The sequence below is a fragment of the Acinetobacter sp. 789_lipA genome (assembly GCF_058242845.1).
This window is the reverse complement of the sequence record NZ_JBZAYS010000001.1, coordinates 1,326,230-1,383,900: the sequence shown is the minus strand read 5'-3', so window position 1 is coordinate 1,383,900 and position 57,671 is coordinate 1,326,230. Positions and strand designations below refer to the sequence as shown.

At 40.6% G+C, this 57,671-nt stretch carries 51 protein-coding genes, 1 tRNA gene and 2 pseudogenes; 32 read left to right on the top strand and 22 right to left on the bottom strand.

Features of this window, described 5'->3' with window-relative positions; translation table 11 throughout:
- Window positions 1–257 precede the first annotated feature (257 nt).
- From AC4CUZ_RS06640 to AC4CUZ_RS06620, 5 genes are all read left to right on the top strand, one after another.
- Window positions 258–980 carry a glycerophosphodiester phosphodiesterase gene (locus AC4CUZ_RS06640; protein ID WP_428870048.1) on the top strand — a complete coding sequence of 241 codons (723 nt, stop codon included), beginning with the start codon at window positions 258–260 and terminating at the stop codon, window positions 978–980.
- A gap of 275 nt (window positions 981–1,255) precedes the next feature.
- Window positions 1,256–2,422, top strand: a complete 1,167-nt coding sequence (locus AC4CUZ_RS06635; protein WP_428870049.1) for an acyl-CoA desaturase — start codon at window positions 1,256–1,258, stop codon at window positions 2,420–2,422.
- A gap of 74 nt (window positions 2,423–2,496) precedes the next feature.
- Window positions 2,497–2,826: a DHCW motif cupin fold protein gene (locus AC4CUZ_RS06630; protein ID WP_489773604.1), complete on the top strand. Its 330-nt coding sequence runs from the start codon at window positions 2,497–2,499 to the stop codon at window positions 2,824–2,826.
- Window positions 2,827–2,903: 77 nt separating this feature from the next.
- On the top strand, window positions 2,904–4,349 hold the full coding sequence (locus AC4CUZ_RS06625; protein ID WP_428870051.1) for a protein adenylyltransferase SelO: 1,446 nt from the start codon (window positions 2,904–2,906) through the stop codon (window positions 4,347–4,349).
- Between the two features lie 68 nt (window positions 4,350–4,417).
- Complete coding sequence (locus tag AC4CUZ_RS06620; RefSeq protein WP_489773603.1) at window positions 4,418–4,789, top strand: MmcQ/YjbR family DNA-binding protein; 372 nt, start codon at window positions 4,418–4,420, stop codon at window positions 4,787–4,789.
- Window positions 4,790–5,687: 898 nt separating this feature from the next.
- On the opposite strand, the gene AC4CUZ_RS06615 is transcribed toward AC4CUZ_RS06620, so the two are convergent.
- From AC4CUZ_RS06615 to baeS, 3 genes are all read right to left on the bottom strand, one after another.
- Entirely contained in the window at window positions 5,688–7,043 is a 1,356-nt protein-coding gene (locus AC4CUZ_RS06615; protein ID WP_308469522.1) for an amino acid permease, read from the bottom strand.
- A 212-nt stretch (window positions 7,044–7,255) separates the two neighbouring features.
- Window positions 7,256–7,942, bottom strand: a complete 687-nt coding sequence (locus tag AC4CUZ_RS06610; protein ID WP_004983596.1) for a response regulator — start codon at window positions 7,940–7,942, stop codon at window positions 7,256–7,258.
- Between the two features lie 19 nt (window positions 7,943–7,961).
- A complete protein-coding gene (gene baeS, locus AC4CUZ_RS06605) occupies window positions 7,962–9,614 on the bottom strand; it encodes a sensor histidine kinase efflux regulator BaeS (RefSeq protein ID WP_490748052.1) in 1,653 nt (550 codons plus the stop codon).
- Between the two features lie 137 nt (window positions 9,615–9,751).
- Here baeS and AC4CUZ_RS06600 point away from each other — a divergent pair, with 137 nt between their 5' ends.
- From AC4CUZ_RS06600 to AC4CUZ_RS06585, 4 genes are all read left to right on the top strand, one after another.
- Window positions 9,752–10,369, top strand: a complete 618-nt coding sequence (locus AC4CUZ_RS06600) for a hypothetical protein (RefSeq protein ID WP_490747406.1) — start codon at window positions 9,752–9,754, stop codon at window positions 10,367–10,369.
- Between the two features lie 305 nt (window positions 10,370–10,674).
- Window positions 10,675–12,477 (top strand): acyl-CoA dehydrogenase C-terminal domain-containing protein, encoded by a 1,803-nt coding sequence (locus AC4CUZ_RS06595; RefSeq protein WP_004983590.1) that lies wholly within the window; start codon window positions 10,675–10,677, stop codon window positions 12,475–12,477.
- A 197-nt stretch (window positions 12,478–12,674) separates the two neighbouring features.
- Entirely contained in the window at window positions 12,675–14,456 is a 1,782-nt protein-coding gene (locus AC4CUZ_RS06590; protein ID WP_004983588.1) for an acyl-CoA dehydrogenase C-terminal domain-containing protein, read from the top strand.
- A 140-nt stretch (window positions 14,457–14,596) separates the two neighbouring features.
- Window positions 14,597–15,094 carry a phosphate-starvation-inducible protein PsiE gene (locus AC4CUZ_RS06585; protein ID WP_428870928.1) on the top strand — a complete coding sequence of 166 codons (498 nt, stop codon included), beginning with the start codon at window positions 14,597–14,599 and terminating at the stop codon, window positions 15,092–15,094.
- 71 nt (window positions 15,095–15,165) lie between these two features.
- Here AC4CUZ_RS06585 and AC4CUZ_RS06580 read toward each other — a convergent pair whose 3' ends face one another.
- Window positions 15,166–15,621, bottom strand: coding sequence for an RcnB family protein (locus AC4CUZ_RS06580; protein ID WP_419272361.1), 456 nt, complete (start codon window positions 15,619–15,621; stop codon window positions 15,166–15,168).
- A 288-nt stretch (window positions 15,622–15,909) separates the two neighbouring features.
- On the opposite strand from AC4CUZ_RS06580, the gene AC4CUZ_RS06575 reads away from it, so the two are divergent.
- The gene (locus tag AC4CUZ_RS06575; protein WP_490747405.1) at window positions 15,910–16,362 is read left to right on the top strand and encodes a hypothetical protein; all 453 of its coding nucleotides are present in this window, start codon (window positions 15,910–15,912) and stop codon (window positions 16,360–16,362) included.
- Between the two features lie 118 nt (window positions 16,363–16,480).
- Here the strand turns inward: AC4CUZ_RS06575 and AC4CUZ_RS06570 are convergent, their stop codons facing one another.
- The 3 genes from AC4CUZ_RS06570 to znuD form a co-directional block, all read right to left on the bottom strand.
- The gene (locus AC4CUZ_RS06570) at window positions 16,481–17,944 is read right to left on the bottom strand and encodes a phospholipase D family protein (RefSeq protein ID WP_078425691.1); all 1,464 of its coding nucleotides are present in this window, start codon (window positions 17,942–17,944) and stop codon (window positions 16,481–16,483) included.
- Between the two features lie 69 nt (window positions 17,945–18,013).
- On the bottom strand, window positions 18,014–19,300 hold the full coding sequence (locus AC4CUZ_RS06565) for a transposase (protein ID WP_490747404.1): 1,287 nt from the start codon (window positions 19,298–19,300) through the stop codon (window positions 18,014–18,016).
- A gap of 184 nt (window positions 19,301–19,484) precedes the next feature.
- Window positions 19,485–21,560 (bottom strand): zinc piracy TonB-dependent receptor ZnuD, encoded by a 2,076-nt coding sequence (gene znuD / locus AC4CUZ_RS06560; RefSeq protein WP_490747403.1) that lies wholly within the window; start codon window positions 21,558–21,560, stop codon window positions 19,485–19,487.
- A 138-nt stretch (window positions 21,561–21,698) separates the two neighbouring features.
- Here znuD and AC4CUZ_RS06555 point away from each other — a divergent pair, with 138 nt between their 5' ends.
- The 6 genes and pseudogenes from AC4CUZ_RS06555 to AC4CUZ_RS06530 all read left to right on the top strand — a co-directional run bounded on the left by AC4CUZ_RS06555 (window position 21,699) and on the right by AC4CUZ_RS06530 (window position 26,865).
- Complete coding sequence (locus AC4CUZ_RS06555; protein WP_348924106.1) at window positions 21,699–22,463, top strand: DUF4184 family protein; 765 nt, start codon at window positions 21,699–21,701, stop codon at window positions 22,461–22,463.
- Between the two features lie 151 nt (window positions 22,464–22,614).
- Window positions 22,615–24,399: an aspartate--tRNA ligase gene (gene aspS / locus AC4CUZ_RS06550; RefSeq protein WP_490747402.1), complete on the top strand. Its 1,785-nt coding sequence runs from the start codon at window positions 22,615–22,617 to the stop codon at window positions 24,397–24,399.
- A 110-nt stretch (window positions 24,400–24,509) separates the two neighbouring features.
- A complete protein-coding gene (locus tag AC4CUZ_RS06545; protein WP_039890557.1) occupies window positions 24,510–24,857 on the top strand; it encodes an IS630 transposase-related protein in 348 nt (115 codons plus the stop codon).
- Between the two features lie 17 nt (window positions 24,858–24,874).
- A pseudogene (locus tag AC4CUZ_RS06540) lies at window positions 24,875–25,348 on the top strand (IS630 family transposase); the annotation flags it as partial.
- A gap of 259 nt (window positions 25,349–25,607) precedes the next feature.
- The gene (locus AC4CUZ_RS06535; protein WP_490747401.1) at window positions 25,608–26,492 is read left to right on the top strand and encodes a lysophospholipid acyltransferase family protein; all 885 of its coding nucleotides are present in this window, start codon (window positions 25,608–25,610) and stop codon (window positions 26,490–26,492) included.
- 151 nt (window positions 26,493–26,643) lie between these two features.
- Window positions 26,644–26,865, top strand: a complete 222-nt coding sequence (locus AC4CUZ_RS06530; protein ID WP_010327507.1) for a hypothetical protein — start codon at window positions 26,644–26,646, stop codon at window positions 26,863–26,865.
- Between the two features lie 52 nt (window positions 26,866–26,917).
- On the opposite strand, the gene AC4CUZ_RS06525 is transcribed toward AC4CUZ_RS06530, so the two are convergent.
- The 3 genes from AC4CUZ_RS06525 to AC4CUZ_RS06515 all read right to left on the bottom strand — a co-directional run bounded on the left by AC4CUZ_RS06525 (window position 26,918) and on the right by AC4CUZ_RS06515 (window position 30,540).
- Window positions 26,918–28,843 carry an acyltransferase family protein gene (locus tag AC4CUZ_RS06525; RefSeq protein ID WP_490747400.1) on the bottom strand — a complete coding sequence of 642 codons (1,926 nt, stop codon included), beginning with the start codon at window positions 28,841–28,843 and terminating at the stop codon, window positions 26,918–26,920.
- 374 nt (window positions 28,844–29,217) lie between these two features.
- Window positions 29,218–29,937 (bottom strand): putative nucleotide-diphospho-sugar transferase, encoded by a 720-nt coding sequence (locus tag AC4CUZ_RS06520; RefSeq protein ID WP_058870285.1) that lies wholly within the window; start codon window positions 29,935–29,937, stop codon window positions 29,218–29,220.
- A gap of 114 nt (window positions 29,938–30,051) precedes the next feature.
- Window positions 30,052–30,540: a glycosyltransferase family 25 protein gene (locus AC4CUZ_RS06515; RefSeq protein WP_227509232.1), complete on the bottom strand. Its 489-nt coding sequence runs from the start codon at window positions 30,538–30,540 to the stop codon at window positions 30,052–30,054.
- Window positions 30,541–31,161: 621 nt separating this feature from the next.
- Between AC4CUZ_RS06515 and AC4CUZ_RS06510 the strand changes: the two genes are divergently transcribed.
- Window positions 31,162–32,067 (top strand): glycosyl transferase, encoded by a 906-nt coding sequence (locus AC4CUZ_RS06510; RefSeq protein WP_348923013.1) that lies wholly within the window; start codon window positions 31,162–31,164, stop codon window positions 32,065–32,067.
- Window positions 32,068–32,136: 69 nt separating this feature from the next.
- Window positions 32,137–33,066, top strand: coding sequence for a lipopolysaccharide biosynthesis protein (locus tag AC4CUZ_RS06505; RefSeq protein ID WP_078425686.1), 930 nt, complete (start codon window positions 32,137–32,139; stop codon window positions 33,064–33,066).
- A gap of 37 nt (window positions 33,067–33,103) precedes the next feature.
- On the opposite strand, the gene AC4CUZ_RS06500 is transcribed toward AC4CUZ_RS06505, so the two are convergent.
- The 4 genes from AC4CUZ_RS06500 to AC4CUZ_RS06485 are packed head-to-tail and all read right to left on the bottom strand — an operon-like array spanning window position 33,104 to window position 36,615.
- Window positions 33,104–34,027 (bottom strand): glycosyltransferase family 32 protein, encoded by a 924-nt coding sequence (locus AC4CUZ_RS06500; RefSeq protein WP_490747399.1) that lies wholly within the window; start codon window positions 34,025–34,027, stop codon window positions 33,104–33,106.
- A gap of 43 nt (window positions 34,028–34,070) precedes the next feature.
- Window positions 34,071–34,829 (bottom strand): glycosyltransferase family 25 protein, encoded by a 759-nt coding sequence (locus AC4CUZ_RS06495; RefSeq protein WP_078425684.1) that lies wholly within the window; start codon window positions 34,827–34,829, stop codon window positions 34,071–34,073.
- Window positions 34,826–35,809, bottom strand: coding sequence for a Stealth CR1 domain-containing protein (locus tag AC4CUZ_RS06490; protein WP_058870288.1), 984 nt, complete (start codon window positions 35,807–35,809; stop codon window positions 34,826–34,828). Before AC4CUZ_RS06490 ends, AC4CUZ_RS06495 begins: the two co-directional genes overlap by 4 nt.
- Window positions 35,810–35,844: 35 nt before the next feature.
- Complete coding sequence (locus AC4CUZ_RS06485; protein WP_078425683.1) at window positions 35,845–36,615, bottom strand: glycosyltransferase; 771 nt, start codon at window positions 36,613–36,615, stop codon at window positions 35,845–35,847.
- Between the two features lie 174 nt (window positions 36,616–36,789).
- On the opposite strand from AC4CUZ_RS06485, the gene AC4CUZ_RS06480 reads away from it, so the two are divergent.
- Window positions 36,790–37,959, top strand: coding sequence for a nucleotide sugar dehydrogenase (locus tag AC4CUZ_RS06480; RefSeq protein WP_078425682.1), 1,170 nt, complete (start codon window positions 36,790–36,792; stop codon window positions 37,957–37,959).
- Window positions 37,960–38,010: 51 nt separating this feature from the next.
- Here the strand turns inward: AC4CUZ_RS06480 and AC4CUZ_RS06475 are convergent, their stop codons facing one another.
- From AC4CUZ_RS06475 to AC4CUZ_RS06460, 4 genes are all read right to left on the bottom strand, one after another.
- Complete coding sequence (locus AC4CUZ_RS06475) at window positions 38,011–38,937, bottom strand: branched-chain amino acid transaminase (RefSeq protein ID WP_078425681.1); 927 nt, start codon at window positions 38,935–38,937, stop codon at window positions 38,011–38,013.
- Window positions 38,938–38,970: 33 nt separating this feature from the next.
- On the bottom strand, window positions 38,971–41,715 hold the full coding sequence (gene glnE, locus AC4CUZ_RS06470; protein ID WP_490747398.1) for a bifunctional [glutamate--ammonia ligase]-adenylyl-L-tyrosine phosphorylase/[glutamate--ammonia-ligase] adenylyltransferase: 2,745 nt from the start codon (window positions 41,713–41,715) through the stop codon (window positions 38,971–38,973).
- Window positions 41,716–41,796: 81 nt separating this feature from the next.
- Window positions 41,797–43,065: a sensor histidine kinase gene (locus AC4CUZ_RS06465; protein WP_005401695.1), complete on the bottom strand. Its 1,269-nt coding sequence runs from the start codon at window positions 43,063–43,065 to the stop codon at window positions 41,797–41,799.
- A gap of 367 nt (window positions 43,066–43,432) precedes the next feature.
- Window positions 43,433–43,519: transfer RNA gene (locus AC4CUZ_RS06460), tRNA-Leu, on the bottom strand.
- Between the two features lie 184 nt (window positions 43,520–43,703).
- On the opposite strand from AC4CUZ_RS06460, the gene queA reads away from it, so the two are divergent.
- Both queA and AC4CUZ_RS06450 read left to right on the top strand, forming a co-directional pair.
- Window positions 43,704–44,744, top strand: a complete 1,041-nt coding sequence (queA, locus tag AC4CUZ_RS06455) for a tRNA preQ1(34) S-adenosylmethionine ribosyltransferase-isomerase QueA (protein WP_490747397.1) — start codon at window positions 43,704–43,706, stop codon at window positions 44,742–44,744.
- A 9-nt stretch (window positions 44,745–44,753) separates the two neighbouring features.
- Window positions 44,754–44,930: a hypothetical protein gene (locus tag AC4CUZ_RS06450; protein WP_490748085.1), complete on the top strand. Its 177-nt coding sequence runs from the start codon at window positions 44,754–44,756 to the stop codon at window positions 44,928–44,930.
- Between the two features lie 18 nt (window positions 44,931–44,948).
- Here the strand turns inward: AC4CUZ_RS06450 and tnpA (AC4CUZ_RS06445) are convergent, their stop codons facing one another.
- Complete coding sequence (tnpA, locus tag AC4CUZ_RS06445; RefSeq protein WP_010327522.1) at window positions 44,949–45,416, bottom strand: IS200/IS605 family transposase; 468 nt, start codon at window positions 45,414–45,416, stop codon at window positions 44,949–44,951.
- Between the two features lie 82 nt (window positions 45,417–45,498).
- Between tnpA (AC4CUZ_RS06445) and AC4CUZ_RS06440 the strand changes: the two genes are divergently transcribed.
- The 10 genes and pseudogenes from AC4CUZ_RS06440 (at window position 45,499) to secF (ending at window position 54,019) form a co-directional block, all read left to right on the top strand.
- Window positions 45,499–46,899 (top strand): RNA-guided endonuclease InsQ/TnpB family protein, encoded by a 1,401-nt coding sequence (locus AC4CUZ_RS06440; RefSeq protein WP_058951639.1) that lies wholly within the window; start codon window positions 45,499–45,501, stop codon window positions 46,897–46,899.
- A 45-nt stretch (window positions 46,900–46,944) separates the two neighbouring features.
- A complete protein-coding gene (locus AC4CUZ_RS06435) occupies window positions 46,945–47,502 on the top strand; it encodes a hypothetical protein (protein ID WP_490747396.1) in 558 nt (185 codons plus the stop codon).
- An 18-nt stretch (window positions 47,503–47,520) separates the two neighbouring features.
- Entirely contained in the window at window positions 47,521–47,826 is a 306-nt protein-coding gene (locus AC4CUZ_RS06430; RefSeq protein ID WP_000122230.1) for an IS630 transposase-related protein, read from the top strand.
- 47 nt (window positions 47,827–47,873) lie between these two features.
- Window positions 47,874–48,368, top strand: coding sequence for an IS630 family transposase (locus tag AC4CUZ_RS06425; RefSeq protein WP_490747157.1), 495 nt, complete (start codon window positions 47,874–47,876; stop codon window positions 48,366–48,368).
- Window positions 48,364–48,606: pseudogene (locus AC4CUZ_RS06420) on the top strand (hypothetical protein); the annotation flags it as partial. The gene AC4CUZ_RS06425 and the pseudogene AC4CUZ_RS06420, both read left to right, overlap by 5 nt.
- 18 nt (window positions 48,607–48,624) lie before the next feature.
- On the top strand, window positions 48,625–49,194 hold the full coding sequence (locus tag AC4CUZ_RS06415) for a LemA family protein (protein WP_183175187.1): 570 nt from the start codon (window positions 48,625–48,627) through the stop codon (window positions 49,192–49,194).
- A 320-nt stretch (window positions 49,195–49,514) separates the two neighbouring features.
- Window positions 49,515–50,645, top strand: coding sequence for a tRNA guanosine(34) transglycosylase Tgt (gene tgt, locus AC4CUZ_RS06410; RefSeq protein ID WP_004697695.1), 1,131 nt, complete (start codon window positions 49,515–49,517; stop codon window positions 50,643–50,645).
- 104 nt (window positions 50,646–50,749) lie between these two features.
- Window positions 50,750–51,079 carry a preprotein translocase subunit YajC gene (yajC, locus tag AC4CUZ_RS06405; protein WP_004697692.1) on the top strand — a complete coding sequence of 110 codons (330 nt, stop codon included), beginning with the start codon at window positions 50,750–50,752 and terminating at the stop codon, window positions 51,077–51,079.
- Between the two features lie 55 nt (window positions 51,080–51,134).
- Window positions 51,135–53,036, top strand: a complete 1,902-nt coding sequence (gene secD / locus AC4CUZ_RS06400) for a protein translocase subunit SecD (protein WP_058870295.1) — start codon at window positions 51,135–51,137, stop codon at window positions 53,034–53,036.
- An 8-nt stretch (window positions 53,037–53,044) separates the two neighbouring features.
- Window positions 53,045–54,019, top strand: coding sequence for a protein translocase subunit SecF (secF, locus tag AC4CUZ_RS06395; RefSeq protein ID WP_171355085.1), 975 nt, complete (start codon window positions 53,045–53,047; stop codon window positions 54,017–54,019).
- 31 nt (window positions 54,020–54,050) lie between these two features.
- On the opposite strand, the gene AC4CUZ_RS06390 is transcribed toward secF, so the two are convergent.
- The 3 genes from AC4CUZ_RS06390 to AC4CUZ_RS06380 form a co-directional block, all read right to left on the bottom strand.
- Window positions 54,051–54,725, bottom strand: coding sequence for a 4'-phosphopantetheinyl transferase family protein (locus AC4CUZ_RS06390; RefSeq protein ID WP_490747395.1), 675 nt, complete (start codon window positions 54,723–54,725; stop codon window positions 54,051–54,053).
- A 12-nt stretch (window positions 54,726–54,737) separates the two neighbouring features.
- Window positions 54,738–56,024, bottom strand: coding sequence for a transposase (locus AC4CUZ_RS06385; RefSeq protein ID WP_490747394.1), 1,287 nt, complete (start codon window positions 56,022–56,024; stop codon window positions 54,738–54,740).
- Window positions 56,025–56,146: 122 nt separating this feature from the next.
- Complete coding sequence (locus AC4CUZ_RS06380; protein WP_058951462.1) at window positions 56,147–57,205, bottom strand: RNA-guided endonuclease InsQ/TnpB family protein; 1,059 nt, start codon at window positions 57,203–57,205, stop codon at window positions 56,147–56,149.
- 20 nt (window positions 57,206–57,225) lie between these two features.
- Between AC4CUZ_RS06380 and tnpA (AC4CUZ_RS06375) the strand changes: the two genes are divergently transcribed.
- Complete coding sequence (tnpA, locus tag AC4CUZ_RS06375; protein WP_005402021.1) at window positions 57,226–57,639, top strand: IS200/IS605 family transposase; 414 nt, start codon at window positions 57,226–57,228, stop codon at window positions 57,637–57,639.
- Window positions 57,640–57,671 lie beyond the last annotated feature (32 nt).

Here is a 57,671-nt window from a genome sequence, read left to right as displayed (position 1 = left end):
TGATCAATTCACTGGAAGGCTTTCTTAGCTTACATTTCTTTCAGGAAAAGTATCCCAAACCATTTGCCAATCGTAAAACTCGTCAAATGCCTTCTCTTATCTTGAATATCACAGAAGCCTTTCATTCAAGTTCAGTTCTGCCTCAAACCATTACGAATCTCATTTACGCATATCTGATATCTCCACCTTAGAATCTATCCCCAATCCGATGTTTTTAGCGCTACAATCACGCAAAAGACGTATAGATTAGGTTCAATATGAGAATCATCGGACATCGTGGTGCACGTGGTGAAGCCCCAGAAAATACACTCGGCGGTTTTCAATATATTCATGATCTAGGAATACGTGCGGTCGAATTTGATGTTCGTCAGCTCAAAGACCATGAGCTGATCATTATGCATGATGACAACATGCTCCGAACCACAGGTAGTGACCAAGCACTCTACCCATTAAGCAGCACACAACTCGATGCCTATAACCAAGCACATATTTGGCTAGACTGGGAAAAGCAAAGTACGCCAACATTGCTACAAGCCCTCCAGATTATGCAGGACTTCGAACATCTTGAAGTTGAAGTCAAAGCCGTGCAAACACAAGCTGAAGCAGAGCGACTAACACAACATCTCACACAGCAACTTAGAGGCTTTGAACACAGTGCGGTCATCACCAGTTTTGATCTTAAAATCCTACAAGCACTCCAAGATCAACACTCAACATTTAAACGTGGCTTATTGATTGAAGACGATATTCAACATCTTGCGATTGAACAAGCGCTCAAATACGACTGTTGCCAAATCGGCTGGATGAACCAACTGGCAACCGATGACTTGTTAAAAGCCACACAACAAGCAAATTTAGCCATTAGTGTTTGGACAGTGAATGACATCGAGCGCGCCAAACATTTACGTGACTGTGGCATTGATGGATTAATTACCGATTTTCCTAAAATGATGCTACAACATTTGACAGATATACATTGAGCAAGCTAAAGATTTAGTTAAGTTTTACATGAGGAACGCGACTAAAATATTCATTTTTCACTTTGATCACTCTACGACTATAGTGCCTAAAAATGCTTCGATCATTTCGATACCTAAACATTCGTATTCTGTTACTGTTTAGTACAATACATCTGTACAATAATGCTAGTGAATCTCGGTTCGCTCATGCTAATATGATGTAGTTTAATCCATGCAAAAAGTAATGGATTGACCTTCCATTTATACCTCCCAAGGTTTCAGGAGTGCTGTTGGAGATGAATGCTCCCCTACCCAAAGCCCCATTTAACTGGGTTGCAATTTTTGCATTGGTTTTTCTTCCTATTGTGGCTGTGATTGCAATTCCCTTATATGCCTTTCAGCATGATTTTAGCTTAGCTGCTTGGATCAGTATGTTTGTATTACTGGGTATTAGTAGTTTAGGTATTACTGCTGGCTATCACCGTCTATGGGCACACCGTGCTTATGAAGCAAGCTTACCCTTAAAAATCATTTTGATGATTATGGGTACCTTTGCCGTGCAAAACAGTATTTTATTTTGGAGTTCAGGTCACCGTACCCACCACCGCCATGTCGATGATATCGAGAAAGATCCGTACTCGATTAACAATGGCTTTTGGTATGCGCACATGGGTTGGATGCTTCGTGACTATCCATCAGCAGAACCTGACTTTAAAAATGCACCCGATTTACTCAATGACAAATTGGTGATGTTCCAACACAAATACTATGTTCCTTTAGTGATCAGCGTCCACATGGGTATTTTATTACCAATTGGTTGGGCTGTAGGCGACTTATGGGGTGTGTTATTGTTGGGCGGATTAATGCGTTTAATCCTCAGTCACCATGTTACATTCTTCATTAACTCTTTATGCCACATGTGGGGCAAACGTCCATATACAGACGAAAATACCGCACGTGACAACTTCTGGTTAGCCATTGCTACTTGGGGTGAGGGTTATCATAACTACCACCACATTTTCCAATACGACTATCGTAACGGCGTGAAATGGTGGCAATATGACCCAACCAAATGGTTGATTTGGTCATGCTCAAAACTCGGTTTAGCTAAAAACTTACGTCGTATTCCGAGCTTCAATATTAAAAAAGCTGAACTTGCGATGAAGTTTAAATATGCTGAGCAAGACTTAGAAGTTCATGGTCTCAATGTCAATGATGACATCAGCTCTGCGAAAGCTCGTATTGCACAAGAATATGATGCTTTTACCCAAACCTTGAATGACTGGGCAAAATTGAAAGAACAAGAAATTCAAGCCAAGAAAACAGCAGTGGCTGAAAAAATCCATCAAATGGATGAAAAGCTCAAAATTGAGTTTCAGTTAGTCGAACAGCGTCTAGGTCATCACCGTCAAACCTTGACCACACTGATGCGCAGCATTAAAAAAGCCCCTGTTTCTCAGTAATTAATCTCTGATTCAGCATTTCAAAAGAAAGCTCCGCAAGGGGCTTTTTTTAGCAGTTCATAAAGGATAACAACATGGATATTAAGAATATTCCTTTCGGGATCACCAACTGGGCCGAGATACCCACCACCCGCCATACAGGTGATCAGGGTTATGCCCTATGGCGTACTCAGCAATTTGACGCGATTCGCGTACGTATGGTGGAGTATTCGGAAAACTATCTGGCCGACCATTGGTGTTCTAAAGGACATATCCTGTTGTGCTTAGAAGGCGAACTACACACCGAACTAGATGATGGTCGAACTTTTACCCTCACAGCTGGCATGAGTTACCAAGTTGCGGATCAAGCCGAAGCCCATCGCTCGTCCACCTCAAAAGGTGCCAAACTGTTTATAGTTGACTAAAACAGTTGGATATATGTCTTAACATAAAACTTTGCTATATTGATGGGGTCATGGCTTATCCCTTGTGATCCTTCACTATGCAGTTCAATTCACGCTACTCCCTCCTTCCTTCAAAACTTTATCACCATCAACAGCCCTTGCCACTAAAAGGGGCAAAAGCAGGTCATTTCAATGCCGCTTTAGCAGAACAGTTGCAATGGTCTGAAGCCGACAAACAGTCTTGGGTAGAGATTTGCAGCGGACAAAAAACCTTTAGTGAATTTGAACCATTGGCAATGGTCTATGCAGGACATCAATTTGGTCAGTGGGCAGGACAGCTCGGTGATGGTCGGGGTTTATTGATCGCACAAATTCTTGATCAACATGGGCAAACCATTGACCTGCATTTAAAGGGTGCAGGTTCTACTCCTTACTCGCGTATGGGAGATGGTCGTGCGGTACTTCGCTCCGTCATTCGTGAGTATTTGGCTGGACATGCGCTGAATAGTTTAGGCGTGGCTTCAAGCAACGCGGTGGGCTTTACCTCGTCGGCTCAAGGCGTGCAGCGGGAAAAGTTGGAACTCGGTGCCATGATGTTACGTACATCAGACTGTCATATTCGCTTGGGACATTTTGAGTGGATCAATCAGTATCAACCTGATTTACTCGGCGAATTTACCCAAAGATGTATCGCATGGCATTACCCCGAGTGTTTAGATGCGGAACAACCTGTTGTGGCATTTGCAACCCAAGTGATTCAACGGACTGCGGTAATGATTGCCAAATGGCAACTGGTCGGCTTCGCACATGGAGTGATGAATACTGATAATTTAAACATTACAGGTTCAACCCTCGATTTTGGTCCTTATGGCTTTATGGAACGCTTCCGTCCGAATTGGATTAACAATCACTCCGACTACCAAGGCCGCTATACCTATCAGCAGCAGCCAAGCATTGGACATTGGAACTTATGGACATGGTTGAATAACCTCATTCCGCTTTGTCCGCAAGACTATGACAAAGAACAATGGAAGCAAGACCTTGCAGATTGCTTAGAGCACTATGAACCCACGTTCTTGGAGCACTACAAACTGGGTTTAAGTCAGAAAATGGGCTTACCTCATTTCCACACTGAGAGTTTTGACTGTGCCATGACTTTCTTACGGATTCTACAAACCGAACAGCTCGACTACACACAAAGCTTTACGCGTTTGCAAGAGCAGCAATATGAAATGATTAAAGATGACTGCCTTGACCGTCGTCAATTTGAAAGTTTCCTCGCGCAATATGAACAAATTCGTGCGAATCAAGACACAGCAGAACTTAATATAGCCATGCAACAAGCCAACCCTGTTTATATCCTACGCAATCACATGGCACAAAAAGCGATTGAGCTGGCTGAACGGAATGATTTCTCAGAAGTCGAACGCTTATTTGACCTGCTTAGCCGCCCGTTTGAGCGAAATGTAGCACTAGAGAAAGCGGAAGATTTAGCACCTTTGCCAACGGATGTTCCTGAGGTGATGGTGAGTTGTTCCTCTTAAGCATTTGGCTTAAACTGTGGATAAATTAAACAATATCCACAAGGCTTTCCACTAGAGTGATGATCAACATGTCCTTACACCTTATTGCTGCAAAAGCTGCACTTGCCCTGCCAGAAGTGACGTGTAGTCAGCCCTTTGGTGAAGGCTGTGATGTCTATAAAGTCATGGATAAAATGTTTTTGCTCAATTCATCTTTAAGTGGCGCGGCTTTAAGTAACTTAAAAGTTACGCCTGACCACGGCGCGATGCTACGTGATATTTATCCGTATATTCATGCAGGTTGGCATATGAATAAAAAGCATTGGATTTCGATATATGAAGATGAAGACTTAGATCCTGATTTAGTCATTGATCTGCTACATAGCTCTTATGAGCTCGTGGTATCCAAGCTGAGTAAACGACAAAGACAGCGAATCGCTGCGCTTCAAGCCATCACCTAAATATGTATTGAGTGAAAAAGATTGTTAATTATTCCTATTACATGTTCTAAAGCACAACCCTATCACTGCATCAAACAGGTCATGGATTTGAAGGTATATTGTCTCGGCTAAACAGTTTTTCGACGTTTTCTACGTATTGCCCATTTGAACCCAAATTTTGAAACGAAAAGTGAAATGAGGCATTCATAGATCATAAAAAAAGCCCGACATCCTGTCGAGCTTTTTCGTATTGGTTAGCTAGGTATAACTCCTGTCGTACCTCACATCCTAGTATTGAACTTATCATTTTTGTTTTATGTTTTGGAACTTCCTGTTCTCTATGACTGCATCATATAAAAAATCTTGGGACTGACCTAGACGCAATCGACTTGAATAGTTGTAAGCCAAAACGTACATGGAAAAATAAGCTTAATTAGACTTACCCCCAAAATTATCCGCAGAAATTGTGGATAGTTTTCAGGATAACCGAAGCTAAACCTGACTCCTTAAAGTTAATTTTTGAGTACTTTAAAAGCAACTTTATAGCCCACTGCTTCAATCTGTCGGAAATACAAGCACTCTTTTCTCAATTTTGCCTATTTAATTATCTATACATATCAATCCGAAAAGTTGAAGTATGAGAGTAGCTCACTCTCCACCCAAGTTAATCAGCAGGTCATGCCAAACCTCAGATAAAGACCCATTGAGAATCAGTAAAATCTTGTTCATTTTCATATTCAGTTGCTGATTTGAATATCGACTCATCGACTTTGTCTAAAACAAACGTAAAAGTAAAAAGACAAATTAAAACATTATTTTAGATACTTATAATTCACCCATGAACCAGAACCCTAAATGATCAAAAACCCAATAAAAAAAGGACTCAATATGAGTCCTTTTCAACATCATCACTTGCGCTTTAGCTCTTCTTCGCCTTCAATGTTTTAAATAACACAAATAACACGAGGATCCACACAGGAAGCATCAACACGGAAAGCATAAAACCCTGATTCCACATGATATATAAAATCATCAGCATAAACACTAAAACAAAATAATTGCTAAACGGTGCAAATAACGCTGGAAACTTAGTTTGAATGCCCTGCTTTTTGATACTCTGTCTAAATTTAAGATGGATCAAACTGATCATCATCCAATTCAACACCGCAGCACTGACCACAATATAAATCAGATAACTGAGCGCTTTTTCAGGCAAAAAGTAATTCAACAGCACGCAACCAAAAATCAGTAATGCTGAAAATAAAACAGCCGCAATCGGTGTCCCTTGCCGATTCACCTGCTTAAAAACTTGCGGGGCATTGCCCTGTTCGGCCAGACCTAATAGCATGCGACTATTGGCATACATCCCACTATTACAAACAGAAACCGATGCCGTCAGAATAATAAAATTGAGTAAATGCGCTGCCCAATCAATGCCTATTTGCTTAAAAATCAGTACGAATGGGCTTTTATCTAAGCCCCCCAAATCCAATTGATTCCAAGGCACCAGAGACAAAAGAATCGCCAGCGAGCAAATATAGAATAGGAAAACCCGAATCACCGTTTGATTGACGGCTTTTGGAATGTTCTTTTCAGGATCTTCGGTTTCCGCAGCCGCCATACTGATCAACTCAATACCGCCAAAGGCAAACATCATAAAGGCCAGCATATAAAACAAGCCTTCAAAGCCATGTGGGAAAAACCCGCCATGTACCCATAAGTTCGTGACGGATGCAGTTGAACCGACATCAGCCGTCAACAACAGATAAATCCCGAAGATGATCATGGCGATAATCGCCACAACTTTAATCATCGACAGCCAAAACTCAGACTCCGCATACAGTTTGACATTGGCAAGATTGGCCAGTGTGATCACCACAAAAAACACCAGCACCGAGACCCACGCAGGAATATGTGGCCACCAGTAATTCACATATTTACCAATCGCGGTCAGCTCAGTCATCACCACTAAGATGTACAGCACCCAGTAGTTCCAGCCCGTTAAAAAGCCTGAAAACCGCCCCCAATATTTAAAAGCAAAGTAGCTAAATGAACCCGTCACTGGCTCATGCACAATCATCTCACCGAGCTGACGCATAATTAAAAATGCAATCAAACCGCCAATCATATAACCCAAAATAATCGATGGGCCAGCAGATTCAATAATATGTGCTGAACCTAAGAACAGCCCTGTGCCAATTGCTCCACCCATGGCGATCAACTGGATATGGCGGTTCTTTAAACGGCGCTGAAGTTTAGGCGTCTCGCTGCTCAAAACACATGCTCATCTGATAAAAAAATGAATTGTACCGCTTGCACAGACGATCAACCAGTCTTGTCCTTTTAAATTGCAGATTGCTCGGTTTCATTTCACAAGCTAGAGGTTTAAGCGAACTGCTGATTTCGATTGCCGCCTTTGCTTGAATCCCATAAAAAAAGCGGATAAGCCTAGGCTTATCCGCTTCTTCTATCGTTCAGAAAACTGAATTAATCTTCAGGATATTCAAAACGGTAGCCTACTCCATATACCGCCTGAACCCATTCATGACGGTTGCCTGTTTCAGCTGCATCCGAAATCTTACGACGTAAGTTCTTAATATGACTATCAATCACACGGTCAGCCACTTCAAAGCTGTCTGGGTTGATATGATCCAGTAGCTGTGCACGTGAATAAACTTGACCCACATGCTCTAAAAACAACTCCAGTAAACGAAACTCGGTCGGTGTTAGGTTTAAAGGCTTTTGTTGATACCAAATACGTTGCTGCGCTTTATCCATACGGAACAAAGACTGATCTTCAGGCTCAGCCTTACGCTCTAAACGGCGTAACACAGCTTGGACACGCGCTACCAATTCTTTCGGGCTAAAGGGTTTACACACATAGTCATCTGCTCCCATGTTCAAGCCAAGCACGCGGTCAATTTCTTCGGTGCGTGCGGTGACCATAATAATCGGCAAATCCGACTGTTCACGGACTTTACGGCAAATGGTCAAGCCATCCATACGCGGCACCATCAAATCTAAAATCATCAGACTCGGTTTACGCTGCGTAAAGCTATCAAATGCGTCCTGACCATCGTGAAACATACTGACTTCAAAGCCCGCTGCTTCAAGATAATCGCGGACCAATTGTGCAAGTTCTACTTCATCTTCAACCAGCATAATATGTTTCATACATACTTCCTTTTGTGTTTCATTTTTTTGGGAACGTTAACTTGCAACGTAAACCACCCAAAGGCGAATGATCAAAACTCAATTCGCCGCCTAAAGCCTGTGCCAGTTTAGCCGATAAAGCCAAACCTAAACCCGTACCACCGGTGCTCCGCGTACGCGAGTCATCGACTCGGTAGAAACGCTCACCGAGTCTTGCTAGTTGCTCATCACTTAAACCATAAGGACTGTCATCAACATAGACCGTCCAAGATGTTGTGGACTGTTCCGTATGAACTCGAACCTGACCACCTGCTTCGGTATAACGAATGCTATTACCCAACAAATTGACCATGATTTGCTTAAAGCGGTCAATATCAAGTTGTAACTCAGCGCCCTCACCTTCGACACTGATGCTTAAATGGGCCTGTTCAAATTTGGGCTTAAAGTTTTCCACTTCTTGCTCAATTACCGTCCAAGGGTTCACGGTTGCAAAGTAACAGTTTAATTGCTGTGCTTCCGCTTGTGCCAAATCGGCCAAATCATGCGTGAGTTTTTTCAAACTGGTGACTTGGCGTAACATCGATTCAAAATGCTCAGGCGTTGGCTTTCGAATCCCGTCTTGCATAGCTTCGATCTGCGCTTGTAACACGGCCAGCGGTGTTTTCAACTCGTGTGAGGTATCTGACACCCATTGACGACGTGAAATTTCATGCTGATCTAAAATCACCGCCAGTTGGTTCAGTTCATTGGACAAATCACCTAGCTCATCGTTTCGATTCACTTTAACTTGATGCTGAAAATTACCCTTGGTTAATTCACGCGTACCATTTAACAAGCGTTGAATCGGTGTCTTAAAATAAGTCGCAAGTAACAACGCAGCAATTAAACTGGCAAAAACGGTTAAACCATAGACCAGTAATAAATAACGCTTTTGATTACTAAAGAAGTTGATACTCAACGCATCATCTTGATCGAGGACTGGTTTCAGCCCCAAGTAGCCCACCACTTGGTTATTCACCACAATAGGACGGAAAGAAACTTGATCATCCGAAGGTTCACCGACCACGAACTGACGCTGCGTATCGTATAAAGACAAACGCGAGCTAAGACCTAAACGGTCAGGCGTGGAAATAAACTGTTTTTTGCCTGTGTTTTGTTTGCTCTCTTGTTCAATCTCTTCTTTTTTACGATCTGGACGGAAAACATTTTGATTAGCGCTGAGCGGGAACTTTAAACCTTCAAAGGGTTGAAACTCCGAAGGTAAGTTTTCCTCCAAAGCTTGCAGTTCTTGTTCGTTTAAAATCTGTTTTTCATGTTTGACTTCAGTGGTAGAGACATCACTGAGTAAGGTTTTGGTATTTTCTTTAAAATAACGCTGTTGCAAAGCAATGTCGTACTGGCGACGTAACCACCAACGAGAGAGACGGTCATAATCATCTGGCGCAGCATGTCCTTCAATCTGCAAAATTTGCGCTTGAATGGCATTGCCCCAGTCATGATAAGTGCTATAAACGCCTGCTAAGTTATCAATCAGATGATCGAGCTTTTGCATTTCCACGTCCGCCACATATTTGGCAAAATTCTTTTGCATCGTCCAATGCAACACACCTAAACTCACCGTGGTAATCACCAAAGTGGTCAGCAATACAGTGAGGAATAAGCGTAAAGCAATCGGTACGCGGCGAATCTTCAAAAGCAATCTCTCGGTCATTCTTTTGCCTTGTTATTGTATAGAACACTGCATCAAAAAACTCTCCATTGTTTCTACATCTTTATTATTTAATCTTTAATCATCCAAAATGACATGCTCTTGTATGGGGGAGTTGTAGAATGAATAAGATGACAAAAATTGCTTTAGCCACTGCCAGCGTTTTATTTGTAGGTGCGTTGACAGCCTGTCAATCTACCCAAGCACCAAAAGATATGGAGCAGTCGCAACATATGCATGGTCATTATCAGAAAGACCGTCACATGACACCTGAACAACGCGAACAATTTGAAAAAATGCGTACTGAACGTAAACAAGTCATGCAAGACATTAAAAAAGCCTGCGATGGCAAAGCGGTGGGTTCAGCAGTCCAAGTCAAAGCAGGTGAGCAAACACTAGAAGGTACATGTGCGATTTCATTTAAACCTAACCGTGATGAAATGAAACGTGGTGAACATCGCCCAATGCGTGGCGATCAAGCCGATCGTGGTGAATTCCGTGGTATGCATATGCAACGCGGCGAACCACTAACCGATGCGAAACGTGCTGAGTTAACCCAGCAATACGATCAACATTTAGCTGAACGTCAAGCGCGCCAACAAGCTGCGACCAAAGCCTGCCAAGGTCAAACCGATGGTAAAGCCGTGCAGTTAAAAGTTGGCACACAAACAGTAGATGGCAAATGTATCGTTCACTTCCAACCTAAAGCTCCTGTTTCAGCACCCAATAAGGCTGCTTAAACCACTCTAAAAAGTATAAATAGATCAAAAAGGCGCAAATTGCGCCTTTTTTATTGGACATAACTTTTTACGCTTTTTGACTATTTATGTCATGCCAAAAGCAGCAAAACTGTTTACACTCAGTGCACTTAGCGATTTTGAATAATATTTATTTGACTTTACAGTCACCAAGAAAAGCACCTGAACCGCTTGTACCAAATTAGAAGATGTTGCACGATTAAGTTATTCCAATCCGTGTCAAAGAAGACACGTTTTTATGTTTATTAGGATTATAAGCTGGTTAAACCAGTATTGAGGAAACCGATATGCCACAATACAAAGCGCCCTTACGTGATATGCAATTCGTACTGCATGAGCTATTGAATGCAGAAGAACACTATTCTAAATTGCCTGCATTTCAGGAAACCGTAAGCCGTGAATTGGTTGACCAATATTTAGAAGCTGCTGCAGATTTCTGTGAAAACGAATTGTCTCCAATCAACCAAAGCGGCGACCGCGAAGGTTGTACTTGGAATGATGGCGTTGTTACAACTCCAACTGGCTTTAAAGAAGCGTATCAAAAATATATCGAACTTGGCTTCCCGTCTCTTTCTGCTGAAGAGCAATATGGCGGTCAAGCATTACCTGTTTCTTTGGGTAACGTGATTTCAGAAATGGTCGGTACTGCAAACTGGGCATGGGGTATGTACCCAGGTCTTTCTCATGGTGCAGTTCGTACTTTAGAACATCACGGTTCAGCTGAACAAAAAGATGCTTACTTACCAAACCTTGTTTCAGGTGTTTGGACAGGTACGATGTGCTTGACAGAATCTCATGCAGGTTCTGACTTGGGTATTATCCGTACTAAAGCTGAGCCACAAGCTGACGGTAGCTATGCAATCACTGGTGAGAAAATCTTTATCTCAGCGGGTGAACATGACATGGCTGAGAACATTGTTCACATTGTACTTGCTCGTCTTCCTGGCGCACCTAAAGGCACCAAAGGTATTTCTTTATTCATCGTACCGAAGTTCAACTTAAACGCAGACGGTACTGTGGGTGAGCGTAACGCGGTGCGTTGTGGTTCTATCGAACACAAAATGGGGATCCATGGTAACTCTACTTGCGTAATCAACTTTGACAATGCAAAAGGTTTCTTGATTGGCCCTGAAAACCGTGGCTTAAACTGCATGTTCACCTTCATGAACACTGCACGTATTGGTACGGCTGTACAAGGTCTTGCAGCATCTGAAGGCGCATTCCAAGGTGCATTAACATATGCGAAAGACCGTTTAGCAATGCGTTCTTTAACAGGTCCTAAAGCACCAGAAAAAGAAGCCGATCCAATTATTGTTCACCCTGCTGTTCGTAACATGCTGTTAACTCAAAAAGCATTTGCTGAAGGTGGTCGTGCACTGGTTTACTTATTGTCTCTACATGCGGACGTGGTTGAGCAAGGTGCGACGGAAGAAGAGCGTAAATCTTCTGACAACATCTTGTCACTGCTTACTCCAATTGCAAAAGCATTCTTGACTGAAACGGGTTCTGAATCTGCAAAACACGGCGTTCAAGTGTTTGGTGGTCACGGCTTTATTTCAGAGCATGGTATGGAACAAATCGTTCGTGATACACGTATTGCGTGTTTATACGAAGGGACAACTGAAATCCAAGCGCTTGACTTGTTAGGTCGTAAAGTTTTGGGTACTCAAGGTGCAATGTTGAAAGACTTCACTAAGATTATTCACAAATTTGTTGAAGCAAACAAAGACAATGCTGCAATGAAAGAGTTTGTTGAACCTCTTGCTGCTCTAAACAAAGAGTGGGGCGACTTAACCATGCAAATTGGTATGAAAGCAATGCAAAACCCAGATGAAGTGGGTGCAGCTGCGGTCGATTACCTATACTTCTCTGGTTATGTAACGCTTGCTTACCTATGGGCACGTATGGCACTTGTGGCTCAAGAAACATTGGCTGCAGGTACAACTGACGTTGACTTCTATAATGCGAAAGTAACGACAGCTCGTTTCTACTTCAAGAAGATTCTTCCACGTGTTCGCTCACACGTTGATGTGATTGCTGGTGGCGTAGAACCATTACTCGCATTAGATGCAGAGCACTTTGCATTCTAAGTAATTAATAACTAATTCGATATTCGAAATAGTTGTACTCTTGAGTACAGAAATGAAAAAGGACAGTCATAGCTTTGGCGGTCCTTTTTCTTTATAAATAGAGCGTTATTTCGCTTGGGTCATTTAACAACACTCTGCGTTGTTAATTAAGCTGTCCTAAGTCTACAGAGATTCAAACAATAAACAGGTGAACGAACATGCCAATTTATAATGCCCCACTTGCGGATATGAAGTTTATCCTCAATGACGTTTTCAATGCAGATCAGTTCTGGCAGTCTAATGAAAATCTAGCTCATGTAGACAGTGCGACGGCTGAAGCGATCCTCGAGGAAATGGCTAAATTTGCGCAGAACGTAACCCTGCCTTTAAACCGTACAGGTGATGAAGAAGGTGCAACATTTAGCAATGGAGCAGTGACTACACCTGCTGGTTTTAAAGAAGCGTTTAAGCAATATGCTGAAGGCGGCTGGATTGGCTTAGCGGCTGATGAAGAATGGGGCGGTCAAGGCATGCCAAAAATGCTGACAGTTCTAGCAGATGAAATGCTGTTCGCAACTAACCCATCATTCATGCTCTACCCGCTTCTTTCTGTCGGTGCAGGTATGGCGCTGAACAGCTACGCATCGCAAGAACAAAAAGAAACCTATTTACCTAAAATTTACTCAGGCGAATGGTCTGGGACCATGTGTTTAACTGAGCCTCATGCAGGTACAGATTTAGGCATTATCAAAACTAAAGCTGAACGTAACGAAGACGGCACCTATAACATTACAGGGACCAAAATCTTTATTACTGGTGGTGACCACGATTTAGCTGAAAACATCATTCACTTGGTTCTAGCGAAAACACCAGATGCACCTGCGGGTTCCCGTGGTATTTCACTCTTCATCGTACCTAAATTCTTGGTGAATGCAGATGGTTCTGTGGGCGAGCGTAATGCAGCAGGTCCAGGTTCAATTGAACACAAAATGGGGATCAAAGCGTCTGCGACTTGTGTAATGAACTTTGATGGTGCCAAAGGTTACTTGGTCGGTAAAGAAAATGAAGGCCTTGCGGCTATGTTCGTGATGATGAACTACGAACGTTTGTCGATGGGTATTCAAGGTTTAGGCGCATCTGAATTTGCTTACCAAAATGCTGCACAGTACGCAACAGACCGTCTACAAGGTCGTAGCGCTTCTGGTGTTCAATCGCCTGCTAAACCTGCAGACAGCATTCTTGTGCATGGTGATGTGCGTCGTATGTTGCTTAATGCACGTGCCAATAATGAAGCATCTCGTGCCTTTGCAGTATATGTCGGTCAACAACTGGATATCACCAAGTTCTCAACAGACCCTGAAGCGGTGAAAGCAGCCAATGACCGTGTTGCCTTGTTAACCCCAATTGCAAAAGCATATTTAACCGACACTGCATTCCAAGCAACTTTAGATGCACAAATGGTCTTCGGTGGTCATGGTTATATTCGTGAATGGGGCATGGAGCAATGTGTACGTGACTTACGTATTGCACAAATCTATGAAGGCACCAACGGCGTTCAGTCTCAAGATTTAATCGGTCGTAAAACCATTAAATGTGGTGGTGCATTCATCGCAGACTACATTACTGAAATCCGTGACTTTGCTAACAGCTTAGACGCTGACCTAAACTTCATTAAAGATGCAACACTCGATGCAGCAACTGAAGTGGAAGAAGTGACTAAGTATATCCTTGAACGTGCTGCTGAAAGTGCAGAGTTCCCGAATGCAGCAGCAGTAGATTACTTACATGCAGTCGGCCTACTCAGCTTTGCCTATATGTTTGCAAGAATTGCCAATGCTGCAAAAGCTAAAGATGGCGACTTCTATCAAAACAAACTGGCACTTGCAGCTTATTTCGCTCAACGTATTTTGCCTGAAATCGACTTACGTATTGCAAAAGTAAAAGCAGGCGCAGAAGTCATCATGAACTTCTCTGAAGACTACTTCACCAGCCAAGCTTAATCGCTTAAACACTGAATAAAAAAAACGCCTGCTTCGTCAGGCGTTTTTTATGGCTCAGCTTTATTTTTGCTTTTATACGTCATGTGCATGAAATTTGCTTATGATGCAATAAACCACCATCAACATATCAGGAGGCAGCCATGACTAACCGTGACCCTAAAATAGAGAAAATAGAAAACCTCCTCGATAAACTGGGCAATACTGCAGTAGAAAGCTTTCACTATGTGGCTTTATTTATTATTGGCTGTATGGTGATTTGGTCGGCAGGACATACCGTTTATGAGATCCTGACCATTAAACAATATGCCTCAATTGATGATATTTTACTGTTATTCATTTACCTCGAACTGGGTGCAATGGTTGGTATCTATTTCAAAACCAACCACATGCCTGTCCGCTTTTTAATTTATATCGCCATCACTGCGCTCACCCGACTTTTAATTTCCGATATCCAGCATGACCACAAAGCGGATATGGATTTGGTGATTATTACGGGTTCAATTTTAATTATGGCGATTGCAATTTTGGTGGTGCGTTATGCATCGTGGAATTATCCTTCAGTAATTCGAGATAAACATGCCGACAAGCCTTTACCTGAAGGGAAAACACCACGCCCACAAGATGATGAACTCGCTTAATTCTTTATTGACCACTAAAAAAACCCTCAGTCTAAACAACGGAGGGTTTTCTGTATCAAGCAAAGATTCATTTATTTTGAATCCGCTTCTAAAGCGTAGCGTCCATTTTCATAGATCCAGTGCATACCTTCAGGTGGGTCTGGCAATTCCAAACGTCGCCAATCGGTAATCAACACATAATCACGGCTTTCAATACTGGAATCACCATCCCCATACACATAGCTATTGGTTTCCTGACTATAGGTTGAATAGCTGGGCGCTCGGTAAATAATACTCACACCGGGTCGCATCGGATATCTGCCATGTGGTGGATGGTGCGGAGGCGGTCTGTGATGAGGGGGTTCAATTTGAGGCGGCGATGTAGGTCTAGGCATTGCACCTTGATACGGCCCAGCATAGGTTGGGAAACGCTGGGTTTGTGAAGTCAGCGGTTTTCCATAATAACGCGTCGTGGGTTGAGCAAAACTCAGTGCAGGAAACAAGCTGAGTAAACTTATTCCATAGATTATTTTTAAATATTTCATCATCTTCTTCCACTGAGGTGAATATTATAGTCAAATCATTATAAAACTAATACAAATAAGTCGATGAATTATTTCGAGTTTTTTTCGAATCCTGTATGGATAATAAAGTAGTTTGACTATATTATTTTAAACCAATTTCATGGATAAAAAATGTACAAGTTATCAATTTTAGATCACTGGCCGTTATCACCACTATAAGGTTTGAAGCAGGATTTCTTTGAAAAGCAAAAAATCGTATATGTTTTCAGTTTATACTTAATCCTTGTTTATAAATGTATTGGATGAACAATCGTGGCTGAATTAAGTTTTGATCGACTCTATGAATATTTTGCAAAAGTGCCCAGTATTCAAAAAAATCTGATTGATGCTTATGGCACAGATGGAAAAAGTGCATGGTGGTTTAAGTTTCAAATTGATGTAGATCATCCTTTGGCATGGCAAACGGTACAAGAGCTGGGACATGTACTGAACTATATTTCGAAAAATGAGCGCCTACCGACGCAGTTTCTACCTGTTTCACCGCCGCCATATATGAATGGTGAAGCCAAGCAATTCTTGGCATGGGTCATTCAGTGTAACCATCCTGACTTTCCACCTGATGTCATTTGTGACTGGTTAGAAGCACGTCTACCGAGCCCAGTGGAAGATGCCGAAAAATGGAAAATCAAAACAGATCTACATGAACTCGATAAGATGACCGATAAAGATTTGGATCAAATCATCCCGCCAAATCCTGTGCAGTGAAATCTTAAAAATTAAATCTACCTAAGTCCCTCTTTAAAAAGAGGGACTTTTCATCTTGCACAATATAGGAGAAGTGCCGCTTTTTATGAAACGGCAAAAAATGGGAAAAAATTCGAAATTAAAACGTTGACAAACCACTCCATTCCATAAAGCGGTATAGCCCATATTTGAGTTTTGACTCATCTTTATATTGCTCATAGCCCACACTCATTTGACGACCATTTAAGTTCGACCATGCCCCATCAAAATATTGCTGTGCATCTGTAAACACCGCTGCATTAGACTGACCGATCACACGTAAATTGGTCTCTAAGTTATAATTCTTCAAATTCCGTGCGGTAAAATTCGCTGAACCTAAAATGAGCTCTGCTTCTTGCGCATGGCGTTTTAAAATCATTTTGCTATGACACTGCTCTCCTTGAGTATTACACCACCGCACTGTAATACCTGCATCGTTAAGCTCAGACGCAACTTGACGATTAGGAATTCCATTCTTTTGACGACCAAATGCATCTTTATTGGGGTCGAGTAAAATCCGAAGTTTAACGCCGCGCTTCTGTGCATCTTTTAAAGCATTGATAATTTGACGCTCAGACAAATAGAACATCGCCAAATCAATCTGATCATTGGCTTTTGCGCTATTCAACATATTGAGTGTTGCATCTAGGATTGCTTTTTCAGTCAGTACCTGTACTTGAGGCTGCGATGGATTTCCTGCAATTTCGCCCAAAATCACCATCGGCACATCGCCCTGAGACATATGTGCCACAGTTTGCTCGGTTTTCAATACATCAATTGCGGTATTGCCTGTCACCAACAGGGCTACATTGGAATGTCGCGAACTGCCATCATGTGGATTCGCCGATGTGACCAAGGTTTTCCAACCTTCGGCGGTATCGACCACCAAAGTTTTGCGGTGATTGGCTTTAAAGTTAAATAAGTTTAAATAACTACGTAAAGTAATTTTTTCATCCCCAAACGGGTTTCTTAACCAACCGCCGTCGGGATTATTGCCTGCGTTTTGACAACAGATATACCAAAAACCAGACCAAATGGGATTCGATGCGCGGAGCGGACGTAAATCGGTTTCAATTACATCCACGCCTGCCTGACGTAACTTACGGTAATGCTCAGGTAATAGCCCACCATATACCGAGTTAATCGGGTCAGTAATGACTTTGATTTCAATATTCGGATGCAAGCTTCGCTTGACAATCAACGCATCGGTGAGCTGACGAGTCAACGCCCGTTGTGATGCTTGAGATGTCCCCACTTCATCATTAAACAAGAACATATCCAACACAATCGTGGTTTGTGCATCTTCAATCAGTTTAAACACTGCATTGAAAATATGATGATCTTGTTGCTGCTTGCCTTGTGCATCGATGTAGGTTTGATCTGCAATAAATTTGACATCGGCATGACGTAACTTGCCCGTATAGTCCAGCCCATCAGGCAGTGGTTTAACGCTATGGTAAACTGCGGAGATTAAATAAGTCAGAGCCAATAAACCCACCACGACACCGACATAACGGGTCGATGTCCAGTTGAGCTTCTGATGTAATTTTCGAAAGATACGCATAACAAAAAACCTAATCCAATATACTCAGACTAGGTTTTATTGTTTGATTTTTCAAGAGGATTTCTGTTGTCAATGTTTTGGTAGCCTCTCCCTAACCCTCTCCTTAAAAGCATAGGTATCTACACATCTTGATGTACCTAATGCAATTGTTGCGATTTCATTCAGTTCATCTATTGAATATTCTGAGAGCAGTTGAAGAGTGTTCAGTAAAATCGAAAGTCCTGCCAATATTGCAGGTGCACTTTCCAACTTACCTCTCTTCTGCTGTCGGCCTGAAAGACGGGCCAGAAATATACGAATTTTCTGATTTTGTTCATCTTCAGAACGCTGTATTCGCCAAGTCAGTACACACGCCATACTGCTGATCAGGAGCCGTCTTAAAATCGCTGCAGGTGTGGTCTGAAGCCATGATTCAACGTCATGGCCTGCCTGCTTCAGAAGCTTGAAATAGCACTCAATTGTCCAGCGCCAGTAATACCAGGTGGTTAATTCTACCGCATCAATCTCTGAAGAAACATTGCTGATCAGCGACCATCTCGCGACTGTTTTACCTTGAGCATCTTTCACCACAGCAACAATTAATCTGGCTGTAACTGCCTTGCCTGGCTGGGGAGCAACCCGTTGGCCTAAATCATCTTTTCTCTTCGGTTTTGCTGCACGCGTTATCCGAATATCGGTTTCTCCAACATGCAGCATATGCCTGTTTCCTTTATAAGCAATCGGCTTAACTTGCTGAGTTACTACTTTTTCTGCGACTTCTGCAACTTTGTAGGTTTCCCCTTGATGCTCAATCCGATGGCTTTCTTTGGCCCGAATCAACCATTTGAAACCATGGCTGCTGATTTCCCTCAAGTGGGCAATCGAGTCTCCTTCACGGTCAATGATATGGACTTTTGTTTTCTCAATCGGATACTGTTCAATCGTTTTGATTTGTTCTGCGAGTGAGTCCAAATGGGACTTGCGCTCGCTGTATTGTTCACTGAATGTGGAATAACAGCCGGATGCATCTGTTAGCGTCTGAGCTAATGGCGCAATTGGGAGCCCTGATGACGCATCGACAAGTAAACTGCTTTGCAATTCATAGCCTGAATTCGCCTCTGTTCTTTGAAGACGCCGAACCTTATGACTGTGCTTCACATACTGCAGTTGAGACCAGTCATGAACGATTAATGCATACTGATGCGGTGATGTCTTGATCTGTTCGCATGCAAGAAGCTTAATCGGCTGGTTTAATTGACTAAAAGAGATTTTATTATTATTCAGGAATCGCCAAACAGCCTGTGTAGTTGAGAAACTCGACTTTTGGGTAGAGGCCAGGTCTTTGATTGCGGGAGCAAGTGAAGCAAGAGGATTCATATTGAGTTTTACAAGGCTGTTATAACGTTTGACAAGACGCTGATCCAGACCAGAGATGTTAAATTGAAGAGCATGCTCTTCAATTTAACGCAAAGCTCGGAAATTGTGTAGATACCTATGCCTTAAAAGAGAGGGAGCACCTCCTCTTTACGGAAAAAGTTGGGGTGAAGCTTGAAATAGCACCTTAGAAACTAAAGTCCAGTCCAATTGTGAAGTTACGCCCCACTTGTGGAAGGGTCGATAAGAAAGAAGTATGCGAATAAACCGTCTCATCTAAGAGGTTATTGGCTTTGAAATACACGCGATAATCATTACCCTGCATATACTGACCATTATACGCCAAGCCCAAATTCACCATGTTATAGCCCTCGGTTTCAGTCTCATAGCTTGCAATTTGATCTTGCTCAAACACATGGTAGTACTCTGCCGTTCCTGACCATGTGTCACTAAAGTTAGCATTCACTTTTGTTCCTAAACGGCCAGCAGGCACCCGTGGAGCATTGTCATTGTCAATTTTGCCACGTACATAGTCACCAAAAACACTCATTTTATACACATCATTGATGGCATAAGACGCTTCTGCTTCCGTCCCATAAAAACGCGCTTTGTCTTGGGTGTAGTCTACTAGACGGAAGTTTTCGTAACGGTCTGCGGTTTGAGCATAAATGTAGTTGTCATACCAGTTGTGGTAAACATGAACGTGATAATCAATTTTATCCGTATCGTAATGGAAACCTAATTCTAGATTATTGGACTTTTCGACATCGAGATTTTCATTGCCACGCTCATAGGTATTGGTTGCAAGATGCTTACCATCGGCATAAAGCTCTTGTGCCAAAGGTAAACGCTCTTGATGTGATCCAACCAAAGACAGTTTATAGTTCGGTGCAAACATCCAATTCACAGCACCCGAATAGGACACGGCATAATCATCATAGTCTTTTCGATCAGATTCAATATCAATCGTCTGCTGATCGACACGTGCCCCTAACTCAAAATGGAAGTCATTCCACTGCTTATGTTCTAAACCAAATACGCTCCACTTTTGCGTCTTGGTCGGTTCTAAAATCGACTCTTCACCCGTGATATCTAATTTTTGTTGATTGTACTGTACGCCAACCACACCTTCCCAATCCGCAATCGGCTGATGCACCATTTCTAGACGCGCATCATACCCTTTACTTTTAAAGGTGGTTGCAACACTATCGCCTTCAATTTCATCATGTTGGTAGTCGGTATAACTGGCATGGGCACGTAACTTCTCAAACCCTGCAATCGGATTTAAAATTTCTGTACGGAAGTCATAACGCTCCGACTTTAAGTCTACCCAAGGCCCTGTCTCATGTTCGTCATGTGCATGGTCGTGTCCTGAGTGATCATGTTCATCCGTATGTCCATGATTATCGCTCCCGTCACAGTGCAAATGATCATCATGTGGATGACAGCTCTCATATTCATGGCTGTGCCCAGGTAAACCGTATTGATCTTGACGGTTGGTATAGGCAATACCCGCAAAACCACGCTCACCAATCCATGAGCCACCAACGCTGACAGTTTCGCCTTTGGCAAAGGTATTTCCAACACGACGTTCTTTTTCGAGTTCACCCTCATGCTCGTGGAAATAGTTCGGCGCAATATAGTCATTCGCTTCACGCTTTGAACCTTCAACCCGTAGAGCAAACTGACTGCCCAAAGCAACCGTCGCCCCAGCACTGGCCAACTTTTCATCACTGCCAGAGTTGTAGCGTAATCCCGCCGTACCTTCTAGACCTTTTTCAGGCATGCTGGTTGGAATTTTTTGATCGGTGACATTGACCAAACCGCCCACGGTGCCTGCACTGTATAACAGGGTTGAAGGGCCACGGATGATTTCAATTTGCTTGGCCAAAATCGGATCGACCGTCACGGCATGGTCTGGCGATAAAGTCGAGACATCAGCAGTTTCTGAAGCATGTTGTAAGACTTTCACGCGTGGGCCATCTTGACCACGAATCACGGGTCGACTTGAACCTGAACCATATTGATTTGAATATACGCCTAGCTCATCGGCCAAAGCATCCCCAATGGTCGGTGCACGTTCTTTTAAGCTTTTTTGCTCGACAACCTGATCAGCCACCGCAAAATCAGCAGCGGTCTGAACGAGTGGATGTGCTTGGCTGGTCAACGTTTCAAGTTGTTGTGTTGTTGTGTCATCTGCAAAAACGGCAGGTGCGACCACCGCCAAAATAGAGAGCGTTATCAAATTTTTATGGAAAGCCATGGAACTCACTCAAGCGTACAATTTTTGAATATTGTTATAGTATAACATTTCAAACTCATTGCAATAAAAAACATTCCAATCGCAGAAAAAAGATAAACTTCCCTATCCATCTAAGTCGATGCCAACGCCAACAGATCAATGCCCTTTACCATTTCACATGCCGTTCTCGCGCCCCCTTTAGCCAAACTCAGTGGTGACCGTTTACCGATTGCTGCCATTGCCATTGGCAGTATGACCCCCGATCTTTATCGACTGTTTACACAAGCCAATTCAAATACTACCCACTACTGGACTTCACTGATTCACCCCGATCTTTGGATTGGACTCAGTTTTTGTGTTTTGTGGTACGCGCTATTGCGGCCCTGTTTTTATCGTTTTTTAGGTATTCAGCATGAGTTAAGGCTGAGCAGTATGCTGCGTTTTTTTAAATTTTCTGTGGCCGTTATTCTCGCAATATTGCTCGGCACGGCTACGCATCTGTTATGGGACGGACTCACCCATGTTGATCACCGAACTTTGTTCGGACATGAGTTTTTAAGCCAGAAGATCTCTTTGTTAGGGCACTATTATCCGCTACATCGCATTTTACAAATTGGCACATCGGCACTGGCTCTGCCCTTGTTAGCATGGATGGGTTGGTGCTATTACCAAACCTATCAGCAACATTTTCCAGTGAGTTTAAAAATCAAACGCTATGCGATTGGACTGTTTATACTCAGCCTTTTGGGCGGTTTAGTCAGTGTCTGGGACTATGCACGTTATATTCCCACGCATGTTTGGCAGTCAGACCTGTATTATTTTACGGGGCGAAGTATTAATGAGTTTAGCCAAGTCGCTTTGCTAATTCTAATCTTTGGCTGCATTCTGTTTTTATTTTTAGATCGAGACTATCGTTTAGGCTGAATTTAGACCAACGCTTAAATGCTATTTCATGCCTTTTTTAAGCTATACCTTGAGAGTCAATGCCCAAAGAGGCATAATCCTACCTTTATTTCTGGCGGTACGCTGTTTACGTATTCGCTACCTTTAGCCATATAGTTGGATTTTTAACGCCATGATGCGAACTCATTACTGCGGTTCTTTAACCGAAGCTCAAATTGATGAAACAGTAACCCTCTGCGGTTGGGTACACCGTCGCCGTGACCACGGTGGTGTCATCTTCCTTGATATGCGTGACCGTGATGGTCTTGTGCAAGTAGTTATTGACCCAGACACTCCTGAAGCATTTACAACTGCAGACAAAGTACGTTCAGAATTCGTATTAAAAATTACAGGTCGTGTACGTCGTCGCTATGCAGGCACAGAAAATGCCAATATGGTGAGCGGTCAAATCGAAGTTTTAGGTAAAGAAATCGAAGTTCTTGCTGCATCAGAAACTCCGCCGTTCCCATTGAATGATGACAACACCAATATTTCTGAAGAAATTCGTTTGAAATACCGTTTCTTGGACATCCGTCGTCCTGAAATGTTAGATCGTTTACGTTTCCGTTCTAAGCTAACCAACCTAATTCGTAACTATTTTGAAGACAATGGTTTCTTGGACGTTGAAACTCCGATTTTAACCCGTGCAACGCCTGAAGGTGCACGTGACTACTTAGTGCCAAGCCGTGTTTCAAATGGTAGCTTCTATGCACTTCCACAATCACCACAATTATTCAAACAATTGTTGATGGTGGGTGGTATTGATCGTTACTACCAAATCGCAAAATGTTTCCGTGATGAAGACTTACGTGCAGACCGTCAACCTGAATTCACCCAAATCGACGTTGAAACATCGTTCATGAGTGACGATGACATCATGGATTTAATGGAAACGTTGACGGTTAAGATGTTCAAAGAACTTCTTGATGTTCAATTCGATAAATTCCCGCGCATGACCTATACAGATGCTATGCGTGACTATGCATCGGACAAACCAGACTTACGTATTCCTTTGAAATTGGTTGACGTCGCAGACCTGATGCAAGAAGTTGAATTCAAAGTATTCGCAGGTCCAGCGAAAGATCCTAAAGGCCGTATCGTTGCATTACGTGTTCCGGGTGCAGGTTCACTACCACGTAGCCAAATTGATGAATACACGAAATTTGTCGGCATCTACGGTGCAAAAGGTTTAGCGTACATCAAAGTAAACGAGCTTGAAAAAGGCATCGAAGGCTTACAGTCTCCAATCGTGAAATTCATCGAGCCAATCGTACTTGATCTCTTGAAACGTGTTGGCGCAGAAAATGGCGATATCGTGTTCTTTGGTGCAGACAAAGCTAAAGTTGTGAACGATGCCATGGGTGCTTTACGTATTAAAGTTGGTCATGACTTGAAAATGTCAACTTGCGAGTGGGCACCGCTTTGGGTGGTTGACTTCCCAATGTTTGAAGAAACAGATGATGGCAAATGGACCTCTGTTCACCACCCATTCACACTGCCTAAATCAAGCGTTGAAGATGTGAAAAATAACCCAGGTGCTGCGCTTTCTGTGGCTTATGACATGGTGTTAAACGGTACTGAAATTGGTGGTGGTTCACTACGTATTCATAACCTAGAAATGCAAAAAGCAATTTTTGAAGCATTAGGTATTGGTGAAGAAGAAGCCGAAGAGAAATTCAGCTTCTTACTCAACGCATTACGTTACGGTGCTCCTCCGCATGGTGGTTTAGCATTCGGTCTAGACCGTTTAGTCATGCTCATGACGGGTGGTGCTTCTATTCGTGATGTGATTGCATTTCCGAAAACGAAAACTGCTGAATGTCCATTAACGCAAGCACCTGCACCAGTTGAATCAAATCAACTACGTGATTTAGGTATTCGCTTACGTGAAAAACCAAAAGCTGAAGAAACCAAATAATCTTTAGATTTTGATTAAAGAAACCCTGCCATGCGCAGGGTTTCTTTCATTCAAGACAAGACCAACCATTCCATATAGTCAACACGTCAAAAAACCAATACAATACTGATATGAGTTATCCAATACATTTTAGAAAAAAAATATTAGCCAAGCTTGAAGAAGGTCAATCTATCCGAGCGGTTGCTCAGCACTTCGAAATTAATAAAAATACAATTGTCGAATGGAAAAAGCGAATCGAAATAAAAAGAACTCGACCAAGAAAACCATCTAAAGTTGATGATGATGCCTTACGTGCAGATGTTGAGCAATATCCTGATGATTATCAATATGAACGCGCTGCTCGTTTTGGTTGTGCTACTTCTACAATTGGAGATGCGCTCAAGCGTCTAAATATTACAGTTAAAAAAAGACCTTACGGCACCCGAAAGCAAAAACAGAACTCAGAGAGCAGTATTTAAAAGATTTAAACCGATTAAGGTATCAACACCCGATCATCTATCTTGATGAAAGTGGATTTAAATCTCATGAACATAGACCTCATGGTTATTCAAAACAGGGAACTCCTTGTTATGGAACATATAATTGGCAATTAAAAAATCAAACCAATGCAATAGGAGCAATCCATGAGGGTAAGTTATTTGCAGTGGGTTTATTTGATAGCAAAGTAAATTCGGATGTATTTTATTTTTGGGTAGATCAGTTTTTATTACCAGAACTACCCTCGAATAGTGTAATTGTCATGGACAATGCAGCCTTCCATAAACGACCAGATATACAAGATCTATTAAGCCAACATGGGCATCAAATACTTTGGTTACCACCTTATAGTCCTGACCTTAATCCTATTGAAAAAATGTGGGCATGGGTGAAAGCAAAAAGGAAAAAATGGTTGGTTAACTCAATAGATAAGCTTTTTAGTCGTTTCTTTAACGAGTGTATGGGTAATTAAGCGGTTTGACTATAGATATTATTTTCGCTTCAAATTTTCCAAAATTTCTTTTGAACTTTTGATCTATCCCCCTTACAGTGATTCACGATAGTCTATATTTTATTGCAGCAGTTCTGGCACTGAATCACTCTATTGATTTATTCATTTATTTTGTTCTTAAGACGCTCATCTTTTTTTGATTTTATTTATCTTAGATTTTTAAGTCTCTTTGCAAAATTTTCTCTCATCTCATCTTTTAAAAAGATTTCTGAGTCAAAATATGGCTATTTATTATCTACTTAAAATCATCTCACTTTTTCCATTGTCCTTTTTACAATACATCGCACGCGGAATTGCGCACCTGCTTTATTATAGTGACTCTTCAATCAAGCGTATCACCACCATTAATCTGCAGTTGGCCTACCCTGAGCTCGACCCAATAGCACTTCAGAAACGTGTTCATCTCAGCATTCAAAGCCAATGTCAGACCTATATTGAATTTTTAAAATGCTGGGGAATGCCACCACAATACAACCTAGATTTACTCAAAAATATTCACGGAGAATCTGTTCTAACAGAGGCTTTAGCCAATAAAAAAGGCGTAATTGTGGTTATTCCGCATTTTGGCTGTTGGGAGTTATTAAATGCATGGTTAAATGTCTATACGCAACCCATGATTATGTATAAACCCTATAAAATCAAAGGGATTAACCGCTATATTTTAGCTGCACGGCAAAAGTTTAATGCAACCCTTGTTCCTACTGATGAAACGGGTATCCGCAGTATCTTCAGACACTTAAAACAAGGTGGGCTGACGGTGATTTTACCGGATCATCTACCAAAACCTAGTGGCGGTATTTATTCATATTTTTTCCAGCAGAATACTTTGTCCACAACACTGGTCTCTAAAATGGCGGCTAAAACACAATGCAATGTGATTGGATTAAGTTGTATTCATAATGCTGACGCAGCGGGTTTTGATGTGTACTGTACAGAGTTATCTCAAAATATTTTATCAACAGATCTACAGCTATCTGTAGACAGTTTAAATCTTGCCATGCAAGACATGATTAACCAAGCACCTGAACAGTATATTTGGTCCTATAAACGTTTTCGAAATTGTTATGGCAATATCAATGCTTATCGGATAAAGCCTCCTAAGTAGGCTCCACAAACCAGCACGTGATTTCAAGAATTTTGAAAGAATAATTTATACTATTTCCTAACGGCCTGAATAGAATACTTTTATTCATTTGAGATCAATTCTCAGCAGTGGCATAATAGCGCACTGTTTTAGATAAGTTGTGAGCAACCAAATGGCTATGCGTCCTGAAGTCCGTCGTCGTGGTATTGTGCTAATTGTTTTTGCAATCGTACAGTGGTTTTTCATGCGCTATATTTTAGACAATCAATTATTTAATTTAACCACTTATGACCGCATTGTCTTTTTCTGCGTAAGTAGCCTTGCGGGTGCTTTTGTCATTTTTGTCGGCTTAATTTATATGGTCTTAAAGGGAAATGCAGATAAACCTAATTAGGGCCCTTTAAAAAGTAAATAAATACTTACTTTTTAAAGGGAATTTACAAAATTTATTTATTCAAAATTTCTTTAAAAATTGGCGTTAACAGTTTATTACCATACTCACTTAAATGATCACCATCTCGATATATGGGTCTTCCATCAAATTGACTGATGCACTCTCCATTTTTACATAAGATTTTGGCAGGATCTAGAACCTTTGCATTGCATCGTTGAGCACTGAAGTTAATGGCATCTCTAAATTTTCTAGATCTCTGCATATAACCTATATATGGGACAGAAGTTACAAATTTAGTTCCAAGAAGCTGGTTTCTAGCTAACATTTTGGGGACATGATTCGGCATTTCTGGGATAGGTTGCACAATATATAGCGGGTTTGTTTTTGTTATTTGGCAGAACGTCTCTTCTAATTTCAATGAAAAAATCTCAAAAACTTTTAATCTAGGCATCTCTAGATCATTATTAAAGTAAATTGCAGGTTTTTCATCTTCCACCCTACGTCTAGATGGATCTGTCTCTCCATCAATATATAAGGGAAATCTTGCAATTAGAATGATAGGAACATTTTCAAACTTTTTTGAGTTGATGAAATTAAAGCGTTTTTGATTAATCTCAGCACATTTATTTTGATGACTGCGAAATTGAGCATCAAGTAAAAGTGGGCATGCATCATTTGTTATGAACAATATACCTTCGTGATTAAGGTTTAAACTGGCTGATACAGAGGTGCTGAGCGCTGTCGCATGGCTATCACCGATCACAATGGCCTTTATTTTTTTATCATTTCCAATTTTGCAAATATTTGAGGTTTGAATATTTTCATTACAATCATATGGATTCATATCTTCAACCTCAGAAAGTATACTTAGTACTTTATCTGAATAATGGAATTTCATCCCATCAGTTTCTTTAATAATATATCCACAAGCTAAAATAATTAGAAAAATATATAAAGGCGTAATTTTATAAATTTCTCTCCATGAAGAATATCTAGGGAAATTGATTTTTTCAATAAGTTGATAACTTAAACACCCGAGTAAAATTGAAAGTGGTATTCCATACATCCACCAATCAGGAAGCACAAAATAGAATCCAAAGACAGCCAATGGCCAATGCCAGACATATATTGAATATGACCATTTCCCAATGTAACTAAAAATAGGATTGCTAATCAATAAATTGTTCTGGTAATTGCTTACAATAATAAGATAGGCTCCCAATACTGGAATCAATGCCATATAGCCTGGCCACGGTGTATCTTTTGAAATCAAAAAATACGAAGTGCCTATTAAGATTAGTCCGAAGCACTGTGTGCTGATTTGTTGTAATTTATTCTTTAATGACCAAGGGTAGAGGAATGCTAATCCACCAAATAACATCTCCCAAGCACGGCTGGTTAGTAAAAAGTAAGCTGTTTTACTGTCTTTGTATGTTGCATACATACTAAAGATAAAACTTGCTATAAATAAACTAATTACAGCACGCTTAAGATTAGTGAAATTTAAATATTTCTTCAGTGTAATAATGATAATTGGGAAAAAAATATAGAATTGCCATTCTACAGAAAGTGACCAAGTATGTAGCAACCATTTAGTATGTTCTGCTGTATCGAAATACCCACCACCTTCCGCAAATAAAAGGTTTGAGATGAATAAAGCGCTTTTTTCAATCTGTTTGCCCAGATCACTGTAATCTGTAGGTAGTAAGTAGAACCAACCAAAAACAATTAATACTGTGGATACTGCGGCAAGTACTGGAATAATACGATTAGCGCGAGCATTGTAGAATTTGAATAAGTTAAAAGAGTCTTTCTCTACACCATTAAAAATAATGGAGGTCATTAAAAAGCCTGAAATGACAAAAAAAACATCAACTCCAGCAAATCCACCAGGTAACCATTGTGGCTTGAAGTGGAAAAGTACAACTGCAAGAACTGCAATTGCACGAAGTCCATTTATATCGTATCTAAAGTTCATTTATAGCAACTTATTCAATTACAGAATGCTGAATTTTCTCAGCAAAGAGGAGAGATGTGATTCAAGAATATTATTGCGATCACTAAGAAACAAGTACCTTCTATAAAAGATGTAAGGCAATCTATATCGAAACACACCTAGCATCTTTATGCAGATAATAGCAAAATCATAACCTCACTCAAGAATACTGCATTTCATGTGGTTCAGTCCTTGTTCAACATTATGCAAATCATTCGATAAAAGTAGGTTTTTCCTAAATCAAACTTTATGTATGGCTAGCACATAAAGTTTTGTCACTTACATTCTCTTCACTTTTATGGGAAAGATTCATAAAAATGAACACAAAAATAAAAAATTATATAAATAATAAATATCTATATTAAATCCTGAAGTTCTAACTGTATATTGATCCCCAATTGTTTCGTACGAGCATTAACAACAGCATGTCGAGTCAAAATTTTCCGTGTACTTTTAGCTAAATTTGTTGAACGCATAAACCAGCGGTAAAAAGCATTCCTACGCTGATATTTTTGAACCCAACGCTTATCACGACTGGCCTGTAAGTGCTCAATAGCAGGCTTTACAGAGTCTCCATATGCTTTTCGAGAGGTATCAAAAATGAAAGTATACTCAGGAGGAAGATTTTTCAATGTAATTTTCTTTTCTTCTACCCACTCAAGTATCAACTTCTGAAGAATAATTTGATCCCACACATCAGGTTCAGCCAACATCCTTTTCTCCCACTCATCCATAAGAAGGTATGCATTAGGCGTATTATTGATGAACATTGTCCCACTTAATAATCGATTACCATTAATAAAATGAATTGCAATATCTTCAGTAATAGAATTAAAATACGGTTTAATATCCTCCAGAATAATTGCATCAACATCAATATAAAGAACTGGCTCTTTTAATTTTCTATGAAATTCAGCAATAAAAGAAGGCTTTAATGCAATAATTCTCTGCCATTCATCTTGAGGTAGGCTTTCAAAATGAAATTTTATTCCAAATTTTATTGCAGAACATTCTAAAATTTTGGCATGTTTCGTATAAAGACTATCATCCGTATGAAATCCAAAAATTGTTAGCATGAAAGCCCTATATATATAAATAATAAAGAATAATCTTAAATAGTCATTGGGGCTTCGTCAACGAATAGGAAGTTCAAAATAACCAAATTACATAAATTCAGATAGCCAGCAATACTATCTGAATTTAATTTTAACAATATATTCCACCTTCCTAAAGCGTATCAGTTGAGCTAAAAACCGCCTAAACTCTTTTGTAAACTTACCTTTAAGCGTTAACCTTTCCTCAACTTTAGAAATATTTACTTTTCTTAATTTACGCTCTTGTGCTAAATAACTAGGTAGACTGGTTTTGCCTCTCATTAAGATAAAATCTTGGACAGAAAGCGCTGGTAACATTTGATAAACCTTATGTTCACCACTCACTAGATAGTCTTTAAACATAATATGATCGATTGGAATTAACTTATTATATTCTTTAATAAAAGCCAATAATGCACGAGCACCCTGATTTGACAAAATATAGCCCCCTGTCCCCATATTCTTTGATTTCAAAGCAACCAATTTTCGAGTAGATGACAGGATACGCTTTGAATAAATAGAAGCACTTACTTTGGGATAAAATGCTTCTACTTTTATGATATGACTATCTTTTGGAACCGACACTCGGTTCTAGCTAGAAATAGTTGCCGCCTGTTGTCCTAAATGAATATCATCTTCAAATATACCAATGAAGTCTAGATTGTCATCACTGCTTTTTACCACAGTACAACATAGCTTAATAAACAACCAATTTCACTAAGCTTTAAGTCTAAGCTACCGATATCTAAAAATAAATCTTTTGCTACCCGATCAATTAAATCAGGAGTAATTGCATTAAAAAAAACTGAATACTATTCCTTACTTACTAAATTCCGATGTAATATGTTCATTCTCGGAAGCCAGACTAATAACAAAGTTTTGCATAATTGTGACTGAACGATTGTACAACTAAAAAGGATTCATATGAGCGTAATCAATTAGTGTACAGCATTTCGCCCAAGATTCATACAATCTTGAACTACCAATTACCCTATCTTACTTTCAAACGCGTCTTATCTCATCTCACAACCTACACTCCTAAGTATATGATTTTAATAGTGAAAAAAATAAGGATCTTCAATACACTAGAAAAGTTAAAGTACTATAATTACAATAGTAATTTAAACATGGGTATGCAGTTTATCGAAGATAACGATTCTCTTTTAATTGCATTAATTTTTATAATTTATGAAAAGTGTTATCAAGATGAATAATGAAGTAATTCAAGTATTTGTAGGTTGTGATCCCAATAATTGTGACTTAGAACAAATGATGGTTCTTGAATATAGTCTTCGTAAGCACACTTCGCATCCTGTGAATATTACTTGGATGCAACTGAGTCATGACACAAACAGCCCTTGGTATACCAATCAGGAGACTGGTGAGGGATGGCGTACTGAAAAATGGGCTACTCCTTTTTCTGGTTTCCGTTGGGCCATTCCTGAATCGTGTAACTTCGAAGGCCGCGCAATTTACATGGATGCCGACGTCATTGTACTTTGTGATATTGCAGAACTTTGGTCTCATCCAATGCAAGACGATGCCATTGTTATCGCTAAGGGCGGCAAAAGCTCAGCGCGTCTATGTACTTGTGTATGGGATTGTGAAAAAGCCAAACAATATCTTCCAGCATTGAAAGACATTCAATCCAATCCAGATGCACATAAGAATTTAATGCGCCTTCTAAAAGAAAAACCAAATCTCGTACAACCTTATCAAGATTCTTACAATAATATTGATGGCGAAGGAATGTCGATTGAACAAATCAAAATTCTACATTACTCAGATATGGGCACGCAGTTCAGTCATATGTATTCATTATCTCGTCTTGAAGCAACAGGCCAAAAGCACTGGTTTGATGGTGAAATAATGCCTCACCCTAGGGCAGATCTAATAGCACTTTTTGATCAATATTATGACGAAGCACTAACTGCTGGATACAAACCAGAACAATATATGATTGAACCTTTTGGTGCTTTTACCAAAGCAACTCAAGCCAACTATCACGGCAATAAAATTACACGTCCAGGGCAGAAAGAATCTTGGTTCACTCAAAAGCTCAATAAATTAAAGTCTAAACTCAATAGCAACAAATTTAGACTAGATGACTAAAACTTAAAGTGACTGCTTTAGTCACAACTTAGCCAATTTTTTAAAACGTTCAACCTGAATGACTTGTTTATGATTCCTAAAAAGCTACAGACCTTACAATTATTTTTTTCAAACTTGTGTTTTAGAAGCATTTATAAAGTCGTTTATAAATTAAGTCATTCAAATCAATACAAACATAATCGCCGTTTTTGGCCGTATTATCAGGTTGAACGTGATACTGAAAATGGCTTACAAAAACTTTTTTTCAAACAGAAGTTGGTCGTCGATAATACGCAAGCTATTTGTACAGAAAATAAACCATGCATGATGATTGCAACTGGGCCATCAGTACAACGGATCCCTCCCGAAGCTTTTACCCGCTCCGACATAGATTATATTGGATTAAATGGCGCAATTTCGATGCCTAATGTTGCGTTTAAGCATTATGTCATTATTGACCATAATTTCGTTGAGAGCCGTTTTGATTTGGTGTTGAAAGTCCTCAATAGCAATTGTACGTTTTACACTACACCACGTTGTTTAGACCAGATTTTAAGAAAAGTTTTATTTCAGGATATCCAATGTAACATTAGAGTCGTAGAACCTATTACTCGCGGTGAAATTGAACCAATCTTACAGCCTAAAAAAGCGGTCGACATGCAAAAAAGTTATTTCTATACCAACAATCAATTGGGTTTTTCAACTCAAATATATACCGCGATCTTTGATTATTTTACTGTAGCCTACGTTGCACTACAGATTATTCACTCACTCCGCTATCAAGAGATTTACTTAGCTGGGTTAGACATGAATAATTTTTCCCAGCCCCGTTTCTATGAGAGTGCTGAAAATAAACAACCAACGCTTTTAGACAGATCATTAGATTTCACATTACCAGCTTTCGACTTAGCGGCACAGTTTTTTAAGGCTCAAGGAATTACCGTATATAACCTTTCTGAACATAGTGCTGTGGAAGCATTTCCAAAAGTAAATGCAAAGGACTTATTTAAATTCCAATAAAATACACCCGATTCAAGGCTATTTTTTCGAGTGCTGACTAAAAATCCAAAAGTGAGTGCTTGAAATATTGCCCTCGCGCAAAATGCTTATCCAATATCTGACGCTCTTTCCCTGCAAGTTTTATGAGATTCGGATACTCATCTGGAGCCTCACAAATAGCCAGATCAATTAGGGTCTTTTCCTTGACCCATTTATTCTTCACTTGATAGAAAAATGCATTCTCATCACAATTGATTAAAACCATACTCGGCGATATATCACGCATCACTTTCTGACATGCAACATAAGCCACGAGGTATTCTAAGCGACCTATATGCTGGAAATAATCTTGAGAATTATCATAGTTAGATTGAATATATTGAATATATTGTTTTGGCCCGATTTCAATAGCGCTAAAGAGTTCCTTAAACCATAATTGATAAAATGGATTGTGTGCTACGCTAGCCAGCAACCAGTTTTCGATTACTGGATAATCAGCTAATATGGTATTTTTTTTCCGATAATAGGCAAAACTTTGCGTTTGTGTTTGCTGGATGAGCTTTTCAATCCAATCTAATTTTTTATAAATAATAATACTCGCATCCAACCAAATTCCACCATAATGATAAATTAGGTCGAACCGAATTAAGTCTGCACGTTGTTGAGATGTTGCCTTCTGCAAAATAGGTGAAGTTAAATCAAAACTTATAAAATCCGCAACATTCTTTGGATTTAATAAATTCATGGTATAGTCAGGATGTAATTTCTCAATACGATCAATACAATGCTGAACCAAAGCTGGCATATTCCCTTCCCAATAGATCCATATCTTTTTAGGTAATTGAATGCCTTGATTCTCTAGCTTAGCCTGTAAAACAATCTGATCTGCATAGTTATCTATGGCATCACATTTATTTCGTTGTTTTAAATTAAGCAGTGTATAAAACTTTAAAATATAAAATAACTTTTTAAAAATTTTCATTTTAGTCGATCATTTAGCCTTGTATCGAAACACCTTAGGACAATTACAAATACTTATGCTTCACTGCATAAAATTTGTCGCGCCACATTCGTTTTTGTTTTTTAATCCCATAAGAAAAGCTTCGACCTTCTTTTTCTTTACGAGAAATTCCTTGTGCGGCTACAGTTCCCAAAATATCACTGTCTAAACCAGCGGGCCTTACCAAGGCTGGCCATACACTCAAACCTTTACCATTTTTACTGAGCCAGGTTTGGAAGAAAATATCAACAGGCATGGTCATTGATTTTCCTGCTTGTATAAATGCTTCTGCACCTTTGCGCGACCAAACTAAACCGAGACCACGAATAGGAAAATAAAAAGCGTGCCATAAACTCATGCCATCAATATTCGTAATATCTTTGCTCAGTTTTTTCTTTTTGGCTGCAATATTAATCAGATACCAATCCAGCTCTTTATGCTGATCGAGATACTCAATCACACCATCAAGTTTGTCTTTGAAGTCTTGGTTGATTTTCATATCATCTTCAAGTACCACCAAATAATCAGCATCCGTACTTAAAAATTGTTCCGCACAGCCATAATGACTTAAATAGCAGCCCAATTCTGAATTCATCAATCTGCGACCGAGTACGTCGTTCGCCCCTTGATCATCGTAGTTTGCAAATTCAGTTAAATCTTTACCACGACCATCGACTGCAGAAAAGCGCTCAAAAGGCCAGTTGACTTGATTCAGCTGCTGCGTTGCTCGCTCAAGTCGTTCTTGACTGCCATCCAAATTAATCAAATAAGTAACAACTTTCATGATGGACTCTTAAAAGCAATAGATTTAGGTAAATAGTCTTTAAATTTCAAATTCAAAGCTGATGATATTTTTTGAAATTGTTTCTCTTCAAATTGATCTAAACTTTGGATACAACCAAATTTAACATTAGAATTATTCAAATTTTTTAAAAATAATTCAATTGATGTTTCATTTTTCAAATATGCAATTTCGATATCATTAAAAAGCTCAGCTTGTTTGTACTTAATTTTTAAATGATTATTGAGCCCTACAGGTAAAAACTGTAAGGCACTACGAAAACGATAGGAAATTTGCTTTTCTAAAACAGATGGATGGGCTTCAAAGTATTTTTGAAATAATATTTTATCTAAAACATGTGGTCGATGATGAATCTCAAAATAGCGGCTCATCCCACACAACTCCGCACTCAACATCTGAGCAACCGTATATTTAGGCGCTAAGGGTTTAGCAAAATATTTATTCAACCCTTTACGTATATTAAATTTAGTTTTAACTAATAAATTATTAGACCAGTGCCCATAAATCTTAATATAATCATCGAGCAAGAAATCACTGATTTTAGATGGTGCATTAAAGAAAAAATCGTCATTTAAATAAATGAAATATTGCGATAAATTTGGAATATTCCAAAGCATCGTTTCAATTGTAAGTGAATTGAAAGTAGGTAAATACTGTTGGTAATTTCTAAATATTTCTTGATGATCAACCACTTGAATTTGACCAGAGCGACATAGCCCCTGCGCTTCAAACTCCCCAACAAAACTCGGCTGTTGGTGATCAGTTATAATGTAAATCGTTCCACAATACGGAACATATTTCAGAATTGAAGCAATCGAAAAATAGATTTCATCATTATGGGCAAATCGAGTGTCTTCCGCTGCACCTTTTACAACATTTTCAGGTTGAAATTGTTGACGTTTCAATCGATGATTTTCATCACTTCCATCAACCCAAGCAATAACAAAATCTAGTTTTTTCATAATTTTCTAATCAAAAGTAAACCAACATTGGGTTTTTAATGCCAAGCCTCTTTAATCCAATCTGATGGCAAGACGTAACGATACCACTTGCCACCACCACCATTTACTGCATCAGGTGGATTAATTTCCCCATGGAAAACAATAATTTTTGCACCTTCGGGTTTTACGGGTGCTTTAAAGTACGCCAAAGGTATTTTTTGCAAGCAATGATACTTATAACTTTTACACCAACTGTCAGGCCAGTAAGAGAGCTTTTTCTCTTGATCGACATACCAAGACAAATAAGCTTGCTCATTGCGGAACTTTTGACGAATTTCATCAAAATGCTCACGAAAATATGGCATCAATCCTGGAAAAGCACCCAACTTAAAACGGTAAACTGAACTATTCCCCGTAATACGCCAAGGACGCTTCCAGTCATGAATAATCAGAAAATCCCCAGAATGGGTAAAGAAACTATCGATGTTATCAACAATCACGACATCCAAGTCTAAAAAGAGCGCATTGCCTTTTAAACCATAAAGATCTGGCTCAAACGTAGACAATTTATTCCAGCCACGTTCAGGGCTCCCCTCTGGAAGTGCTAATGGAGGAATAGGAAAACACTGTACAGCAGGATCAATACCATCGGTACGGTCAGTTAAACACACCATTTTAAAGTCAACAGTAGTGTGGCGTTTTACCATGTTATACAAGCGATTAACGTAGTCCGAACCATATTTGGTCCCCCACTTCATACACAGCACAATATTCTGATTTTGTTGCTCTGTTGTATTTAAAACGTCATCATTTTCATGTATAGACATGCTTGAAACTACCGATCTACATAGTATTTTGCATCATAACATAGTCTAGGTTTGATTGAAGATTAGAGCCATAAAATCCCAAGTAATTACACGGTAATTAAACTGAAATGTATTGTTCATTTACGTGACATCTTGCTCCTGCACCGTATTATAAAATAATTCAGAATCAACAGAATGAAAATTACAGTGGTCGGTTTAGGCTATGTTGGACTCTCTAATGCTTTGATCTTAGCGCAACAGCACTGTGTCACTGCATTTGATATCGATGAAAATCGTATTCATCAGTTAAATCAAAAAATCTCCCCAATTCAAGATAAAGACATCTCATTATTCCTAGAAAATGAAAACCTTCATTTTAAAGCAACGTCAAATAAAATAGATAGTTACATCAATGCTGAGGTTATTCTGATTGCAACGCCCACCAATTACGACACCATCACCAATCAATTTGACACTTCAAGTGTGGAGCAAGTCATTCACGATATCCAGCACACTAACCCACTTGCCACCATCATCATTAAATCGACAGTACCTGTCGGCTTTACACAAAGAATGCGACTGCGATTTAACACAAACAATATTATTTTTTCACCAGAATTCTTACGTGAGGGCAAAGCACTTCAGGATAATCTTTACCCTTCTCGAATTATTATAGGTGAGCAATCGGAACGTGCTGAAACATTGGCACAACTCTTTCTTAATAGTGCCATTAAAAAAGACTGCCCTGTACTATTTACTCACTCCACTGAAGCAGAGGCTATCAAATTATTTGCCAATACTTATCTCGCCATGCGTGTCGCTTATTTCAATGAACTTGACACCTATGCTCAAGTTTTTGATTTAGATACTCGTCAAATTATTGATGGCGTGTGTCTTGATCCGCGTATTGGAAAGTTTTACAACAATCCTTCTTTTGGCTATGGTGGATATTGCCTCCCCAAAGACACTAAACAACTTTTAGCAAATTATGAGCAAGTCCCAAGTAACTTAATTCAAGCAGTTGTAGATGCAAATAGAACCCGCAAGGATTTCATTGCTGAAACGATTATTCAAAAAAATCCCAAAGTAGTTGGTATTTACCGTTTAATCATGAAATCAGGATCTGATAATTTTCGCTCATCCGCAATTTTAGGAATTATGCGCCGAATTAAGGCGCAAGGCATCAAGGTGATTATTTACGAGCCAAATATTTCAGAAAAAAAATTTGCCAATAGTAAAGTTATTCGCGATCTCAAAAAATTTAAGCAAGTCGCTGACTTAATTATTAGCAATCGTCAAACATCAGAACTAAATGACGTCCAAAATAAACTCTACACTCGAGATATTTTCGGTATCGATGACTAAACTGAAGACCAACAAAAAAGGGCTCCGAAGAGCCCTTTTCCACCTAATTACTTATTTTACATAAGTTAACCAGTGTGCGTATTTCGGGTCTTCACCCTTAACCGCATTAAAGAATGTGGTTTGAATTTGTTCAGTAATAGGACCACGCGTACCTGAACCAATTTCACGGTCATCATATTCACGAATAGGCGTCACTTCAGCAGCTGTACCTGTAAAGAATGCTTCATCTGCAATGTAGAATTCATCACGTGTAATACGACGCTCAACCACGTCATAGCCCAAGTCTTTTGCGATGGTAATAATGGTTTGACGCGTAATACCATCAAGTGCACCACCTGCAATATCTGGCGTATGTAAAACACCATCTTTCACCAAGAATACGTTTTCGCCAGAACCTTGACATACATAACCTTGAGGGTCGAGCAGCATTGCTTCGTCATAACCTGAGTGCGCTACTTCTTGGTGAGCTAAAATTGACAGGGTGTAGTTACCCGACGCTTTCGCTTTACACATCGTCACGTTTGGATGGTGATGGGTAAACGATGAGGTTTTTACACGAATACCTTTCGCCATTGCTTCATCACCAAGGTACGCACCCCAACTCCACGCAGCAACCACCGCATGAATGGTATTGTCTGTTGCAGCAATACCTAATTTTTCCGAACCAATAAAAATAATTGGGCGCAAGTAGCAAGACGCTAATTTATTTTCACGAACCACATCAATTTGAGCTTGCTCTAGTGTTGCTTGATCAAATGGGACTTTCATTTGATAAATTTTTGCAGAGTTCAATAAACGCTTAGTGTGTTCTTTTAAACGGAAAATAGCCGTGCCATTCGGTGTTTCATAGGCACGGACACCTTCAAACACACCCATGCTGTAGTGCAAGGTATGTGTTAATACGTGAGTTTTTGCCTCACGCCAGTCAACCAATTGTCCATCTTGCCAAATAAAACCATCACGATCAGCCAAATTCATGACACACACTCCAAATTTATATACACAGTCATGTTACCCAATGCTCACGATTGAGCTTGGATCAATTAATCTTTGCCATAATTTGCAAACGATCACTCGGGTATCGCGCCAGTCCGCAGCATTTACTTGCATGGATTGATTCGCAAGGGCTAAACGGTGGCTCTCGGCTCGTTCACTGAGATAAGCTTGAATCAATGCAGTCGCATCGTCACTGGATAAGCAACTGGCTTTTGCGGCGTCTTCAAGGATTCGTACATTGTCGGAATAATGGGCAAGATCTGGATGAGATCCGCTCCATGCCAACACAGCATACTGTGCCATAAATTCGATATCGACGATACCACCTGCGTCTTGTTTTAAATGAAAAATTCCATCTTTTTGTTGTTCTTTAGAAGAACCCAAATGGTCTTTCATTTTTTGACGCATCTTCAGCACTTCTGCGCGTACATTTTCTTCATCACGTGGCTGCGTCAAAATCCGACAGCGCAATGCTTCAAACTTATCACGCAAACTTTGCTCACCCGCAATCGAGCGAGCACGTACCAATGCTTGATGCTCCCAGACCCATGCATTTTTCAACTGATATTGCTCAAAGGCTTTTAAACTAGTGACCAACACCCCCGCTTCACCCGATGGGCGTAAGCGCGTATCGATTTCATAAACCCGACCATCGAGGGTCTGCGTAGTCATCAGCGACATAAATTTCTGTGCAACACGCATTGCAAACTCAAATCCACTGATCGACTTCAGCCCATCTGTATCGGCTTGCTCATCCATATAATGAATAAAGACCAGATCTAAGTCCGAGCCATAACCCAGCTCAATCCCGCCAACTTTTCCATACCCCACCACAGCAAATGCCAAATGATCGATCGAACAGCGCTGTCCTTCAACATCGAGCGGATAACCATGTTTCTTTGCCGTCATTTGGTAAGCCAAATTTAAAGTTGTACTGACCGAAACTTCTGCAATATCGGTCAAGGCATCGGATACTTTCATTAACGGACTTTCAGCCAAAACATCACTAGCAGCAACTGCCAAAACATTGGATTTTTTAAATAGACGCAGCACACGCATCAAATCTTCAACGTCATCAAGCTCAATACGAAGCAACTGTTGACGTAGAGAATCCTCCAAATCTTGACGGCGCGGCAGCTCAAAGTCCATGGACAAAAATTCATCCAAGAGTACTGGATAATGAGTCAATTCTTCACAAATCCATGGACTTACGGTTGCCATTTTCACCAAACGCTGTAACGCCCCTTTACTCTCAATCAACATGACCAAATATACGGTGCGTCGCATTACCGACTCGACCAACGGCATGAGGCGTAGCAACGCGGCTTGCGGCTTATCTGACTGTAAAATCGCTTCAATCAAATGCGGCCAAAACATTTTTAAGCGTTGCACCGCTTTTGCAGGCAGTTTTTTCAGCGCATGACCATTCCAAAATTCATGAATGAGGTTTTTTGCATTCGCATCCAACACCTCATTTAAACGCGCTTCTAACTGACTAAAGCTTTCTACGAAAGGGTCATGTTCTTTTTCTTTAATTAAATGCTCAAATTGGTAAATAACTTTGGCGCGCTTTTGGTTTAAGTACTCAATAAATGCATCCCAACTGACAAAACCCAAGGTGTCAATCATCCTTTGTCTGAGTTCTGGTTCTGTTGGCAAAGACTGGGTTTGTTGATCATTTAAAGCTTGAATGGCATGTTCTACACGGCGCAGAAATAAGTAGGCATCTTCCAACTCACCGACCGCTTGACCATCCAGTAAACCCACTTCACCCAAATGATGTAAGCTCACTAAACATTGACGGTCTTGTAATTCTAACTTTGCCCCACCATAAATCAGCTGAAACACCTGCACAATAAATTCGACTTCACGAATACCACCCGCACCCAGCTTAATATCATCTTCGATATTTCGGCGTAATACTTCACGCTCAATCATGGCTTTCATTTCGCGCATGGCTTCAAAAGCGGTGTAATCGACATACTTACGGAATACGAAAGGACGTGTCATGTCCAACAACTCATCCCCCTCTTTGCCCCCTGTCACAATCCGCGCCTTAATCCACGCATAGCGCTCCCACTCGCGCCCATGCTGGCTTAAATACTTCTCCAGCGCCGCATGACTAATAGCCAGTGCAGAACCATCACCCCAAGGACGTAAGCGCATATCCACACGGAAGACAAAACCATCAGCCGTGATATGGTCCAACAAGTAAATGAGCTTCTGACCCCATAAAATGCAAAACTGTTGTACATCAATACATTTACGACCATCTGTTTCACCTTGCTCATCAAAGGCAAAAATCAAGTCGATATCACTGGATAGGTTCAACTCTTGTGCACCGAGCTTCCCCATCGCAACCACAATTAAATCTTGAATTTTATGGTTATAGCCCACAGGCTGACCATGTTTAGCCACCAATGGCGCTAAGGCAAACGCTTTTGCCACACAAATGGCTGCATCAGCAAAATCAGATAACTCCCGTGTTAACTCCATCACATCGATCAGTTGGTTGGCATCCTGCCAAATCCAGCGAAACATTAAACGCGCACGTAAAATTCGGATGGTGCGCATCCATGTGCTTTCATCACTGATCTCTTTTAAGGTGTTTTGAACGACATCGAAAATTTGTTCGGTGGTCAATGGCTGAGAAAATTGATCAATTGCATAATCTTGTTCAAGATAAACCTGATGTATAGATAGGACTTGTTCCGCATATTGACTTGCGCGCAATGTCTTTTGCAATTGCTCAGCATTCATGATCGACTCTTTCGGATTGTTTTGGTTATTTATAACAGCAGATCATGAGATTAGGCGAATTATTTTATAAGAAAAGTATGATTATTCACTAAATTCTTGCTGGGATGTCGCAAGTGACAATGCTTGATGTGCGCTGTTCGAACGTGGCAGGCTGACGATAAAAGTTGAACCTACACCTTCTTTCGATGTGACTGAAATTTCACCTTTATTTAAGTCAACAAAACGCTTACACAACACCAGACCTAGACCAGTCCCTTTCTCCCCTGCTGTCCCCTTAAAACTAACAGTTAGTTTCGGTTCAAACAAAGATTCAATTTGCCCCAAGGTCATACCTAGACCCGTATCTTGAATGTAGATATCGATAAAGTCATCACGTTGTTTGGCATCAATCGTCACAACACCTTCGCCATGCATATGGGTAAATTTCAGCGCATTTGAGACCAAGTTTTGGATCACCGAGGTCACCATATTGATATCTGCAAAAATTTTTAAATCGTCGGGGACACGGTCAATCAGTTGAATATTTTTATTGATAGCCAACGCATGCAACACATCAAAAACAATTTGAGACGACTGCTTAAGTTTGTAATGGATGGGGTGATAAACAAAGCGTCCGCTTTCTGCCATCGCCCAATTCAGTAAACTCTCCAACAAGCTATAAGTCGATTGTGCGGTATCATGCAAATAATCTGCAATGCTTTGCACACCCGACTCATCCAAACTTTTGCGCTCTTCAGCCAACACTTCTGAGAAACCAATTAAGCCATGGAAAGGCGCCCTTAAGTCATGTGCAATAATTTGGAAAAATTTAGTTTTACTGACATTCATAGCCACCTGTTGTTCATACAACTCTTTGAGCTCCGCATTTTCCATGCGCAAATGTAGCAGATTGAGAAAACCAGAGGCCAGTTCATAGACATTTTCTACAGCATCCTGCGTAAAAGCGTCCAACTGCTCATCAAAGAAAATCACTTGCCCTACAGATTTATCCGATACCTTTAAATCCAATGCGATGATCCGCTGATGTTTAAACCCTAAAGCACTCACCTGCCGAGAAAGATGATGATAATGGCGATGCAGGACATCAATCGTGATATTCCCTTCAAAATGAGTAGCAAAATTGGCTTCAGCGGGTAACTGAAAAGCATTGAATGCGTGTTTGCCCGCATACCAACTATAAGGTTCATTGCTAAACGTTAAAATAGCGGCATGTGCACCTAAAATTTTTCGCGCAAATTTGAGAAAGCTCTTAATTTTATTGTCATTACTGTTCACGCCCAACAATAAAGATAAGTGACAAGCACTTAACTGTTCTGTATCAGACCCGACATCTAGCAATTGAATACCCATTTCTGCCTCATCTTTTGTGATTTTTTCGGCACAAACCTATTATTTACTTCTATTTATTAGCAAATTTTCAACATTAAAACAATATAAAAATACAACAATACAAGCGTGGCATTTAACAAAAAAATCAATTATGTCAGACTTTTATCTTGTGACTGGTTTTGCTTTTTGAAAAATCGTTATTTATCAGAATGATTAAAACAAAATTTTGAGTCCATCATATGAGGAAATAATCAACCAAACCCACACCGAACATTGAATTGCTTTAAGCCACCTGTAATGTTTTACGGCGATTTAATTCAAATGTTAAATTTCAGACAATAAAAAACCCCCTTAAGTCTGTATATGCTTAAGGGGTTTCCTTTTCATCTGGTCCCGAGGGTCGGACTCGAACCGACACGTCATCTCTGACAGCGGATTTTGAGTCCGCCGCGTCTACCAATTTCACCACCTCGGGAAGGTGTTGATGCGTATATTAAACTTTTTGGAAAACTTGTCAACGCAAGTTGGTGATGATTGGCTATTTTTAAGTCATATTTGATTTTTTAGCTTTATATTTGTGCAATTTCAGCGTTTTTCAACAAAAACGCATATACTAAGCGCAATTTTGATCTCCTTTATTTTGACGCTGCTTTCCCATCATGCAACTTTCTGATTTTAATTTCGACCTCCCTGATGAACTCATTGCCCGTTATCCTTTAGACACGCGCAGTGCTTCTCGACTGTTACACCTCGATGCTCAAGGTCAGCATCATGACTTTCAATTCACCGACATTTTAGATTTGCTCGATACTGGTGATTTACTGGTCTTAAATGACACCAAAGTGATGAAAGCACGTCTCAAAGGCAAACGTGCCAGCGGCGGAGCTGTCGAAGTTCTGGTTGAACGCATGCAAGATGCATTTATTGCACACTGCCACATCAAAGCCAGCAACACACCCAAAGCGGGCGCTGAGCTCTTTATTGGTCCAGATGCCGTTAAAGTCACGGTGCTAGGTCGTCATGAAAATTTATTTATTGTGGAGTTTTCCCAGCCAATTTTAACGGTGCTGGATTTATACGGACAACTTCCGATCCCTCCCTACTTCAATCGTGAAGCTGAAGCCATTGATACCGAGCGTTATCAAACAGTATTTAATGATCCAACCAAGTTAGCCAGTGTCGCTGCACCTACCGCAAGCTTACACTTCGACCAAAAGCTGTTGGATCAACTTGAAGCCAAAGGTATTCAGAAAACATTTGTCACTTTACACGTCGGCGCTGGCACCTTTCTGCCTGTACGTACCAATGACATTGCCAATCACATTATGCACAGTGAATGGTGTGATGTTCCAGAGCACGCCGTTGAGCTGATTCGCCAAACCAAAGCTCGCGGCAACAAAGTCATTTCTGTCGGAACGACAGCGACACGTGCGGTTGAAAGTGCAGCGCAGGCACATGATGGTGAACTCAAAGCTTGGACTGGAGATACCCAAATTTTTATCTACCCAGGTTATGAGTTCAAAGTGGTGGATCGTCTTATCACCAACTTCCATCTGCCTGAATCGACTCTCTTGATGTTGGTTTCAGCGCTATCAAATCGTGATAATATTTTGATGGCTTATCAACATGCAGTTGCAAACCAGTACCGCTTCTTTAGTTATGGCGATGCCATGTTAGTTGACCAACTTCAACCCAAATAAGAACCTCACATGCCTCTCGATACGATCAAACATTCTATTCATATTCGACGTAAAAAGAATCAGGTCGTGTTTGATAATATCGACAAGCTTTGGGGCATTACTCGGAGTGCGGACACTGCCCAAGAAATCTTGGATCGGTTGCATCCATGGAAAGCACCGATTACCCTTAAATTTGAACAAGTTTAGTGGCGCATTCTCGCTTCTTTAGGGGCGAGTCAAGCCACTTTTAGCACTCAGGTTTTTTGAGCGTTTAACTGCTATTTCAGATGGTGGTTGTCTTTGGTTTTCAATGTACTGTTTAACCGTTTCAAGGCTTGCACCACCACACGAAACTACACAGTAACTAGGCGACCAAAAATGATTACCCCATAGCTTTGTTTTAATTGAGTCCCAAAAGCTTTTTCGTAGCAAATAAGAACTTTTCCCTTTTAGTTTTCCAGCTAGATTAGAGATAGCAATTTTAGGGTGAACATTAACCATCATGTGAACATGGTCATCCTCGCCATTAAACTCCATCAACTCACAATCCATTTGTTCGCAGGTTTCCTTCATTATTTCTTTTAATGAATCTAACATTTCTTGGGTTAGCACATCTCTACGGTATTTAGTTACAAATACTAGATGAACATAATTCTTAAAAATACAGCTTCTACCTGTTCTCCACTCATACATTTTTATCACATACTAGATTTACTTAAGATAAAAGATAGTATAAAATTCCAGCATATAAATAGCAAGAACACTTCACTTAGTAATGATTTCAGGCATTAAATTTCGAGCATACCCAACAGAGGAACAGAAGTTAATTCTGAGCCAATGGATGGGCTGTGCGAGATTTGCTTGGAATGCTAAATGTGATGAGGATAAGTATTTCCGAGGTTTTGCTCGTAAGTTCACACCGTTTAAGCAGTATTTTGATACTCAAGATCAGAAATACGCTCAGTTTAAGTCAGAAGAACTGACCCCATGGCTTGATAAATGTCCAAGTACCATTCTCAAGAACTCGACTGTGAATTGGTACAACACCCTCAAAAAATCAACCAAGGGGATTTGTGGCCGACCAAAGCGCAAAGCCAAAACCGATAAAGGTAGCATCTACCTGACTCGTGACCTGTTCTCTTTCGAGAAAGATCAATTTGGTAAAACACGACTCCAAATTGGTGGTCGTAAATACAATATTGGCTATCTGAGCTTCAATAAACATGCCGATTTTAATGAGCCAAAATCTCTTTATATCCGTAAAGAGCGTGGTCAATACTTTGTTTCATTCTGCTATGAAGATGGAATTGAGATGGAGGATTTTGATGGCAAAAAATTCAATGAAGATAAGTACCTGGAAAAGCAATTAGCATTATTAAGTGATACTGATGCCAATGAACTAAATAAGCACGTTGTTGGTATTGATCGTGGCGTGGCAATCCCTGTTTGTACACCAGCGCAAGAATTTGATTTTACCAGGGAACAAAAGAACCATCTAACCAAAGCTGAGCGCTACATTAAACGATTACAGCGCAAGTTAGCCAAACAGCAAAAAGGGTCAAACCGTAGAGCTAAAACCAAGCACCGTATTGCGATCCATCACGCTAAGAAAGCCAATATCCGAAAGGATTTCAATCACAAGACTAGCCATAGCCTAGTAAGCAATGAGCGAAATAAAGTATTCATTTTTGAGAAGTTAAATACTCAAAAAATGACGAAAAAGCCAAACCCTAAAAAGGATGAATTAGGTCGATTTATCCCCAACAAGGCAAAGGCAAAAGCAGGTTTAAATAAAGCAATTCTAAATGTTGGTTGGTATATGCTTGAGGCATATGTTAAATACAAAGCCATTCGTTTAGGAAAAGCTGTATTTAAGGTTCAGGCAGCTTACACAAGTCAGGAGTGTGCTTCATGCGGTCACACTCATCCCGACAATCGCAAAACTCAAGAAAAGTTTAAATGCGTGAGTTGTGGTCACACTGATAATGCGGATAAAAACGCATCCAAAGTGATAAAAAGCCGAGCAATAAAATTAATTTTAGACACTGGAACGGTGTTGGAGAAAGGCTTAATGTCTTCCTCTAGTGGGCGTGGAGGTAGTCGTAAGACGAAAAAGAGTGTTAAAACTCTTTCTCGCATTGCCGATGAAACGTCAAAAGAGATGATTGCAGCTTAAGTTGCTTTCAGAAACTCGTTGCTTTAGCTGCGAGTAGTTCATAATGTGCTGCCTATTCTACTTGGAATAGTCGGCATTTTTTTTATTGTGCATGTGTTCTTTGTCGGAGAGCATATTTGGACCTTATTCAGCTTTTTATTCGGCTTGGGCTGTTTGCTTTGGGCCTATTTAAGTTATGAGCAAGATGATCCGCTTGAAGAGATCATCGACTATCTCGAAAAACAAATCATTCATAAAAAATACCAGCTCAACGAGTTTACCCCTCCACAGCATATTGGCGTGATCCTACAACCTGCATTTTTTATTGCCCATTTAAAGCAGCTGTTTCCAATTTTTAACCAAGGCACCATCAGCAACGATATTCCTTACTATGCCAGTACCACTTGGCAGGATGAAGCAGGACAACAACATCAGGTTTTGCTGTTTCAATATCATTTTGTTGATGAAATTCGCGTACGTGATAAAGATGGCAATGAGTTAAAAGTGAAAGAAGTGCATAAAGACTTATGGGGATGTTTTGTCTTTGAAGTACCCACGCAAGGACTCGCGATTACCGCATACAATAAAAAATTCTATTACCCTTATATAGTCAAATCATTATAAAACCAATACAATGGTGCAATGAGTTATTCAGAACATTTTAGACGTAAAATTTTAGCTAAGCTTGAGGAAGGTTATTCTATTCGAGCGGTAGCTGCACAATTTGAAATTAATAAAAATACCATTGTTGAATGGAAGAAACGTATAGAGATTAAAAAAACTCGTGTACGTAAACCTTCTAAAATTAACGATGATGCTTTACGTGAAGATGTTGAAAAGTATCCTGATGCTTATCAATATGAACGTGCTGCACGTTTTAATTGTGGTGTTTCATCTATTGGTGCTGCATTAAAGCGCTTAAATATTACAGTTAAAAAAAGACGTTAAGCCATCCTAAAGCAGATACAAAGCTTAGGGATAAATTTATTCTGCAAGTGAATGAATTAGAAAAAAACCATCCGATTATTTATCTGGATGAAAGTGGTTTTAAGTCACATGATTATAGACCTCATGGCTACTCACGAAAAGGAGTACCCTGTTTATGGCAATATAATTGGCAATTAAAGAATCAGACCAATGCCATTGGAGCAATCCATGAGGGTAAGTTATTTTCAGTCGGTTTATTTGACTGCAAAATCAATTCAGATGTTTTTCATTTTTGGATTGAGCAATTCCTCATACCGGCATTACCAGAAAATAGTGTAGTGGTTATGGATAATGCAGCATTTCATAAAAGAGCAGATATTCAGGAGTTATTGGAACAACAAGGGCATAAAATTCTTTGGCTTCCTGCATACAGCCCTGATTTAAATCCTATAGAACAGATGTGGGCATGGGTTAAACGTAAGCGTAAAGAATGGTTGATCGACTCAGTCGATGAGTTATTTCGAGTTTTTTTCGAATCTTGTATGAATAATAAAGTAGTTTGACTATAGCTTTCCGTGGCATAGTAGTGATATTCAGATTAACCAGAAACTCAAATTTTTTGGTGCTGACCAGATGCAGATGGCCAAACTTCTCTCCCCTGCATTTGTACTGCGTACTGCCGATTTTTTCCGTTCCCGTGAAGGCGATTTACTTTTTCATCCTGAAAAAAATATCTTGTGCTATATCAGCCCACAAAACCTGTTTGAAATCTCCAGCAAAGCAAAAAAAATCAATGACATTTTGCTGTTTGAGGACTGTATGGGGCTATTGATTTTCTTCTTGATTATTATTGCAATCGTGTTTGGCGTAATCGTCATTCGCAATAATATTATGCGACACCACAATGCAACCATTCGCGCATGGTCGGATGTAGCAACCTATGAGCGCCAGAAAATAAAAATTCTAGATGGCTTAGAGCCTCTGGTCGAACAATACTCCAGCTTTGAAAAAGGCACCTTGGAAAAAGTCACTGAGCTCCGTCAGAACATTCTCAACCTGAACTTAAACAATACAGATGTCAATCAGTTACAACGTATCGAAGCATTAAACCAAGAGCTGATGCGCAGCCTCAATGTTGTGGTCGAAAACTACCCTGAACTTAAAGCCAATGATATTTATCTAAAAATGATGAATGAAATTGAAGAGCAAAACGAAAATGTCGGTGCTGCGATCAGCATCTTTAACCGCAATGTCGAACTGTTTAACAACCACATTCAAATCTTTCCCAACAACATTGTAAACACCATGACTGTCGGTAAAAAAGCTGTGCGTCCATTCCGTGACGCTGCTGCGCTGCAAAATTTTGATTACCGTCCCAATTTCAACTAAAAAGATCGCGCTAACACAAAGAACACATCCAAGGCACTCATTTTGATTGCCTTTTTTAATATCTACATTTACTTCACTTCTGGCAGCTATCGCTTGCTATGCCACGGCAATTCATCTCCCACTCTCCCCAACATACTCAAATCAAAACCGTTGTCACCGCACACAATTTCGTACAGAAAAGCTTTGCGTTAAAAGTGTTACAACACTGGTGTTTATTTGCATAATCAAGGAAAATAGCCTCCTTTTAGCGGCGAACTGTTTTTTCGCTCTTGCACTGCAAGCAGAGCAGAGCAGTGCTTTGCTCTTGTTCAGGATATTTTATGAAGTTTGAAAAATTAGGTCAGTCGGGTCGCGCCCGTCGTGGTCGTTTAACTTTAGAGCATGGTGTGGTTGAAACCCCTGTGTTCATGCCTGTCGGTACTTATGGTACGGTGAAAGGCATGCTCCCGCGTGATATTGAAGACATCAAAGCGCAAATTATTTTAGGCAACACCTTCCATCTTTACCTACGCCCTGGCCTTGAAGTGATTAAAGAGCACGGCGGTCTGCATAAATTCATGAAGTGGGATAAACCCATTCTAACCGATTCAGGCGGCTTCCAAGTCTTCAGTTTGGGCGCGATGCGTAAAATTAAAGAAGATGGCGTAACGTTCCGCTCTCCAATTGACGGTTCTAAAGTATTTTTGTCTCCTGAAATCTCAATGGACATCCAACATACATTGAACTCTGACATCGTGATGATTTTTGACGAATGTACGCCTTATCCTGCAACGCATGAAGAAGCGCAAAAGTCTCTACAATTGTCATTGCGTTGGGCAAAGCGTTGTAAGACTCAGCATCATGATGTGCTTGAAAATAAAAATGCGCTATTCGGCATTATTCAAGGTGGTATGTATGAAGACTTACGTGATGAGTCTTTAAAAGGCTTGCTTGAAGTTGGTTTTGACGGTTATGCCATTGGTGGTCTGTCCGTCGGCGAACCGAAAGAAGAAATGATTAAAGTGCTGGATTATCTTCCAGAAAAAATGCCAGCAGACAAACCGCGCTACCTGATGGGCGTGGGTAAACCTGAGGACATCGTAGAAGGCATCCGCCGTGGCGTCGATATGTTTGACTGTGTCATGCCTACACGTAATGCCCGAAATGGACATTATTTTGTGACCGATGGTTTAGTACGTATCCGTAACAGCAAATACCGTCATGATCAAAGTCCGCTTGATCCACACTGCGACTGTTATACCTGTACCAACTTTACTCGCGCTTATTTATTCCATTTGGAAAAATGTGGTGAAATGCTGGGTTCAATGCTCGGTACTATTCACAACTTACGTTACTACCAACGCTTCACTCAAGACATTCGTGATGCATTGGATAATGATCGCTTTGATGCCTTTGTTGAAGATTTTTATGCACGTCGTGGTTTAGAAGTTCCACCTTGCCCCCAAGATTAATTGTTGTGAGCATTTGCGCTTGGTAAAAAGACAAGGTAAATTGCAGAACAAGTCTATTTATGATCAATTCGTTGGTCACCGTTTTTTTAGTTTAGGAATTTGAAATGAGCCTTTTTATTTCTACAGCTCACGCAGCGGGTGAAGCTGCACAACAACCAAGTATGGTCGCAAACTTATTGATGATTGCTGTTTTTATTGCAATCTTCTACTTCTTAATTTGGCGCCCTCAAGCAAAACGTGCCAAAGAGCACCGCTCTTTGGTTGAAAGTCTTGGCGTAGGCAGCGAAGTGGTATTTGCTGGTGGCTTAATGGGTAAAATCACTAAACTCGAAGGTGACTTTGCAGTGGTTGAACTGAGCCGCGGTGTAGATGTAAAAATTCAACGCGCAAGTGTGATTTCAGTTCTTCCTGAAGGCACATTAAATAACCTTTAATCAAAAAAATTAGTCGTGCATCCGCACGACTTTTTTCATTTTAAGAAGAAAACAAATGCGTTACCCAGCATGGAAATATCTACTGATTCTCGTGGTTTTGACGATCAGTACATTATATGCCCTGCCTAGTTTGTATCCAGATGAGCCTGCGGTTCAAATTTCTGGTGCCAAAGCTGGTACCCAAATTGACCAAAGCATCGTACAAAAAGCAGAGCAGATTTTAAAATCTGAAAGTATTTCAAGCCATGACAACAGTTTTAGCAATAATGCTGCACTGTTACGTCTTGACTCTAGCGAAGCACAATTAAAAGCCAAAGAAGCGTTACGTCGTGGCCTTGGTGATGACTATGTTGTCGCGTTGAACTTGGCACCAACCACGCCAGAGTGGCTACAAAAAATTGGTGCAAAACCAATGAAGCTCGGTCTGGACTTACGTGGTGGTGTTCACTTCTTATTAGAAGTGGATATGGATAAAGCGATTGCTCAGCGCATGGAAACCTCTGCGACAGATTTACGTCGTCAGTTCCGTGACAACAAAATTAAATTTAACAGCCTTGCATTAAACAACAACACCATTACCGTTCAGTTCGCCAACAATGATGATCGTACTGCGGCTCAAGACTACTTACGTAGCAATGGTAATGAGTTTAATCAGCAAGCGGTCGCAACTGCGACAGGTTCAACCTTACGCTTAACCTATACCGATGTTCGCCGCCAAGAAATTCAATCTTATGCCGTGAACCAAAACTTAACCACTTTACGTAACCGTATTAACGAGTTAGGTGTGGCAGAAGCCTTGGTACAAACACAGGGTAGTAACCGTATCGTGGTTGAGCTTCCAGGTGTTCAAGACACTGCTGAAGCAAAACGTGTCTTGGGTCGTACAGCAAACCTAGAGTTCCGTTTGGTCTCTGACCAAAATGACCAAGTGATTGACCCTTATACGGGCAAGAGCAATGGTCAACCGCTTCCACCAGGAACCGAGCTTTTTGCATATCAGTCTTTAGACAGCGGACGTGAATTACTTTTAAACCGTAACCGTATTTTAACGGGTGAACGTGTTCAAAACGCATCAAGTGGCTTTAGCCAAGACACTGGCGGTGCTGAGGTAAACATTACCTTAGACACAGCAGGTGGCAAACTGATGGCCGATGCAACCCGGAATGCGGTGGGTAAGCGTATGGCTGTGTTGTTCATTGAAAATAAACAACGTATTAGCTATATCACCGATCCTGCGACTGGTGCACAAACCGAAGTCCGTACACCTTATGCAGAGTCTGTCGTGATTAACGCTGCAACTATTCAAGCAGTCCTCGGCTCTCAATTCCGTATTACGGGTCTAGATTCACCTCAAGAAGCGTCTGAACTTGCACTAATGCTACGTGCTGGTGCACTTGCTGCGCCAATGTACTTTGTTGAAGAACGTGTAGTGGGTCCAAGCCTCGGTCAAGAAAACATTGATAAAGGTGTGCTATCAACTCAAATCGGTTTCTTACTGGTCGCAATCTGGATGGTAGTCTTCTTCCGTCTCTTTGGTTTAATTGCTAACTTTGCCTTGGTCTTCAACTTAGCCATGATTCTAACGGTCATGTCTTGGATTGGTGCTTCCCTTACCCTGCCGGGTATTGCGGGTATCGTGATTACCATTGGTATGGCGGTCGATGCCAACGTCTTGATCTGTGAGCGAATACGTGAAGAAATGAAGTGGGGAGCATCGCCCAAACAAGCCATTGTGGCAGGTTATGATCGTGCTTATAACACCATTTTCGACTCAAACTTAACCACGTTCTTGGTTGCGTTTATTCTATTTGCTATCGGTACAGGCCCAATTAAAGGCTTCGCTGTGACCTTAATGATCGGTATTATCTGCTCTATGTTTACTGCTATTACAGTAACACGTGCGATTGTACAGCTCATTTATGGCAAAAAACGTAACTTGAAAAAGTTGAGCATATAAGGAGATCGATGATGACTGATGTGACTCAACAAGATTCAAAAAAATACGGCCGTCCAGATGATGAACGTGTGATTGATTTTATGAAGATTGCGCTGCCTGCAGCCATTCTTTCTATTGTCTTAACCATCGGCAGCCTATTCTTTATTTTCACCAAGGGTCTTAACTTAGGTTTGGACTTTACTGGTGGTATTTCTGCCGAATTGAACTATAGCAAACCCGTGAAGTCAGCCGATGTCTCTGCTGCACTGACCAAAGCAGGTTTTCATGACCCTGTGGTACAAACCATTGGTTCAGATCGTGATTTGATTGTACGTATGCCTGTACAAGAAGACACAGCGGCAGAAGACTTAACCAAAACCATTACCCAAGCCGTACAGCTACCAGGTAACTCAGCTTCGGTTAACAAAGTTGATGTGGTGGGTGGACAAGTCGGCAATGAACTCTACATTCGCTCAGCGGGTGCTGTAGCTTTAGCATTACTGCTGATGTTGGTCTACGTAACGATTCGCTTTGAGTTCAAACTGGCGATGGGTGCGGTACTGTCTTTATTCCATGACGTAGTGGTTACCATCGGTATTTTTGCCATGATGCAGTGGCCATTTGACTTAACTGTATTGGCTGCAGTTTTGGCTCTAATTGGTTTCTCACTGAATGACAACATTGTTGTATCGGATCGTATTCGTGAAAACTTCCGTAAGATTCGGGGCGCTTCGCCTTTAGAGATCGTTAACATCGCTTTAACTGAGACCCTACGTCGTACCATTCACACCTCAATGACTTTATTGTTGGTGGTGATCTCGATGATGATCCTCGGTGGTGATGGCCTTAAATGGTTCTCTGTAGCGATGTTTGTCGGGGTTTTTGTGGGTACCTACTCTTCAATCTACATCGGTACAGCTTTTGCTTTATGGCGTGGCTTAAACCGTCAAGACTTCATTGTTCAAGTGAAGCCTGAGTTTGAAGAAGAAAATGAAATTCCATAAATGCACACCATAGTGTGAAAAACAAAGCCTCTCAATCGAGAGGCTTTTTTATGGCGGTGTGAAGATGCTGTACCAGCTCTATCTGAGGCAACGCATAGCCACGGCAGGACTGCTCTGCCCGCCAAGCCACGGTCAACATCACATCTCCTAACTCAAAATTTTGATAGGCAAAACTCCCAATCAGCGGATGACTACACATGCCACCATTATGCGTTGGATGTGCTTGGGTGTTCAGTTCATTTAAGTTTAAACGAATGCCTAAACCTGATGCTTTAAGCACCGCCTCTTTGGTTGTCCAGACCTTAAACCAGTATGCTTTGTCCTGATCATACTGTTGCCACACGCGAAGTTCCTCTACGTGAAAAGCATGTTTAGCCAAAGCCTCAAAGCGAACTTTTCGGTTTAACTCCTCCACGTCCACGCCTAGATCCTGCATCCGCTCACTCGTAGCTAAAGCATAGTAATTTTGGCTGTGGCTATGATTGAAATGAAAAGAAGGCTGATCAACCCAATAGGGTTTACCTGTCTCACTCAGTGCAATGGAGTGATCATCTACAACCATCTGCCGTTGTTCGGATAAGCATTGATTGCGATATTGATAAATGGCTTGTTTTCGCTGTGCAATTTGCTCAACACGTGACAGGCTGTGATTCATCTGCACAATGTCCTCAATCTTTTTCAGCTCAACACGTATTGTCCTTGCCACTTTGTCTTCCTATCATGGTTTCATGCATCTTGACATCCTCCGCGACCTAAAGGCATAGGTATCTACACATCTTGATGTACCTAATGCAATTGTTGCGATTTCATTCAGTTCATCTATTGAATATTCTGAGAGCAGTTGAAGAGTGTTCAGTAAAATCGAAAGTCCTGCCAATATTGCAGGTGCACTTTCCAACTTACCTCTCTTCTGCTGTCGGCCTGAAAGACGGGCCAGAAATATACGAATTTTCTGATTTTGTTCATCTTCAGAACGCTGTATTCGCCAAGTCAGTACACACGCCATACTGCTGATCAGGAGCCGTCTTAAAATCGCTGCAGGTGTGGTCTGAAGCCATGATTCAACGTCATGGCCTGCCTGCTTCAGAAGCTTGAAATAGCACTCAATTGTCCAGCGCCAGTAATACCAGGTGGTTAATTCTACCGCATCAATCTCTGAAGAAACATTGCTGATCAGCGACCATCTCGCGACTGTTTTACCTTGAGCATCTTTCACCACAGCAACAATTAATCTGGCTGTAACTGCCTTGCCTGGCTGGGGAGCAACCCGTTGGCCTAAATCATCTTTTCTCTTCGGTTTTGCTGCACGCGTTATCCGAATATCGGTTTCTCCAACATGCAGCATATGCCTGTTTCCTTTATAAGCAATCGGCTTAACTTGCTGAGTTACTACTTTTTCTGCGACTTCTGCAACTTTGTAGGTTTCCCCTTGATGCTCAATCCGATGGCTTTCTTTGGCCCGAATCAACCATTTGAAACCATGGCTGCTGATTTCCCTCAAGTGGGCAATCGAGTCTCCTTCACGGTCAATGATATGGACTTTTGTTTTCTCAATCGGATACTGTTCAATCGTTTTGATTTGTTCTGCGAGTGAGTCCAAATGGGACTTGCGCTCGCTGTATTGTTCACTGAATGTGGAATAACAGCCGGATGCATCTGTTAGCGTCTGAGCTAATGGCGCAATTGGGAGCCCTGATGACGCATCGACAAGTAAACTGCTTTGCAATTCATAGCCTGAATTCGCCTCTGTTCTTTGAAGACGCCGAACCTTATGACTGTGCTTCACATACTGCAGTTGAGACCAGTCATGAACGATTAATGCATACTGATGCGGTGATGTCTTGATCTGTTCGCATGCAAGAAGCTTAATCGGCTGGTTTAATTGACTAAAAGAGATTTTATTATTATTCAGGAATCGCCAAACAGCCTGTGTAGTTGAGAAACTCGACTTTTGGGTAGAGGCCAGGTCTTTGATTGCGGGAGCAAGTGAAGCAAGAGGATTCATATTGAGTTTTACAAGGCTGTTATAACGTTTGACAAGACGCTGATCCAGACCAGAGATGTTAAATTGAAGAGCATGCTCTTCAATTTAACGCAAAGCTCGGAAATTGTGTAGATACCTATGACCTAAAGGACGGGGATTCCTACTGCTAGACGCTCATGTCCGAGCGCAAGAATATTCAGTGCGGAATTTATATCCCTATCATGGAATGTACCGCATTCCATGCACTGCCATTCTCTTATTCCAAGTCCCGTTCTACCTTTCGGACTACTACAGCGTGAGCCACAGCTCGAACAAGTTTGGGTGGTATAGGCTTCATTGACTTCTTTATACCATACACTTGCGTTCTCGCATTTATACTTGAGCATGGTTCTAAGTGTTGTCCAACTTGCATCTAATACAGACTTCGCTAGTTTAGTCCGTGCTAATGCCTTTGCATTCACATTACCAACGAAGATGGCTGCATGTTTATTCACCAATTTATGACTGAATTGATGTAGCGTATTTTGACGTATGTTTCTAATCTTGGCATGAATCGCTTTAACACGCTTTTTATTTCTAGCACGTTGAGCAATGCCAAGTTTTTGTTCGTATTGCCGATAGATTTGAGGGGCTTTGAGCTTTACGCCATCTGAACAGGTTGCAAGGTCTTTTAAGCCCAAATCTATACCGATTGAGGTATTACCCTTTGATTTAACTTGTTTTGTCTTATCAACAACTAAACAAACATACCAACGTCCACGACTGTCTTCTACAAATGAGCCTGTTTTGACGTTGTATTTTGATAGTCCATAGCTATCCCATAGCTTGAATTGATGCTTGCCATACTGCACGTAGCCATCAGCATATTTGATTGCAACCTTTTTGAAGGGTATCCAACCCAAAGAACGTCTTGCAGACTTCTTATTACTCACCCGCCATTTTAGCTTTGCTTTTTTAAACTGCTTTCTTCGAGTAACCAATTCTTCTGTTATCGCTTGAACAGTTTGACTATGCAGATTGCATTCTTTAGATGTGCCTTTCGTGTATTTAGCAATATCGTAAGCTGAAAGAAATTCACCTTTTCTTTTTAGATGTTTAAATCCTAAATCATTCACATAATTCCAAACAAAATTTACTTCCAATGCGAGTTGGTCTAGTACCTTGTAATGTTTGTCTTTTATGCGTAATTTAAGTGTTTTCATGATTAAAATATATTTGGTCTATGAGCAATAGTCAAGAGATTAGAACAGGTCGCCACTGTGTTTTTAATATGCATGTACATTTAGTCTTTGTGGCTAAATACCGTAGAGATGTTTTTACCAAAGCAATGCTTGAAACAATGCGTGAAGTGTTTGAGCGTATCTGCTTAGACTTTGAAGCCGAGTTGGTAGAGTTTGATGGTGAACACGATCATGTTCATTTGCTTGTGAATTATCCACCTAAAATAGCAATTTCTAGCTTAGTGAATAGTTTAAAGGGTGCTTCAAGTCGCATTGTAAGAACCAAACACCCTGAAATTAAAAACAAGCTATGGGGCAGTGCTTTGTGGTCGCCTAGTTACTTCGCTGCTTCATGTGGCGGTGCGCCAATTGGAATTGTTAAACAATATATTCAACAACAGCAAACACCGCATTAATGGCTTACGCCACTCGCTTATATCCTCGGGCT

Excerpts from the sequence above, each read along its gene's own strand:
- AC4CUZ_RS06640 (WP_428870048.1), top strand. The coding sequence starts at position 258 with ATGAGAATCATCGGACATCGTGGTGCACGTGGTGAAGCCCCAGAAAAT.
- AC4CUZ_RS06635 (WP_428870049.1), top strand. The coding sequence starts at position 1,256 with ATGAATGCTCCCCTACCCAAAGCCCCATTTAACTGGGTTGCAATTTTT.
- AC4CUZ_RS06630 (WP_489773604.1), top strand. The coding sequence starts at position 2,497 with ATGGATATTAAGAATATTCCTTTCGGGATCACCAACTGGGCCGAGATA.
- AC4CUZ_RS06625 (WP_428870051.1), top strand. The coding sequence starts at position 2,904 with ATGCAGTTCAATTCACGCTACTCCCTCCTTCCTTCAAAACTTTATCAC.
- AC4CUZ_RS06620 (WP_489773603.1), top strand. The coding sequence starts at position 4,418 with ATGTCCTTACACCTTATTGCTGCAAAAGCTGCACTTGCCCTGCCAGAA.
- AC4CUZ_RS06610 (WP_004983596.1), bottom strand. The coding sequence starts at position 7,942 with ATGAAACATATTATGCTGGTTGAAGATGAAGTAGAACTTGCACAATTG.
- AC4CUZ_RS06600 (WP_490747406.1), top strand. The coding sequence starts at position 9,752 with ATGAATAAGATGACAAAAATTGCTTTAGCCACTGCCAGCGTTTTATTT.
- AC4CUZ_RS06595 (WP_004983590.1), top strand. The coding sequence starts at position 10,675 with ATGCCACAATACAAAGCGCCCTTACGTGATATGCAATTCGTACTGCAT.
- AC4CUZ_RS06590 (WP_004983588.1), top strand. The coding sequence starts at position 12,675 with ATGCCAATTTATAATGCCCCACTTGCGGATATGAAGTTTATCCTCAAT.
- AC4CUZ_RS06585 (WP_428870928.1), top strand. The coding sequence starts at position 14,597 with ATGACTAACCGTGACCCTAAAATAGAGAAAATAGAAAACCTCCTCGAT.
- AC4CUZ_RS06580 (WP_419272361.1), bottom strand. The coding sequence starts at position 15,621 with ATGATGAAATATTTAAAAATAATCTATGGAATAAGTTTACTCAGCTTG.
- AC4CUZ_RS06570 (WP_078425691.1), bottom strand. The coding sequence starts at position 17,944 with ATGCGTATCTTTCGAAAATTACATCAGAAGCTCAACTGGACATCGACC.
- AC4CUZ_RS06565 (WP_490747404.1), bottom strand. The coding sequence starts at position 19,300 with ATGAATCCTCTTGCTTCACTTGCTCCCGCAATCAAAGACCTGGCCTCT.
- znuD (WP_490747403.1), bottom strand. The coding sequence starts at position 21,560 with ATGGCTTTCCATAAAAATTTGATAACGCTCTCTATTTTGGCGGTGGTC.
- AC4CUZ_RS06555 (WP_348924106.1), top strand. The coding sequence starts at position 21,699 with ATGCCCTTTACCATTTCACATGCCGTTCTCGCGCCCCCTTTAGCCAAA.
- aspS (WP_490747402.1), top strand. The coding sequence starts at position 22,615 with ATGATGCGAACTCATTACTGCGGTTCTTTAACCGAAGCTCAAATTGAT.
- AC4CUZ_RS06545 (WP_039890557.1), top strand. The coding sequence starts at position 24,510 with ATGAGTTATCCAATACATTTTAGAAAAAAAATATTAGCCAAGCTTGAA.
- AC4CUZ_RS06535 (WP_490747401.1), top strand. The coding sequence starts at position 25,608 with ATGGCTATTTATTATCTACTTAAAATCATCTCACTTTTTCCATTGTCC.
- AC4CUZ_RS06530 (WP_010327507.1), top strand. The coding sequence starts at position 26,644 with ATGGCTATGCGTCCTGAAGTCCGTCGTCGTGGTATTGTGCTAATTGTT.
- AC4CUZ_RS06525 (WP_490747400.1), bottom strand. The coding sequence starts at position 28,843 with ATGAACTTTAGATACGATATAAATGGACTTCGTGCAATTGCAGTTCTT.
- AC4CUZ_RS06520 (WP_058870285.1), bottom strand. The coding sequence starts at position 29,937 with ATGCTAACAATTTTTGGATTTCATACGGATGATAGTCTTTATACGAAA.
- AC4CUZ_RS06510 (WP_348923013.1), top strand. The coding sequence starts at position 31,162 with ATGAATAATGAAGTAATTCAAGTATTTGTAGGTTGTGATCCCAATAAT.
- AC4CUZ_RS06505 (WP_078425686.1), top strand. The coding sequence starts at position 32,137 with ATGATTCCTAAAAAGCTACAGACCTTACAATTATTTTTTTCAAACTTG.
- AC4CUZ_RS06500 (WP_490747399.1), bottom strand. The coding sequence starts at position 34,027 with ATGAAAATTTTTAAAAAGTTATTTTATATTTTAAAGTTTTATACACTG.
- AC4CUZ_RS06495 (WP_078425684.1), bottom strand. The coding sequence starts at position 34,829 with ATGAAAGTTGTTACTTATTTGATTAATTTGGATGGCAGTCAAGAACGA.
- AC4CUZ_RS06490 (WP_058870288.1), bottom strand. The coding sequence starts at position 35,809 with ATGAAAAAACTAGATTTTGTTATTGCTTGGGTTGATGGAAGTGATGAA.
- AC4CUZ_RS06485 (WP_078425683.1), bottom strand. The coding sequence starts at position 36,615 with ATGTCTATACATGAAAATGATGACGTTTTAAATACAACAGAGCAACAA.
- AC4CUZ_RS06480 (WP_078425682.1), top strand. The coding sequence starts at position 36,790 with ATGAAAATTACAGTGGTCGGTTTAGGCTATGTTGGACTCTCTAATGCT.
- AC4CUZ_RS06475 (WP_078425681.1), bottom strand. The coding sequence starts at position 38,937 with ATGAATTTGGCTGATCGTGATGGTTTTATTTGGCAAGATGGACAATTG.
- glnE (WP_490747398.1), bottom strand. The coding sequence starts at position 41,715 with ATGAATGCTGAGCAATTGCAAAAGACATTGCGCGCAAGTCAATATGCG.
- AC4CUZ_RS06465 (WP_005401695.1), bottom strand. The coding sequence starts at position 43,065 with ATGGGTATTCAATTGCTAGATGTCGGGTCTGATACAGAACAGTTAAGT.
- queA (WP_490747397.1), top strand. The coding sequence starts at position 43,704 with ATGCAACTTTCTGATTTTAATTTCGACCTCCCTGATGAACTCATTGCC.
- AC4CUZ_RS06450 (WP_490748085.1), top strand. The coding sequence starts at position 44,754 with ATGCCTCTCGATACGATCAAACATTCTATTCATATTCGACGTAAAAAG.
- tnpA (WP_010327522.1), bottom strand. The coding sequence starts at position 45,416 with ATGTATGAGTGGAGAACAGGTAGAAGCTGTATTTTTAAGAATTATGTT.
- AC4CUZ_RS06440 (WP_058951639.1), top strand. The coding sequence starts at position 45,499 with ATGATTTCAGGCATTAAATTTCGAGCATACCCAACAGAGGAACAGAAG.
- AC4CUZ_RS06430 (WP_000122230.1), top strand. The coding sequence starts at position 47,521 with ATGAGTTATTCAGAACATTTTAGACGTAAAATTTTAGCTAAGCTTGAG.
- AC4CUZ_RS06415 (WP_183175187.1), top strand. The coding sequence starts at position 48,625 with ATGGGGCTATTGATTTTCTTCTTGATTATTATTGCAATCGTGTTTGGC.
- tgt (WP_004697695.1), top strand. The coding sequence starts at position 49,515 with ATGAAGTTTGAAAAATTAGGTCAGTCGGGTCGCGCCCGTCGTGGTCGT.
- yajC (WP_004697692.1), top strand. The coding sequence starts at position 50,750 with ATGAGCCTTTTTATTTCTACAGCTCACGCAGCGGGTGAAGCTGCACAA.
- secD (WP_058870295.1), top strand. The coding sequence starts at position 51,135 with ATGCGTTACCCAGCATGGAAATATCTACTGATTCTCGTGGTTTTGACG.
- secF (WP_171355085.1), top strand. The coding sequence starts at position 53,045 with ATGATGACTGATGTGACTCAACAAGATTCAAAAAAATACGGCCGTCCA.
- AC4CUZ_RS06385 (WP_490747394.1), bottom strand. The coding sequence starts at position 56,024 with ATGAATCCTCTTGCTTCACTTGCTCCCGCAATCAAAGACCTGGCCTCT.
- AC4CUZ_RS06380 (WP_058951462.1), bottom strand. The coding sequence starts at position 57,205 with ATGAAAACACTTAAATTACGCATAAAAGACAAACATTACAAGGTACTA.
- tnpA (WP_005402021.1), top strand. The coding sequence starts at position 57,226 with ATGAGCAATAGTCAAGAGATTAGAACAGGTCGCCACTGTGTTTTTAAT.